We start from the raw sequence: 57,671 nt of genomic DNA, 5'->3' as shown, positions 1-57,671 counted from the left end.
TTATGTATAAAAACTTTGTAAAAATTAAATTTTTTATTTCTTGGTGGGCTTTTACTTTCCCATTAGCAACAATTACACTTGCTACAAGTTTGATGTATGAAGTAACTAGAAAGAATATTTATCAATATTTTTCTTATTTATTTATCTTTATTTTGACGTTTGTAGTTTTCATTGTTGCTTATAAAACTATTATTCATATGTTAAATAAACAAATTTGTATTTTGGAGTAGTTCTAAATTAGGAAATTCTTATATTATTTTATGAAACCTTTTGTTATACTCTTGTTTAAATCCAAATGAAAGGTTAAAAATATTATGAAATTTAGATATATTGGTAAGAGTGGATTAAGAGTTAGTCCAATTTGTTTAGGAACAATGACATTTGGAACAACTACTACAAAAGAAGAAGCTTTTAAAATAATGGATAAAGCATATGATAATGGAATAAACTTTTTTGATACTGCAGAGCTTTATCCTGTACCTCCAAAATCAACTTATTGGGGAAGAACAGAAGAAATTGTTGGAGAGTGGTTAAAGACAAAACAAAGAGATTCAATAATTTTAGCTACAAAAGTTGCTGGAGCAGCTTCAGGGTGGTTTGTTCCACCAATTAGACATGGACTTACTGCAATTGATTCTTTTCATATAAAAAAAGCAATTGAGGGGAGTTTAAAAAGATTAGGAACAGATTATGTTGATTTGTATCAAGTACATTGGCCAGATACAGTAGTTCCAATTGAAGAGAGTTTAAGAGCTTTGGATGATTTAGTAAAAGAGGGTAAAGTTAGGTATATTGGTACTTCAAATGATAGTGCTTATGGACTTACAAAAGCAAATGAAACATCAAAAAATAAGAACTTAGCAAGATTTCAATCAATTCAAAATAATTTTTCTTTATTAAATCCAAGATTTTTAGATGAATTAGGAAGAGTTTGTCAAGAAGAAAATATTTCACTACTTCCATATTCACCAATAGGTGGAGGAGTTTTATCTGGTAAGTATAATAGTGGATTATATCCAGAAGGATGTAGATTTAGTGCATATGCAAAACATCAAAATCCAAGAGTTCAAGCACAAGCTAAAAGATTTGTAAATGAAAAAACTGTTGAAGCTACAAAAAGATATGTACAATTAGCAAAAGAGTATGAAATTTCACCAGTAACACTTGCTGTTGCATATTCAAAACATTTTGATTTTGTTGCTTCTACTATAATTGGTGCAAGAAAAATTGATCAATTAGATGAATCTTTAAAAGCTATTGATTTTGAAATCTCTAAAGAGCTATTTAATAAAATAGAAGATATTCAAAAAGATATTTTATACCCAATGGGATAATTAAGGTCAATATATAATGGGATTTATTTTTAGTGCAATATTTTTTGTAATCTTAGCTATTATTGCTCTTTGGAGTTTACTAACAAGATTTATAATAAATAAAATTTTAAAAAAAGTTTTTGATAGAAAATTAAAAATATATTCTATTATATTTGAATATTTTCCTTTCTCTTATTTACCTATTATAAATGGAAATAAAAGAGTCTATATATATGATTATTTAGATGCAGAGTATTTTTTTATTGACTTATTAAGATTTGAAGATCAAAAACATATTGTACGTGCAATTGCAAGAAAAAGAGATAAAAAAAATAAATTTTTAAAAAATACTATCAAATTTTATGAATCAATTGTTCATGATATGAAAGATGAGTTTTTTGTAAGAGTAAAAAATGAAAACTTTTTAGCACATGAACCAAAAGAGTTGTTATATGAAGTTGTTGTTTTTATTGATGAGACAACTCTTCATGATACTAAACTTTGTGAAAGTTATGAGTTTATAAAAAAGTTTTCACAAATAAATGAAAATGTGGAGTTTAAGTTCTATTCTAGTTATTATAAATTAGATTTTAAAAATCAAATATCAAAGGGATATTTTGCTCTTTGTGAAAAAGTAAATTCTAAAATATTATTAAATGAAGAAGTTCCAGAGGTTTTAGACCAATTTTTATTCTCTATAAAAAATTCTAAATATAATTATTATAATAAGATTTTTGATAAAGATGAAATTTTATCAGACTATCAAAATGTAAGAAGAATGATTTTTGAAGAGAGTTTTAAAAAGAATTACTTTTTAAATAATGAGAAGATATATTTGGAAGTAGGTAATGATTTAAAATCTTTGGTTAAAGAGCAGTTTCAAGTTACTCTATTTAAGGACAAAGCATTTCAAATTGAGACTTTTTTAACAAAAAAAGATGATTGCCTTATTTTAGAAGGCTATGTACCTAAAGAGGATTCTCAAGTTAAAAAAATCGCATTTAATTTTAAAAATCTTAGTTTTGATATAAAATGGAAAGAATATAAAGATAAATAGTATATTAAAATAATAAAAAAAATATATTAAATTTATAAATTTTGTAGATTTTAATCTTATCTTAAACAATAGAAAATATAATAACTCTCACGTATTAAGAGGGAATCTATGTCAAGAATATCAACTGAAAATAAACTTTTAAAAATAATAAAATATGTAATGCCAATTGCTACACTTTTTATATCTTTAATCTTTACACTTTTTATAGTTTTTTCAAATATTGATGAGTTTAATAAAGAGAGTAAAAATCTAAGACATGATTATATAAAAAGTCAAAAAGAGTTAGTTAAAAGTGAAGTTTTAAGAGTTTATGAACAATTAAAAATTGAACATAGCAATATAGAAAAAATGATTAAAGTTGAAATAAAAAATAGAACAAATGAAGCTTTTAAAATTGCTATGAATATTTATAAAGAACATCAAAACCTTTCTCATGAAAAAATAATAAAATTAATCAAAGATTCTTTAAGAGTTATAAAATTCAATGATAATAGAGGATATATAATAATAAATGATTTAAAAGGTAATAGTCTTTTAAATCCACCTAATAAAAGTATTGAAGGTAAAAATATTATTAATATTCAAGATAATACAGGTAAATATTTTTTAAGTGATACGATAAATATGCTCAAAGAAAAACATGAAGGTTATATCTCTTATAATTGGAAATTACCTTATAAAAATGACAATAAATACTATCGTAAGATTTTTTTTGCAAAAGAGTTAAAAGCTTTGAACATATTCATTGGAACAGGAGAATACATTTATGAATATGAAAAAAAAATAAAACAAAAATTAATAAATCGAGTACAAAATTTAAGATATGGATTAAACAAGTTTGTTTTTATTATCGATTATAATGGGAAATATTTATCTCATATAAAACAAGAATATATAGGAAAAAATAGAATAAATTTAAAAGATAAAAATGGTGTATATATCACAAAAGATATAATAAAAACTGCAAAAAAAGGAGAAGGATATCTTTCTTATATATCTACAGTGATGCCAGAAACAAATCTTCCTGCACAAAAAACTACTTTTGTAAAGGGATTTGACAAATGGAATATTGCAATTGCTTCTGGATTTTATGATAAAAAAATTGATTTAAAAATACAAGAAAAGAAAAAAGAATTAGATGAAAATAATAGAGTGTATATATATAAAATGCTTACATTCTCTTTACTTATTGTAATTATTTTATTTATTATTTCTATTTATATCTCTTCTTATTTAGAAAAATATTTCTTAAAATATAGAAGAAAAATCTATAAAGAGGTTGAAAAAAATAAAAAGAAAGATATTTTATTAGCGCATCAATCTAAAATGGTAGCCATGGGAGAGATGATGGAAAATATTGCTCATCAATGGAGACAACCTCTTTCTATTATTACAACTTCTGCAAGTGGAATGCAAATTCAAAAACAAATGGGTGTTTTAGATGATGAAACACAAAATAAATCATTGGAAACAATAATTTTAAATGCAGAACACCTTTCTCAGACTATTGATGATTTTAGAGGTTTTCTAAAAAATAAAAATAAACAAGAGAAGTTTGACTTACAAAATGTATATGAAAAAACATCAAAACTTATTAGTTCTAAACTTGAATCAAATAATATTAAGTTATCAACTCATATTGAAGAAGTTATTATAAATGGATATGAAAATGAGTTTATTCAAGTTCTTATGAACTTTTTTAATAATAGTGTGGATGCTTTTAAATTAAATAAAATAGATGTAAATAGACAAATAAACCTTAAAATATATAAAAGCAAAGATTTTGCATATTTTGATTATAGTGATAATGCAGGTGGAATTAAAGATGAGTATATTGATAAAATATTTGAACCATACTTTACCACAAAACATAAATATAATGGCACTGGAATAGGGCTTTATATGTCTCAACAAATTATTACTAAGCATTTTAATGCAGATATTAAAGTAGAAAATATCAAAAGAAATATGAAAAAAATCGGTGTTAGATTTACTATAAAAATACCTTTTGAATAAAATTGTAACCTAAGCTATTATATAATTGAATATGGAAGAAAAATTATTAACAGAAGCATATAAATTAAGATTTGAATATTTTAATTTATATGAAAATAAACAAGAGAAATGGCATCAAAAATATAAAAATCATAAACTATATGAATTAGTAAATTGTAGTTTTGATTATAACTATAGGCAAATAGGACAAGAAATGCCTAAATTAATAAAAAACTTTATATCTACTCACCATAATTACTAAAAGCACCTTCAATACTTGGAATAGTTTTATATCGTGTTTTTGTTAGTCTTACATTTTTTGTTTTTAGATTACATTTTGCTATTCTAAAACTGGAACCTATAAATGGTTCAACAACACAAATAATTTCATCTTCAATTTGTCTTGTAGCATAAATAGTGCCTTGAAGTGAATTAAAGAAATATTTTGGATAAGTAAGAGGTGTTATCTCAACTATATCTATAGATTCTTCATTTTCCAATGTTTGAACTATATCTTTGGCTTCTTCATAGGTGTCAAACTGAATACACCAATCATCAAAATTTTTATTAAAATGTACTAAATCTTCATCAAGAAATCCACCTGCTAAAGATTGTAAAGCAAAAATAGACACAAGTATCCTTATAGTATAAATAGTTTAAAAGTGATTCTAACATATTTTTATTTTAAATAGTTAAAAAAGTGTTAATGATATTAATCACACATTTAAAATACAAACTGTAAAATATGAAATATTTTATAAAGTAGGAAAAAATGAAAATAAGAGTTTATTATGAAGATACTGATGTTGGTGGTGTTGTTTACTACGCTAATTATTTAAAATTTTGTGAAAGAGCTAGATCAGAGCTTTTTTTTGATAAAGGCCTTTCTCCTCACATAAGTGATAATGAATTTTTTGTTGTAAAAGAGATTCAAGCAAAATATATAAAACCTGCAAAATTTGGTGATATTTTAGACGTGACTGCTATTTTAGATTCAAAAAAGAGTGCATCTTTGGTGATGTATCAAGAAGTTAAAAAAGATAATGAAGTATTATTTACTGGAACTTTTAAACTTGCTTATTTAAAAGATTTTAAGCCTGCAAAAATACCACAAGAGTTATTTAAGGTTTTTCAATGAAAATCTTATTAATATTACTTTTTAGTTTTATTATATCTTTTGCTAAAGAAGATTTATATTTTCTTCCTGATGATTCTAATCAAAGTATCAAAGAGGTTTCAACTCTTATTGAAAATGCTAAAAAAAGCATTGATATTGCAATGTATAATTTTACATATAAAAAGTTTGCAAAGCTTTTAAAACAAAGTGTTAAAGAGGGTAAGAAAGTTACTGTAATAATGGATAAGAAGAAAGTATCAAAAGAAGAAGATACTTTATATAAATATTTAAAAGATAGTGGAATAGATGTAGTTTTAACAAAAAATAAACTTCATATAAAAATGGCAATTTTTGATAAACAAATAGCAGTCTTTGGAAGTGCTAATTGGAAGAAGAAGTCTTTTAATAAAGATTATGAAATAGTTTATGTAACTGATAAACCAAAAGTTGTTAAAAGGTTAAATAGTGTATTTTCTAAGTTATTATTAGAAAATAAATAAACTAAAAATTTTACTAATTTTCAAGTACAAAAATTGTATTATTCAAAAGTTTATAAATAAAAAAGGATAGATGTGTTAGAGATATTTGTTATTGCATATTGTGTATATTTTTTCTTGAATATATATACATCGTTTATGCAAATTGGCTTTGTAAGTAAAGCAAGAACAATGCCTGCAATAATATTAAATACTATGAAGTATAAAGAAGCAGGAGATTATAGTATAGAAAAAGAAAAAGTTGCTATTTTGTCTTCATTTTATGATTTTATACTGTTTATATTATGGATTGGTTTTGGATTAAAAAGTTTAGATTCACTTATTAGTGTTGATCAAGGTTGGTTAAAAGCTATTATTTTTGTTGATTCTTTTATTATTATCAATTGGATTTTATCTTTGCCTTTTACTTTATATACTACATTTAAACTTGATAAAAAATATGGTTTTTCAAATATGACTTTGGCATTATTTATAAAAGATACTATTAAAACTGGTATTTTATTTTTAGTATTTGGAAGTTTAGTAATTGCTGGAATTTCATTAATCATTGAAAACTTATCTTTTTGGTGGATTTGGGGATTTGTTTTTATTTTTGCAGTAATTATTTTAATAAATATGATTTATCCAGTTGTTAGAGATAAAATGTTTGATAAATTTGAACCATTAAAAGATAAAGAATTAGAATCTAAAATTGAAAGTTTACTTGATGAAGTAGGATTTAAAAGTAGTGGAGTATTTTCTGTTGATGCAAGTAAAAGAGATAATAGATTAAATGCTTATTTTGGTGGACTTGGAAGTACAAAAAGAGTAGTTTTATTTGATACATTAGTAGAAAAATTATCTCACAATGAACTTTTAGCAGTATTAGGACATGAATTAGGACACTTTAAAAATGGTGATATTTTAAAAAATATAGGAATTATGGGTGTTGTTATGTTTGTATTTTTTGCAATTTTTGGAAATTTAGATGAAGAGTTGTTTTTGGGACTTTCTTTAAATAATGAACCATATGCTATTATTACAGTGTTTTTACTATTTTCACCAATTTTATCATTTTTCTTGATGCCTTTAATATCATTGATCTCAAGACACAATGAATATGCAGCAGATGAATTTGGATCAAACTTACAATCAAAAAATGATTTGGTAAATGCACTTTTAAAACTTGCAAATGAGAATAAATCATTTCCTTTATCTCATCCTTTATATATATTTTTTTACTATTCTCATCCTCCATTAGTAGAGAGATTCAAAGAGTTAGGATATGATGTAAATAAAATTAGTGATCCAAGTGATGCATTAAAAGAAGAATTTAGTATAGATGATGAATGATAATACAATTATTTATATTATTTGCTCTTTTATAGTAGGATTTATATTTTCAGGTTTTATATTTTACTTTTTCTTAAAAGTAAAATATGAAGCTAAACTTCAAGCTTTGACAAACGAAGCAAATAGCAAAATCCAATCTTTGAGTGAAAAGTCAAATTCCCAAAAAGAGTTATACGAACAAAAAGTACAATCTTTAAGAAGAGAGTCGGAAATAAATAGAAAAAACTTCCAAGAAAAAATAGATCTTTTAGAAGATTCTAAACAAAAGATGAAAGAAGAGTTTGAAAATCTTGCTAATAGACTTTTTGAACAAAATAGTAAAAAATCAAATGAAAATATAAGTCAAATTTTGACTCCATTAAAAGAGCAATTAAACAGTTTTGGAAAAAGAGTAAATGATATTTATTCAGATGAAACAAAACAAAGAACTTCACTTTTAAATGAAATAAAAAATTTAAAAGAGTTAAATAATCAAATTTCAAATGATGCAGTAAATCTAACAAAAGCTTTAAAAGGTGATAATAAAACTCAAGGTGATTGGGGTGAATTGATTTTACAGAAAGTTTTAGAGCAAAGCGGACTTAGAGAAGGAATTGAATATTCAACGCAAAGTTCTTATTCAAAAGAAGGTAAAAGACTTAGACCTGATGTTGTTGTTCATCTTCCTTTAAAAAAAGATATTATTATTGATTCAAAGGTATCATTAATATCATATATAAACTATTCACAAGCTACACAAGAGCAAGAAAAACAAAAAGCAATAAGAGAGCTTACTAGCTCATTAAAAACTCATATAAAAGGTCTTAGTAATAAAAGATATGAAGATATTGAAGATGTAAGAACTTTAGATTTTGTTTTGATGTTTATTCCTATTGAACCTGCATTCTTATTAGCTGTCTCAAATGATAATAATCTTTTTAAATTAGCTTTTGAAAATAATATAATGCTAGTTTCTCCATCAACTTTATATGTTAGTTTAAGAACAATTGAAAATATATGGAAAATGGAGTATCAAAATCAAAACGCAGAGCTCATATCAAAAAAAGCTGCAAACTTATATGATAAATTTGCTTTATTTGTAAAAGATGTTGAGGATATAGGAGTTCATATTAATAGAACTTCAAAATCTTATGAAAGTGCATTAAACAAACTTTCAAAAGGTAAAGGAAATTTACTAAATAGAAGTCAAGAATTTTTAGATTTAGGTGTAAAACCTAATAAACAAATAGATGAAAAGACACTTCTAAAATAGTTAGTGTCTTGACAAAAATAGAGATAAATATATTCCAAGAGCTATAAAACAAGCTCCAATAAGGTGATATAATTCAAATGTCTCACCTAAAAAAACATAGGCTAGAAAAGCTCCAAATAGTGGCATTAGATGAGCAAATTGACTAGATTTTTCTGGTCCAATTTGTGCTACTCCTGAATTCCAAAAATAAAATGCAGCAACTGAAGCAAATAAAGAAACATATATTATAATTGGCCAATTTTGAATAAATACTTCTATCTCTCTTTGCATTTTATACCCTTGATATAAATATAAAGGAAGTAGATATATTAGCCCTAAAATTACTGTTATTGTAAATAGTTCAACTAAATTTAACTCTTTTGGTTTAAATCTTAGAAAAATAGAGTATAAAGCCCAAACTGTTGAACTAACTATAATCCAAATATCACCATCTCTAAATTCAATCTCATTAAGTCTTGTAAAATCTGCTTGTAAAATTATAAAAATAACTCCAAAAGTTGATAAAATAAAGCCAATAACTTGAAGTTTATTTATTTTATTTTTTAATATAAATGTACCTAAAAATAGTACAATTAAAGGAGTAGTTGAATTAATAAGTAATGCATTAGTTGCTTGAGTCGTTTGTAAAGCAATATATACAATAGTATTAAAAAGTGTAATTCCTAAAATTGATAGAACAGAGAGTATAAAAAAATGTTCTTTAGTGATTTTTATACATTTTTTTACATTCATATATTTTAAGGAGAAAGGAAGAATAAAAATAAGTGCAAGAACCCATCTAAAAAAAGCAAGTTCAATAGGTTCTAAACTATCTTTAATAAATCTTCCTAATATAAAGTTTCCAGACCAAAAAAACACACAAAGTGCTAATAAAAGGTAAACTTTATATGTTCTTATGTTTTCAATCATTTTAATTGATCTAATAATAAAATATCAACAATATCACCAGCTTTTATATCATCACTATCTTCTTCTTGAATTAATAGTGCAGGTGATTCTAACATATTTGTCAAAATAGCACTTGTTCCTTTTCTTTTACCATCAAAATTTATTTCATAACTTCCATTTTTATACTCTACATTACAAGCTGTAAATGTTGTTTTTGGCATTTTTCTAGGAAAATTTTGATTTATTTTTGCTTTAACAATAGGTAATTTCTGATTTGCTCTTTTTAGTTTATATATAAATGGTAGAACATATAAAATTGCACAAACAGTAGATGAATAAGCAAATCCAGGTAATGCAATAATTAATTTACCATCTTTTACTGCTGCTAATAAGTGCATTCCTGGTTTTATAGTTACGCCATGAAATAAAACTTCTGCTTTTAACTTATCTTTAATTACATCTTGAACAAAATCAAAATCACCAACACTAACTCCACCTGTAGTAACAACTATATCAGCTTTTTGAAGCCCCGATTCTAATAGTTTTGTAATAGAATCAATATCATCTTTTACAATTCCCATTTGGATAACATCAGCTCCTGCTTTTTTACATAATGCTTCAATAGTAAGATGATTAGAACTTCTTATTTGAGATTCATTTGTTTGAGTTTGTCCTAAATCAAGGATTTCACTTCCTGTACTTGCAATTGCTACAGTTGGATTTACAAATACAGGTATTTGTGCAATATTAAGTGATGCAAGTACTCCAACTTCTGCGAAACTAATAATAGTTCCTTTTTTTATTAAAGTTTCATCTTTTTTGTAGTTTTCTCCAATTTCTCTAATTGCAAAACCAGATGGAACTTCTTTTACTATTTTAATTTTATTATCAATTACTTCTACATTTTCAATTGGGATTAAAGATTCACTACCTTTTGGCATTAATGAACCAGTAAAAGTTTTAATACATACACCTTCTTGAACTTCAGATTCAACAACACAACCTGCGGGATTTTTATCAATAATTTCTATTATTTGATTTTGTTTTAAATCTATTGCCTTTACTGCATATCCATCCATTGCTGAAGTAGGGTATGCTGGACTATTATGGTCTGCGGCAATATCTTGGGCTAATACATATCCTACAGCATCTGTCAAAAATAGTTTTTGAACAGGTGGTGTTTGAGTATTAATATTTTCTAAGATTTCTAATGATTTTTTATAACTAATAAAATTTCTCATAAATAACATTCTCCATTAAAGATGACAAATGATAACAAAAAGTTAAAAAATATACACTTTAATATAATTTAATTTGGGAAATTTTATTAAAAATGAAGAAAATAAAAAAGTTTTAAACTTTTTTATTTAGTGAGCATTCTTTTGAATATACTCTTTATATTTACTAGCAGTATTATAACTTACTTGTGCTTCTTTTGCAACGCTATAAACAGTTATTTTTTGATTAAAAAGTCTCATCATATTGACAGTACTTTCAATCTTTTTTCTTGCAATATCTTGTCTTACTTTTGTAGCTTTCTGTGTTGCTTTTGTCTTTTTAGGTGTTCTACTTTGCATAGACTTTTGTTCTTCATTTGTAAGCTTATTAAATAGTTCTTGCTTACCATTTTCCAAACAAAGTTTTTGTATTTCTCGTAACTCTTTGTGAGATAGAGTAATCCTCACTTTAAAACCTTTCTAATTTTTTTAGGGACGAAATTATAACACCAGTTGTTTAATATATAATAAAATTAGAAGAAATATATATTTTTCATGTTAACCAAGTGAAACTATGAAAATATATTTAATAGCATTAAGTATTATACAATTTTATATATGTATAATACTTTATAATATTTATTGTTTAACAAAAACCTCTTTATTGATTTTGTATCCTTCACCATAAATATTTTTAATAAAATCTGTAGGTATTTTTTTTCTTATTCTTTTTATTAAAGATTTGATTGAATCTATACTTAACTCTTTGTCAAATTTATCACTATAAATTGTATTGTAAATATCTTCATTTGAGAATGTAATAAATGGATTATTAATAAGCAAATTTAAAAGAATAATTTCACTTGAAGATAGTTTCATAACTTTACCATTTTTATATAAAATTTTATTTTCTTTATCCCATACAAAATTTTCTATCATAAATACTTTTTCTGATTCTATTTTTGTATTATTTATTTTTTTACATATAGTTAGCAAAGGATCAATTAATTGATCAATTAAAAGTGGTTTTTGAACAAAGTTATTTACACCTATATTGATGAGTTCAATTAAATATTTTGAGTCTTCGTATGCAGATATTACTATTACATCTTGATCTTTATTTATTTTCAAGATATCTTTTGTAAGTTCAATTCCATTTTTTAATGGCATTTTTATATCAGTAATTACTATATCAAAATAGTAACTATTTTCTGTATAAAATTGTTGATATTTTTCTAAGCCTTCTTTTCCATTTTTTGCAGTTACAACATTTTTGAAAAGTGTTCTTAAAATCTTTTCAGTTTGAAGTCTTAGATCGTCATCGTCCTCTATAAATAAGATATTTAAAGTACTAGACTCTTTTTGTAATTGTTTGTATTTGTTCATGATTATTCCCTAACACTTTTTCTTTATAAAATTATTAACTAAATAGAGTTAAATTAATCTTAATAAAATAAAAAAATCATTAAACTTATGCATTATTACTATAATTTAAAAGGAAAAACTATAATTAAGTCACAAAAAAGGTCATATCAATTCGCATTAAGTGCAATTTTTTTTTGGTCAACAGTAGCAACAGCATTTAAAATTGCTTTAGAATATACCACTCCTATCATGTTATTATTTTTATCATCCTTAACATCTTTGGGAGTTTTATTTGTTATTTTAACATATCAAAAAAAATTATTTCTTATAAAACGACACTTTTTAGATAATTGGCTTTTAATTATAGTTTTAGGATTATTAAATCCTTTTTTATACTATTTAGTTTTGTTTGAGGCTTATAATTTACTTCCTGCACAAGAAGCACAATCAATAAATTATACTTGGGCTTTAATGTTATCCTTTCTTGCTGTTCCTTTTTTGAAACAAAATTTAAGATTAGTTGATATAGTTGCTGGAATTATTTGCTATTTTGGTGTTTTGATAATTTCAACAAGAGGTGCACCTTTTTCTATGAATTTTTCAAATATTACAGGTGTTTTATATGCATTGTGTAGTACTGTTCTTTGGTCATTATATTGGATATTTAATACAAAGATAAAGCAAGACTCTGTCGTGTCTTTATTTTGCAATTTCTTAGTTGCAATGCCAATTATTATAATTTATATGTTTTTTACAAATTCTTTTTTAATTCCTCCATTAAATGCAATCATTCCTTCAATTTATGTGGGTCTTTTTGAAATGGGGATTACTTTTTTATTCTGGTTAACTGCACTTAGATATGCACAAAATACTTCAAAAATAGCAAATTTGATTTTTCTTTCTCCTTTTTTATCTTTAATATTTATATATTTTATTTTAAATGAAAAAATATATATATCTACACTCTTTGGATTACTTATGATTATCTTTGGATTATTTATTCAACAAAAAAAAGGAAAAATAGCAAAAGAATAGCATTTTGTTCTTTTCTGTGTAAATTTATTAAATTGGCTAATTATTACACAAAAATAACATAAAATTTAAGTTTCAGTTAAGTTTCACTATGAAATAATAATCTAAGTTTTTATTAGTACTACTTTTAGTATTACCAAATTTATATTAGTGTGAGAGTTATGGCAAAACAAAAAAATAAAAGAAAAGTGATTCAAAGTGTTATTGATAAACATCTAAAAAGCAATAAAAAAGAAGTTTCTCAACTCACAATAAAAATAGATAAAAAATTAGATAATGCATTAGTTCTTTTATCAAATCAAATAAATATTTCAAAAAATAAATTAATTGAAGATATTTTGTTTGAAAGTGGAATTATACAAGAAGTTGATGAAAACTATGTAGGAGAAGAATATGCATAAATTTCCTACACAAAAACAAATAATTGATTCGGTATTAAAAGGTATTGAGACAGCTAAAAATAATTTTACTTATTGGACAGCAGATGAGTTATATCTGTCATATGCTCCACCAAAATTTTTAACTATACATATTTCACAAGAAATTGCAAAACTTGAAAATAGTCCTGAACTTTTTATTGATGCAACAGTTGCAGATATATTAAGATGTTCATTACCTTCAAGAAATGATTTTACAGATTTTATGCAAAAAAGATATTTATCTCAAGATATTCTATGTTTAACATTAGATGAAAGATTTGAGCATAAAAGTGATAATGATTCTATTTCAAGAGTTATTATGAGTATTAAAAATGGTGTAAGAAATATTAAAGAAGAGTATAAATATGAAATAGAGAAAATGTGTAAGATGTTGCATAGAGAAAAATTATCTGATTCGACGCTTGATTATGCGATTTTTGCATTTTATTTAGATATATCTAATAGTGCACGAAAAAAAAGTAAGAAAAGAATTGAAGAAATTATTAATAGTTTTGATAATATAGTAAATTCATATTCTAATTTAAAATCAAAATTTGAAGGAGGTAATATAAATATAATACCAAATATTGGTGAGTATTCGATTGGATGTTATGTTATTGAACCAAGTTTTAAATAAATAAAGGAGAGAAAATGATAAAGATATCAAAGTTAGCTAGCGCTATAGCATTAAGTGCCATAGTTGCAAGTTCAAGTTTGTTAGCTGATACAGTTAAGATTGGTGTGCAAGCACCTATTACTGGAAAGTATGCAAATGAAGGTCAAGGTATTGAGCAATTTGTTAAACTTATTGTAAAAGAGAAGAATGAACAAGGTGGACTATTAGGTAAAAAAATCGAAGTAGTAACTTGTGATGATGAAGCAAAAGCTCAAAAAGCTGCAGTTTGTGCTAAAAAATTAGTAAATGCAGGTGTTTTTGCAGTAATAGGTTCTTATACATCAGGAGCAACAGAAGCTGCTCAAACAACTTATTATAGAAATAAAGTACTTCAAACAAGTGATGGAACAAGTGATTCTTTAATAAAAAGAAAATATTGGACATTTTTTAGAAACTCATTTCCAAATTCTGCACAAAGTGATTTTACAGCAGATTATTTTGTAAATGTTAAAAAATATAAAAAAATTGTCGTTTTATCTGATTACTCTTCATACTCTGAAGGTTTAGGAGATGCTACTGAAAAATCAATTAAAAAAATTGGTGGAAATGTAATTTTTAGAGGAAAAATTAAATCTGGAACTCAAAACTTTACTGCAATGTTAACTAAAATCAAAGCAATGAAACCAGATGTAATTTACTATTCAGGTTATTATACTGATGGTGGTCTTTTAAGATCACAACAAAAACAACTTGGAATTGATGCTGATTTTGTAGGTGGAGATTCAAATGACAATCCTGATTTCTTGAAGTTAGCAGGAAGTGCAGCAGAGGGTACAGTTTTAATTAACTTCCCAACACCAGATATTTTACCTTATAAAGAGGCTAAAAAATATTTAACTGCTTATGAAGATACTTATAACATGAAGCCACCTTCAATTTGGGCAGTTGTTAATGCAGATGGTTTAAGAGCTATTATGCATGGTGTAGAAGAAACAAAATCTTTTGATACTAAAAAAATATCTGATTATTTACATACATTAAAAGATTTCCCAGGAATTACAGGACCTGTTACATTTAGAGAAGATGGTGAAAGAATTGGAGCTAAATTTATGGTTTATAAAATTCAAAAAGATGGCTCTTATAAAGTTATGGAATAAGGTTAAAAATGGATATTTTTCTTCAACAGTTAATTAATGGTTTAACTATTGGAAGTCTTTATGCATTGGTAGCTTTAGGGTATACTATGGTTTACGGTGTGATGAAGTTAATTAACTTCGCACACGGTGACTTGGTTGCCTTTTCTGCTTATGTAGGACTAACAATTTTTTCACAATTCTTTGGAGCAAGTGCAACTTCAATATTTTCAGTAATAGTAATATTTTTGTTAACTGCATTAATTGTTGCTTTTGTAGGGGTAGTTTTAGAAAGATTAGCATATAAGCCTTTAAGAACTGCACCAAGATTAAGTGCAGTTGTATCTGCTTTGGGTGCTTCTTTGGTAATCCAAAATTCAATAATGTTAATTTGGGGACCTAATATGAAGATTTTCCCATCTGATTTGATACCAAATACAACATGGCAAATAGGCGGGGTTATTCTTACTTTTACTCAAGTTATTATATTGGCTTTATCAGCTATTTTAATGGTTGCATTATATTTCTTTATTAATAAAACAAAAATTGGAACTGCAATTAGAGCTACAGCTATTGATCAAGATGCAGCTAAATTAATGGGAATTAATGTAAATAGAATTATTATGATTATTTTCATTGTTGGTTCAGCTCTTGGTGCAGTAGGTGGTTTATTTATTGGTATTTACTATAGAGGATTAACATTTGATATGGGTTGGCTATATGGTCTTAATGCATTTATAGCAGCTATTATTGGTGGTATTGGAAGTATTCCTGGTGCCATGATTGGTGGATTGTTACTTGGATTATTTAACGCAATGATTTCAGGTTATATTTCAACAGAATGGGCAGATACATTTACATTTATATTATTAATTATAATATTAATTGTAAGACCAACTGGTATTCTTGGTGAAAAAATTGCGGAGAAAGTGTAATGAATAAAACAACAATTATAGCAACAATTTTTATCATATTTATGGGATTTTTTCCTTTTTTTGTTGATTCTGCTTGGTTAAGTATTGGAATTACTTTTTTAGTATTTTCTGTAGTTGCATTCTCTCAAGATATTATTTTAGGGCGTGCAGGTATTTTTAATATGGGGCATGCAATATTTTTTGGTATAGGTGCTTACACAACTGCTATTTTAAATGTGCATTTTGGATTTGAAATTATTGAAACAATTCCTTTTGCAATTATTTTTCCAGTAATTATAGCTGTTTTATTAGCTGGACCTATTATTCATCTACGAGGTGACTATTTACTTGTTGCAACAATTGGTTTTAATATCATATTTCAACAAGTACTAGAAAATAATGTGTTTGATTTAACAGGTGGACCAAATGGTATATTTGGTATTGATGTAGTTAGAGTTTTTGGTTATGAGTTATTCTCAGATACTGCAATTTTTTATATTGCTTTTATTTTATTAATTTTAACATTATTTATTATTAGAAATCTTGATAATTCAAAATATGGTAGAGCTCTTTATTATATACATAAAGATGAAATTGCAGCAAAATCTATGGGAATTAATGTTTCTTATTATAAATTATTTGCTTTTGCATTAGGTGCAGCAATTGCAGGTGCAGCAGGAGTTGTATTTACAATTCAATATTCTGCAGTTAGTCCAGAATCGTTTAACTTTATGCAATCAGTTATGTTCTTTGCAATTGTTCTTGTTGGTGGATCTGCTTCATTACCAGGTGTAATAATTGGTACTTTTGTAATGTTTGTATTGCCTGAGTTATTTACTGAATTTAAAGAATCAAGATATTTGATATTTGGTGCAGCAATGATTTTAACAATGATTTTAAGACCAAATGGAGTATGGCCAGCAACTTTTGGGAATATCCCAACATATTTAAAGAAAAAAGCAGCCTTACTTAAAAAAGGAGAAAAATAATGAAATATGTATTAGAAATTGAAAACGTTTCAAAATTTTTCTTTGGATTAGTTGCTATTGATGATTTGACAATAAAAGTAAAACCAGGGCAAATCTATGGAATTATTGGTCCAAATGGTGCAGGGAAAACTACACTTTTTAACTGTGTAACTGGTATATATAAACCAGAAAAAGGAACAATTAAATATAAAGGTGAAGATATTACAGGTATATCTCCACATAAAATTGCACAAAAAGGTGTTTTAAGAACATTTCAAAATATTAGATTATTTAAAGACATGACAGTTGCAGAGAATATTATGGCAGGTTGTCATACAAAATCAAAACAAAAATGGTATCACTCAATTATTCATACTCCTTTTTATAAAAAAGATGAACAGAAGTATTGGAAAAAAGTTGAAGAGCTTATGGAGTTTTTTAATTTAACAAAATATGCTATGACACCGACAACTGATTTATCTTATGGTAATCAAAGAAAAGTTGAAATGGCAAGGGCATTAGCAGCAGAACCTGAACTTCTTATTTTAGATGAACCAGCAGCAGGACTAAATGAAAACGAAACAATTGAGCTTACTAATATTATCTTAAAAATAAAAGAAATGGGGCTTGGTATCATGATGATTGAGCATGATATGGAGATGGTTATGAAATTAACTGATTACATTACAGTTATTAATTTTGGGAAAGAGATTTCTCAAGGATTACCAAGTTTTGTTCAAGATGACCCTAGAGTTATCGAGGCTTATATTGGAAGTGATGATGACGAGGATGAAGAGTAATGCAAAATGATGAAATATTATTAGATGTAAGAGATTTACATGTAAGTTACGGAGCAATTGCTGCAATTAAAGGAATCTCACTTAAAGTTAAAAAAGGTGAAGTTGTAACAATTTTAGGAGCTAATGGAGCTGGTAAAACAACTACATTAAAAACAATTTCTGGATTATTAAAATCAAAAGAAGGAAGTATTATTTTTGATAAAAATGATATTACAAATACTCCTGCACATGATATTGTAAGCTTAGGTATGTCTCATTCCCCAGAAGGACGAAGGGTTTTTGGAACATTAAGTGTTGAAGAAAATCTTATGATGGGTGCATATACATTAAAATCTCATGATAAGGAGACTTTAGAGTGGATTTATGATATTTTACCAAGATTAAAAGAGAGGCAGAAACAACTTGCTGGTACTTTAAGTGGTGGTGAGCAACAAATGTTGGCAATTGGTAGAGCTATTATGAGTAAACCAAAATTACTAATTTTAGATGAACCAAGTTTAGGGCTTGCTCCTATTTTGATAAAATCAATTTTTAAAGCAATTAAAGAGATTGCACAAAGTGGTATGACAGTTTTAATTGTAGAACAAAATGCAAAAGCAGCTTTAAAGTTAGCAAATAGAGGTTATGTTCTTGAAGTTGGAAAAATCACACATGAAGGAACATCTGAAGAGTTATTAAACTCTGAAGCTATTCAAGAAGCTTATTTGGGGAAAAAACATTAAATAAATTAAAGTAGAGGAGGGCTAACTTGGCGGTTAAAGCCCTCTTATTTGACATTTGGAAAAATGCAAATAAGGCTACTGAATTTTATTTTAAATAACAATAAATTTAAGGAAGTATAAATGGAAAATCAACAAGAACTAATAAATTCAGCAATTTCGCTTGCGGAAAAATGGCAGAATAGAGCAACAGAACTTGTTAGTGATTATGATAGACAGTTTTACGTAAAAATGAACAAAATGCTAGAACATCCAGAAGATAAAGCACTATTAATTGAGCTAATGGATCAATGTTTTAGAACGAATTTAAATGATAGAGTTGCAGATCAAATTATCTTTTTATTAGAAAAACATGGTATGGCACATTTCTTTACAACAAAAGATAAAACACTTTTATGGCTATTTAAAAATTTTGGTAAATATTTACCAGATTTATCTGTACCTTTATTTGTAAAAGAGATTAGAGAAGATACAAAAACAGTTGTATTAAAAGGAGAAGATGAACCTTTTAATAAACATTTAAAAATGAGAAAAGAAGAGGGAACAAGAATTAATATTAACCTAATTGGTGAAGTTGTTCTTGGCGAAGATGAAGCAAATGAAAGAATTGAAAAATATTTAAAAGCATTAGAAAATCCAAATATTGATTATATTTCTATTAAAATTTCAACTATTTTTTCTCAAATAAATTCATTAGATTTTGAAGGGACTGTTCAAACATTAGTTGAAAAATTATCTTTAATTTATGCACAAGCAAAAAAATATCCATATATTGCTCCTGATGGAACAAAGTCAAATAAATTTATAAATCTTGATATGGAAGAGTATAGAGATTTAGCAATTACAGTAGAAGTATTTAAAAGAACACTTGATTTACCACAATTCAAAGACTTTTATGCAGGTATTGTATTACAAGCTTATATTCCAGACTCTCATTTATGGCAAAAAGATTTATTACAATGGGCAAAAAATAGAGTTAAAAATGGTGGATGCCCTATTAAGTTCAGACTTGTAAAAGGTGCTAATATGGAAATGGAAGAGACAGAAGCATCTCAAAAACATTGGAATATGGTAACTTATACTGATAAACTTGATACAGATTCAAATTATAAAAGAATGGCTGAATTTGCATTAAGAAAAGAAAATGCACAATATATGCATATAGGAACTGCTTCTCATAACTTATTTGAGCAAGCATATGCTACAACATTGGCACAACATTATGGAACTTCTGAATACCATACTTTAGAAATGTTGGAAGGAATGAGTGAATCTGCAAGACTTGCAATAAAAGAGATATCAAAAAGTGTAATTTTATATGCTCCAACAGCTGCAAAAGAACAATTTACAAATGCAATTGCATATTTAGTAAGAAGATTAGATGAAAATACTGGAGAAAACAATTTTATTAGATATTCATTTGGTCTTAAAGTAGGAAGTAGCGATTGGGTTAAACAAAAAGAGTTATTTTTAGATTCTTTCTCTCATTTGGAAACTTCATATGTAGGTAGTTTTAGAAAACAAAACAGACTAGAAGAGAAATGGGATAATTTTGATAAATCATCATATGATACAAATGAGTTCCATTCTGAAGCTGATACAGATTTTGTTTTACCTCAAAATCAAGAGTGGGCAAGAAATATTACTAAAAAATGGAAATTTTCAACTAATACAGAACATGAAATAAAACCAATTGTTGTTGGTGGTGAAGAACTTGTTGCGACAAGAGAAGTATATGAAGCAATTGATAAATCACAATTAAAAGATGGTGTATTAGCTGGTAAATTTGCAATGGCAAATGAAAAAGATCTAAAAAAAGCTGTACAAGTTGCAAAAGATGATGTTGATGGATGGAGAAGTAAAACTTATGAACAAAGACATGCAATTTTAAAACAAGCTGCAATTAAAGTTAGAGAAAGAAGAGATGATTTAATAGGAGTTGCTGCAGCTGAAGTAGGTAAGGTATTTACTGAGACTGATGTTGAAGTTAGTGAAGCAATTGATTTTATTGAGTTTTATTCTTATGCTTCTAGATATTTTGAAAAATATGAGAATTTGGATTTTAAAGGAAAAGGTGTAGGTGTTGTCGTTCCACCATGGAATTTCCCTGTTGCTATTCCTTTAGGTGGAGTTGCTGCTACACTTGCTGCTGGAAATAATGTAATAATTAAACCTGCAACTGTTGCAGCCTTAACAGCATATGAAATGTGCAAATGTTTTTGGGATGCTGGTGTATCTAAAAATACACTTCAATTTGTACCTTGCCCTGGTGTATTAGCTGGAGAACATTTAATAGCAAATAAGGATGTAGATTTTGTTATTTTAACTGGTGGAGAAGATACTGCTGCATCAATGTTAAAAACAAGACCAGATTTATTTTTAACAGCAGAAACTGGTGGTAAAGATGCAACTATTATTACTAATATGGCAGATAAAGAACAAGCAATTAAAAATGTTTGTCAAAGTGCTTTTGCTAACTCTGGACAAAAATGTAGTGCTACTTCTTTACTTGTATTAGAAGAAGAAGTTTATAATGATGAAAACTTTAAAAAAGCATTGGTAGATGCTGCAAAATCAATGAGTGTTGGTTCTGTTTGGGAACCTCATAATAGAATAGGTACATTAGCAAATAAAGTATCTGGAAACTTAAAATATGCAATTGAAAATCTTCAGGATGCAGAAGAGTGGGCATTAGCACCTTCTTATACTGATGATAATGATTATATGTTAAAGCCAGCTATTAAATGGGGAGTAAAAGAGGGTAGTTTTATTCATATGAATGAATTATTTGGTCCTGTTTTAGCTGTTATAAAAGCAAAAAATTTAAAACATGCAGTTAATATAGTAAATGCAACTGGATATGGTTTAACTTCAGGAATTGAGACTTTAGATGAAAGAGAAGTTAATTACTGGAGAGAGAATTTAAAAGCAGGTAATTTATATGTAAATAGAGGAACAACTGGAGCAATTGTTTTAAGACAACCATTTGGTGGTATGGGTAAATCAGCAGTTGGAGCAGGAAGAAAAGTTGGTATTCATAACTATATTACTCAATTTGTTGATTTTACAGAAAATGGGTATCCAAAACCTCAGAAAAAATATAATAACGATCTAACAAGATTTATTACAAATTGTGTAGATAAAAATAAAGATAATGAAGATTTCAAAAAACTTGAAGTTGCATTACAATCATATTTATACAATTATGAAACAGAGTTCTCTAAAGAGAAAGATTATTTTGAAGTTAGAGGTGAAGATAATCACTTTAGATATTTGCCATTACATAGAATAGTTATAAGAGTAAGTGATGATGATACTATTTTTGAAGTAGTAAGTAGAATTTTAGCTGCAAGAGTTGCAAAAGTTAATTTTACAGTGTCAATATCTAAAAATGAAAGTATTGAGAAATTCTTAAATAGTTCAAATGAATTATTTACTTCTAAAGATAGAATTGTTCATCATACAGATGAAGAGTTAGCTGAAATTATTGATAATTATGAAAGAGTTATATATTCTGATATTTCAAAAGTACCTGAGAAAATATTTGAAGCTACTTCAAATCATTTGACTACATTTGTTGTTAGAATGAAACCAATGATGGAAGGTAGAATAGAGCTATTGAACTATTTCAAAGAACAAAGTATTTCTCATTCATATCATAGATATGGAAATATAGGAGCTAGAGAAATAAATAAAAAGTAAGAAGTTTTCTTCTTACTTTAAAAGTTAGATTTTGAGAAATTAACTTTTTCTTCTACACTTAAATGTGTTCCTACAACTTCGTCAATTTTATTAAATCTTTTTAATGCTCCTAAATCATTAGCAATTTGAATTGCTAATCCAGGTCTTGCATTTAATTCTAAAACTAAAGGACCTTTATTTTTATCTATTACTATGTCTGCACCTAAATAACCCATCTCTGTCATTTCATAGCATTTTGCTGCAAGATATAATATATCTGACCAATATGGAACTTTTAAATCTTTTAAATTTCTATTTGTATCTGGATGTACTTTTATTGGATCTCCAAATTGCACAGCATTTAAGGCTTTTCCGCTAGCAATATCTATTCCAACACCCACTGCACCTTGATGTAAATTTGCTTTTCCATCACTATTTGAAGTAGATAATCTCATCATTGCTAAAGCAGGGTATCCTCTATAAACTATAACTCTTACATCAGGAACACCTTCATAACTAAACCCATCAAAAGCATCATCAAAGTCAACTAGTTTTTCAAACACTGCTACATCATTTTTCCCACCAAGAGAGTATAATCCACTTAATATATTTGATATATGTCTTTTTAAATCAGAATAATCTAGTTCTTCTTTATTTGGTTTTATAAATTTATCACCAATTTTATCAACAATAACTAGAATTCCTTTTCCTCCACTTCCCTGTGCAGGTTTAATAACAAAACATTTTAGCTCTTTTATTATTTTATCAAATCTATTTACATAAACTTGAGAATCAATAAAACCTAAAAGTTCAGGTACTGCAATATTATGTTTATTTGCTATTTGTTTTGTTTTTAATTTATCATCAACTAATGGAAAGTTTTTTCTTTTATTAAACTTTCCTATATAGTTAATATTCCTGTTATTCATTCCAAGAATTCCAAGTTTTTTTAATTTAAAAGGATTTGCAAACATTTTAATCTACCATTGATTTAAATCTATATAATTCACTTAATCTATAACCACTATATCTACCAAGTAAAATTATAATTCCAAGTACAGCTAATAATACTTCAGGAAAGTTAAAAGTTATAAAACTAAAGAAACCATTTGTCATCGCAAAATATGCAAGAATTGAAACTATTAATGAACCACTTCCTTGAACAAATACCTCTTTTGCTCCTTCTTCTTCCCATAAAATTGACATTCTTTCAATTGTCCATGCAAGAATAATAATAGGGAAAAATGTGATGCTAGTTGCATATCCAAGGCCTAGTTTTTGTGATAAAATTGCAACAAATGCCATAATGGCAACAACCACAATTAAAACCGATGCAATTCTTGCAACTAGCAATAGATTTAAGTGGGATAAATAAGATCTAACAATAAGTCCCATTGTTACAACAAGTATAAACATTAATATACCTGGAAGTAAATGTGTTTCTATAAATGCCATAGATAATAAAATTGGCATAAATGTTCCCGATGTTTTTAGTCCAATAATAACTCTCATAAATACTACAACTAATGCACCAAGTGGAACTAAGAGCAACATTTTAAATGTATTTTGAGAAGCATTTGGTAAAGTAAATAAAGAAAAATCAAGTAGAGCACTTTGATTCTTTGTATCTTTTGTTAATGCTGCACTTCTAGCTGGAACAATATTTTTTGTTACTGAAAATTTAACACTTGAGTTATTTACACCTTCAGCATCTAATAAAAATTGAGAGCCTCTTTGCCAAATAAAAATATTTGAACTATTTCCTACCAATCCTTTTTGTATATCATATAGATACCATTTTCCCTCTTTAAATACTTCAAGCATAGGATTTAAGTTTACATTTCTTTGTTTATCTTTTAAATATAAAGTTCCAACTGTTCTTGCTTTATATTTCATTCTATGAATTAATTTTATTAATGTATCTCTTTTCTCTTTAGGTGTTTTCATAAAACTTTTTTTAATCATTCTTGCTGCTTGAGAAGGATCTTTTTTATTAAACTCTTTTATTAGTAATGATGTAAAAGTAATGCTATCTGAACTTTTGGGATATATATTATTTAATAAAGAGTTAGCTGCTTGAATAATTGGTTTTGATACCTCAACATTTTCATTATGTTGTTTTATTTTTGGAATTTTTGTTTTGTAGTAATTGTCTTTTATAACATCAATAGAGTAATATAAAACTTGTTCTTTATTGTCTTTTACTTCTCTTTTTGACCAAATTGCTTTTTTTACACCATGTAAATTGTTTGTACTATATCCATAATCAGCAGAAGTTGATTCTTCATTTAAAATTAATAATCTACTTTGTTTTGATGGTAATGCAAGAGATATTTTAGCACTTTCATTCTCTTTTGGATCAAAAGTAACTTTTGCTTGAATATTCCATATATTTGTAGTTTCATCGGCAAATAAAGGGAAGTTGAGATATTTTACTTTATAAAACATTAGTCCTAATGTAATTAATATTAATGTTATTGAGAATATTAGAATTTGATTTTTTGATTTCATTTTATTTCTTTTTAGGTTTTGTTGTATATTCTTTTGAAACATCCACTATCATAATGCCATTTAGATAATTTCTACCAAGAAGTAATGGATATTTAAATTTGCTTCTATCTGTTAATGAAACATCAACAAGTTGTGTTGTTTTACCTATTGTAAGTTTCATTTTAACAACATATCTTCTTTGATATTTTGTCCCATGTCTTTTTATTTTCACTAGTCTTGAAATAGGCAATGATTTATGAATTAATTTACCTTTTTCATCTTCTAAATCAAATTTAACCCATTTTTTACCATCTCTTTCAATTCCTTTTATATTTAAAGCATTAATTGATGTAGTAGTAGCTCCTGTATCAATTCTTGCTTTTAGTGTAATATCTTCAGAGGGTATGTATACATATTCTTTTTGACCAATAATTATCTTAGAACTTTTAATAGGTACTTCAACCTTTTTTATAATTATTTTAACTTTTTGTTTTGGTTTTTTCTTTTCAACCTTTATAGGTTTTTGTTGCTCTTTTTTAATTTTTTCTTTTTCTTTTTTTTCTTTTTTAACTTTTTTTACATCTTCTTTTTTTACATCTTCTTTTTTTGCTTCTTCTTTTTTTGCTTCTTCTTTTTTTGCTTCTTTACTTTTTTCTAATTGATTATTTTTTTCAATTTTATTCTGTTTTGGTGTACTTAATTGATTATTATTTGTTGTTGCAGTACAACCTGCAATTAATAATGATAAGCAAATATAACAAATACTTTTGAATAAAAAGTTTTTCATTTTGTTGTCCCTTTATTTATTAAAGATTTCTTTTTTGTTTATTAATATAGTTAATCTAGTTTCCCATATTTTAATAATTTAATTTGATTAAGTAGCATGTCTCCAAAACCATAAGGTAGGTTTGAGTTCTGTTTTTGAATAGTTTGAACTAAGCTTTCTATTTGCTCTTTTGTCATATTTTGGGCATATGGCATGATGGTTTCTTTTATCTTATCTATAAATTCTTGTTCTTCTTCTTTTGTCATTAATAACTCTCTTTTTAATTTAGAATTCAAATTATATATAATTAAACTAAAATTTTAGTAAAAAGCTGATACTCTTTGACTCATTATTAAATAAAAATTCAATATAATGAAATGTAATTAATTTACACTTAATATGCTATTTAGTATAAAAATTTGACAAGGAAAATGATGTTTAATCCCGTTGTTGTTGCAGTACTACTGATGATTGTTTTAAGTCTTCTTAGAATAAATGTAGTTATTGCATTAGTTTTTAGTGCTATTATTGGAGGTCTAGTTTCTGGAATGTCTTTACCTGATACAGTTACTTCTTTCAGTAATGGTTTAGGAGGAGGAGCAACAATTGCATTAAATTATGCAATGTTAGGTGCCTTTGCAGTTGCTATTTCAAAATCAGGAGTTACAGATTTATTAGCAAAAAAAGTTATTTCAAAAATGAAAAAAGATGCAACTAAAAAAGAAATTTTTTGGTTTAAAACAGTTTTATTATCACTTATTTTATTAGCATCAATATCTTCTCAAAATTTGATTCCTGTTCATATTGCTTTTATTCCAATCTTAATTCCTCCTTTATTACATGTTTTTGCAGAGTATAAAATTGATAGAAGAATGATTGCTTGTATTTTAACATTTGGTTTAACTGCAACATATATGCTTCTTCCAGTTGGTTTTGGAGGTATTTTTTTAAATGATGTTTTATTAAGTAACTTAGTTAAAAATGGTTCTACAATTACTGCAAATCAATTGCCTTTTGTGATGGCAATACCAGTATCTGGAATGTTTCTAGGATTATTAATCGCAATATTTTTTACTTATAGAAAACCAAGAAAATATAATTTGGCAAAAATTAAAGAATTAGAACCAGAAAGTCATGAGATAAAAACATCTTATATTTATACTGCAATTCTTTCAGTTATTGTTGCTTTATGTTTACAACTTTATGTTGATTCAATTATTGTAGGTGCTTTAGCAGGATTTATAATATTTTTGCTTGGTGGAGTTATTAAAATTGATGAAACTCAAGATGTGTTTACAAAAGGCGTACATATGATGGCTATGATTGGTTTTATTATGATTGCTGCATCAGGTTTTGCAGAAGTAATGAAAGATAGCCATGGTATTGAAAGTTTAGTGAGTTCTATTACACATATAATTGGCGATAATAAATCTTTAGCTGCATTACTTATGTTAATAGTTGGATTATTAGTTACTATGGGTATAGGCTCATCATTTGCAACTATTCCTATTATAGCAGTTATTTATGTTCCTTTAGCTATTAATTTTGGTTTTTCTCCTTTAGGAATTGCTGCACTTGTTGGTACTGCTGGAGCATTAGGAGATGCAGGAAGTCCTGCTTCAGATTCAACATTAGGACCAACCTCTGGGTTAGCAGTTGATGGACAGCATGATCATATATGGGATAGTGTAGTTCCTACTTTTATTCATTATAATATACCATTGATTTTATTTGGTTGGTTTGCTTCGTTATATTTATAGTTAGAAAATCTACCACCTTTAGGTGGTAGTTATGGTATAAAGTATTTATATTTATTTATAAAATTATAAAGTAAAGGAGACTTTAATTACACAGTTTTAGAAGGAGAAGTAATTAAATAAGGAAGTAAAATTATTCCTTTACTTTTAATATTAGAATATTACAGTATTGTTCGTGTAGTTTATATGTAGTATTTATATTATAAATAAATATTGATATTTATTTTGGAATTTAAATTCGTTTTATTTCATTTTTTAAACTTTTTGATATAATTGCGAAAAATTATAGAAAATAGGAAATTTAAATTGGTAGAATTAAGTAAAAAAATATCTAAACTTGTTGGAAAAACTAATGCAGAATATGGACTAATTAAAGAAGGAGACAAAGTATTAGTTGGTTTTAGTGGTGGTAAAGACTCTACTACATTACTTCATTCATTAAAACATCTTCAAAGAGTTGCTCCTTTTAATTTTGAGTTTAAAGCAGTAACTGTTACATATGGAATGGGCGAACAAGTACAATTTCTTGCAGATCATTGTAAAGAGCATGGAATAGAGCATGAAATTGTAGATACACAAATTTTTGAACTTGCTGGTGAGAAAATAAGAAAAAATTCTTCTTTTTGTTCATTCTTTTCAAGAATGAGAAGAGGGTATTTATATACAACTGCACAAGAGCAAGGATTTAATAAATTGGCATTAGGACACCATTTAGATGATGCGATGGAATCATTTTTTATGAACTTCTTATATAATGGTGCATTAAGATCAATGCCTCCAATTTATAAAGCAGAGAATGGATTAGAAGTTATTAGACCATTAATTTTTTGTAGAGAAAGACAATTAAGAGCCTTTGCACAAAGTAATGAAATTAGTGTAATTGGTGATGAGGCTTGTCCTGCAATGAGATTTGATATTAAAATGCCTCATGCAAGAGCAAAAACAAAAGAGTTACTAGAAAAGATGGAAGAAGAAAATCCTAAAATGTTTGTATCAATGAAATCTGCATTTAATAATATTCAAACTTCAACTTTTTTTCAAAAAGAATATTTAGATAATTACGAAGAGAATTAATGAAAATACTAATATCTTCATGCTTATTAGGTGAAAGAGTTAGATATAGTGGAAGTGACTCTTCTTCATCTATTAAAAATAGAGATTTATTTGAAGAAATAATATCTTCAAATATGATTTTTCCTATTTGTCCAGAAGTCTCTTCTGGACTTCCTATTCCAAGAGAACCAGCAGAACAAAAAAATAATAAAGTATATACCATTTCAAATAAAGATTTAACAAAGCAGTTTGAAAAAGGTGCAAATAATGCTTTAGAAATTTGTATTAAAAATCAAATTAGTGTTGCATTATTAAAATCAAAATCACCAAGTTGTGGTAATAATAAAGTTTATGATGGAACTTTTACTTCAACTTTAATTGAAGGCAATGGAGTTACTGCAAAGTTATTAAAAGAAAACTCAATAAAAATATTTGATGAAACAAGTTTGGAAGAATTAAAAGAGTATATAAATAATAATTTTTAAAAAAAATATAATTATTTTTTGACTATAATATTATACACATCATAAAATTAAGGAACAACATGAAGAAAATTTTGATTATGTTTTTATTATTGGTATCATCTTTATTCTCTTTTGATAAAATGAGTTTAGGTTATTCAACAACTTCGGATGATTCAAATATAATTGATATTACAGCTATTAAAGATATTGATTATAAGATTTTTAGTTTACCTTTATCATTTGAAGGTTCTTTTAATTATGTAGACTCAGCACATAGTTCAGATGATTTGTATATAGGAAGTATACAATCAATGTTAACTTATAATTTTAATAAAAAGTTTTTTATGCAAGGTGGTTTTGGTTTTGCATATTTAAGTGATAAGTCATTTGAAGATAAAAAATTTGGAACAAATTTCCAATTTAAAGAGAGTATTTTATTTGGTTATAACGTAAATGATAATTTTAGTACAACACTTAGATATAATCATATATCAAATGCTGATATAAATGATGATAATAGTGGTTTAGATATTTTTGGTATAAATTTTATTTATAAGTTTTAATATATAAAATATATAAAAGAGTAAGAATTTTATTTACTCTTTTATGCTTTTATATTTAGTAACATACTTGATGTTTCTTGTTGAGTTTCAATGGCATTTGCATTAGCACTATATGCAATTGTATTTGGTATTTGAGAAACAATTGCATCAATAAATTCTTGACTTACTTCTTGATTTTGAGGATCACCAATACTATTTGCAACATTTGCTATTGTTTGGGCATTATCATTAACTTGCATTTGTGTTGCAACCATTGCATTAAGATTGTTCGACATTTGATCTATTCTCATGGGATTCTCCTTGTCTACTTAAAATAAGCATTTTATTTAAATTTGCTGCTCTTGTAATACTTGCATCTGCTGCACTTAATCCATCTGGACCACTTGCTGCTTTTTTTATTTTTTCTAATTTTGCCATTGCAGCATCTTCATCTTGTGGAAGAGATGTATCTAATCTTACATGTCCACCTGTTGCATATAATTTACCATCTGGTCCTACTTGATAATTGTAATTGATGGCTCCTCTTGTATTTGCTAAAGAAGCATGCGTTTGTTCATGTGCTCTTATGTCAGAGTCTAAATTTTTAAATTTATTTAGTACCCTTGCATAATCATTTTCATCATATTTAGTGTCACTAATATTGACAGTGTCACTTTTCTCAAAAGCAGACTTTTGCAAGTCTTTTTTATCTAGACTTGATAATTCAGCTTTTTTTTGAGCAATTTGTTGATAAATAGTTGATGTTGTTAAATTATCATTTATTAACATAATGAACTCTTTTTTATTTTTCTAAATTCTATCATATAAATTTTCTTTTGTAAAGTAAAAAGAACATAAGAAAAGAAGTATAATTGTAAATAATTATTAAATTTATTTTGGTATAATAATATGATGAAAAGTAAATTTTTTAAATCTATATCATTTAAACTAGTATTATTAGTAACAATTGTTATTTTGGCATTACTTAGTTCAAGCTTTTTATTTAATTCTCAAATTGACAAATTAAAAAAACAAATTGATAATATTTATTTTGGTAACTTTGTTCCTTTAATTACTCTAGATATAGTTTTAAAAAATTATCAAACAATTATAAAATGTAAAAAACTCACTAAAGCTAAATGTGATATCACTGCAGAAAAAACAGTTATTATAAAAAATTGGGATAGTTATTATCAGTCATATAAAACAAAAGAAGAAAGAAAAATTGTAAATGATGTTAATAGTTCAATTAAAACTTCTTTTAAAATAGATAAAATAGCTGCATATGAAGTAATTATAAAACAAATAAATTTTTTAAAAGAGCACGAAGTTGATGTAGCATATAAGCAAAGACGGGAGTTTTTGATTGATTATTCAAATATGAAAGATTATTTATTTTATAATCTAATAGCAATTATTATATTTTGTTTTGCTATAATAACTTTTATAATATATGAGATAATAAAAAAAGATAATCAATTAACTATTTTAAATAAAAAATATAAAATAGAATCTATTACTGATTCAATGACAAAATTATATAATAGAAAATATTTTGATACTATTTTTGATAATTTACCATTTATATCAAATGCAAATAATTGGAAAAGTGCTTTTATTATGGTGGATATTGATTTTTTTAAGCAATATAATGATACATATGGGCATGATTTAGGTGATGAAACTTTAAAATCAGTTGCAAAAGAGTTAAAAAACTATTTTAACAAAGAGTATGAATATGTTTTTAGACTTGGGGGAGAAGAGTTTGGTATTGTTTTATTTGATACAAATGAAGATATTTTAATTGAATGTCTTGAAGATATAAACAAGAAAATTGTTGATTTAGGTATAGAGCATAAAGGTAGTAAAGTACTTGATGTGGTTTCTATTTCTACTGGTGCAGTTCTTTATCAACCATATAGCTATATTTCAGCTAATAAGTTGTATAAAATTGCAGATGAAAAACTATACAAATCAAAACAAAACGGAAGAAATCAATTTTCATTATAGAAGGATAATAATTTGAATTTTTTATTTAATAAAAATAGCCATTTTAATTTAGCAAATACGGTAACATTTTTTAATATTACTGCAGGTATTATGGCAATATATTTTTTAACACATGGTCAATTTTTTGGTGCAGCATTATTTGCATGGTTAGCTGGTGGATTTGATATCTTAGATGGTAAGATAGCAAGAAAGTATAATTTATCAACAGATTTTGGTGTTCAATTAGACTCTTTTGCAGATTTTTTATCATTTGTAATTGTACCTACGATGTTTATTTATTTTGCAATTATTGATGGTAAAGAGTTTGATTTATATACACCTTTAGTTGCATTTGCATTTATTTATTATATTATTTCAGGATTAAGAAGATTAATTCAATTTAATATTGATGCAGATGTTGGAGAAGTGGAAAAATATTTTACAGGTGTTCCAACACCACTTGGTGCTATTCTTCTTTGGGCTATGTATCTATTTTGGTTGACAGGCTTTGTTTCTGAAGAAGCAGTGCTAATTGCAATGATTGTAATTGGATACTTATTAAATTCAAAAATTAAAATACCTCACTTATAATGAAAGATTTAGTAGCTATTGATTTAGGCTCAAACTCTTTTAGGGTTTTAGTCTATGATTGTTTAAACTTTAAAACGATTGCAGAATTTAATCAAGTTGTAGGAATGGCTGATGGCTTAGTTGAAACAGGAAAAATATCTCAAGCAGCTCAAGATAGAGTTGTTCAAGCTATTAACTATTCAAGTGAAAAATTAGGATATGATCCAGCAAATGCAATATGTGTTACAACAGCAGCTATGAGAATGGCAAACAATTCACAAGAAGTATTAAATTATTTTACTAAAGAAACAAAAGCTCGTTTTTCTATAATTGATGGGGAAGAAGAAGCTAGACTTACATTGCTTGCTGTTAAATATGCTCTAAAAAGAGAAAAATTAGACTCAAATAATTTCATATTATTAGATATTGGTGGTGGTTCAACTGAAATTATAGTAAATACAAAAGATAAATATTTTGCAAAAAGTTTTAATTTTGGTATTGTTACTTTAACTCAGAAACATTCAAATCATGATACATTGATTCAAGATCTTGAAAAGAAAAAAATTGATATAACAAATTTTTTAAATGAAATTAATATTGATATTGAAAAATTTAATTTTGTTGCAACAGCAGGAACTCCTACAACAATTGCAGCAATAAAATTAGGACAAGATTTTTTTCATTATGATAAAGATCAAGTAAATGGTACAAAAGTTAAAATTAAAGATTTGCAAGACTGCTTAGATATTTTTAACAACTCCAATGAAAATGAGATATTAAAACTTGTTGGTAAAGGAAGAGTTGAATTTATTGAAGTTGGAGTATATATTTACAAAGCAATCTTTGAAGTACTTAATAAAAAAGAATCAATTGTTTTAGATGATGGATTAAGAGAAGGTGTGGCTATTAATCAGTGTTTATTAAGATAATAGTCTTACACTTTGTTCTTGTACGATATTAGCTTGAGATACAGCTAAATATCCCATATTTGTTATAACATTATTTTTTGAAAAATCATTTGCTTCTTTACCAAAATTTACATTATTTGTTTGATTATTTGTTACCATTTCATGTTGTTTTGTAAGTATATCTTTTGCATTTTCTTCAATTGTTTTAGAAGTTTGTTTAAAATTATTTGATAGATTTTGTAAATACTCTTTATTCGTATTTACTGATTGAATAAAGTTATCAAATTGTTTTTCATTAGTTAAATCACTTTCTTGTAATCTATTTGCTAAATCATTTGATATTATAGGAGTATTTACTTTATTTATCTCAAAATTTGCTTCTTTTGTCTCAATTTGGAATGCTTCATTATTTTCTTTATAATAGTTATCATCAATTGAAAGAATAGATTCTTTTTTATATTTTGTATTTAAAGATATAGAAGTAAAATCTTTTAAATCTTTTAAAATATCTTCTTTTAATTCGTTTTTATTTTGAAATTCTTTATTTTGCAGTTTATCATTAATATTTGAAAGTATCTGTGTTTGCTTATCTAGACCATTTTGGGCTATTTTACTTATTGCAATTCCTTCATTAAATCTTTGAAGTGAATTTGAAAGTTCATCTCTTCTTGTATTGTAAGAATCACTTATATTTAAAGAGAGTGCTTCATCAGATATTGGAGCAATTTTTTGAGCATTATTACTTTTATGTAATTGATGTTGTTGTAAATTGTCTAAATTAGATATATTACTACTTATACCATTTACATCCATAAAAGTTTCTCCTATTTTTATAAGTTGTGCAGTTTATCATAAAACATATTAATAGTACATAAAAAAATAGCTAGAATATGCTTATTAAAGCCTATTTAATGAAATCTTTTGTACAATACAATCTTTAAATTACATAGGGGGAAAAAGAATTATGAAAATGACTGGCGCAAAGATGGTTATTGAATCATTACACCAAGAAAGGGTAAACTCAGTGTTTGGTTATCCTGGAGGCGCTATTATGAATGTTTATGATGAAATATATAAGCAAGATTATTTCAAGCATATTTTAAATAGACATGAACAAGCATCTATACACGCAGCAGAAGGTTACGCAAGATCAACAGGAGAAGTTGGTGTTGCAATAGTTACAAGTGGACCAGGTTTTACTAACGCAGTAACTGGTTTAGCAACTGCATATATGGATTCTATCCCCCTCGTCGTTATTTCAGGTCAAGTACCAACTGCAATTATTGGAACAGATGGTTTTCAAGAAATTGATGCAGTAGGTATTTCAAGACCTTGTACAAAGCATAATTATTTAGTAAATAAAATTGAAGATTTACCTAGAATAATAAAAGAGGCATTTCATATTGCAAGAACTGGAAGACCAGGTCCTGTACATATTGATATACCTAAAGATATTACAGCAGAAGTTGGAAATTTTGAATATCCAAAAGAAGTTAATTTACCAACATATAAGCCAACAGTAAACTATAATAAAAGACAGTTAAAAAAAGCAATGGCAGCTATTTCAAAAGCTAAAAAGCCTTTATTATATGTTGGTGGTGGGGCAGTTTTAGCTAATTGTGGACATGAAATTAGAGAGTTTGCTAAAAAAACAAATATTCCTGTTGTTGAAACATTGATGGCAAGAGGAATTATGGAACATGATAATCCTTTATTAATGGGAATGTTAGGTATGCATGGTGAATATGCTGCAAATATGGCAGCTTATGAAACTGATTTATTAATTTCTTTAGGAGCAAGATTTGATGATAGGGTAACAGGAAGACTTGATGAATTTGCTTCAAAAGCAAAAGTAATTCACGTTGATGTTGACCCAGCTTCTATTGAAAAACTTGTAAAAGCTAATTATCCAATAGTTGGAGATTTGAAAGTAACAGTTAAAGGAATGTTAGAATCACTACCTGATATGGAATTTAATGATTATTCAAATTGGGTAGCTCTTCTTAAAGAGTATAGAGAAAAAGAACCTTTAAGATATATTGATTCAAATACTGTAATTAAGCCACAATGGCCAATTCAAAGAGTAGGACAAATTTTAGGAGATAAAGCAATTATTTCAACTGATGTTGGACAACATCAAATGTGGACAGCACAATTTTATCCTTTCTCTTTTCCTAGACAGTTTATTACTAGTGGTGGATTAGGGACTATGGGATTTGGACTTCCAGCTGCAATTGGTGTTGCAAAAGGTAATCCAGATAAAATTTCAATTAATTTCTCTGGAGATGGTTCAATTTTGATGAATATACAAGAGTTAATGACTTGTGTTCAATCAAACTTACCAGTAATAAATATTATTTTAAATAATAATTATTTAGGAATGGTAAGACAATGGCAAACAATGTTTTATGAAAATAGATTATCAGAAACAGATCTTACTATTCAACCAGATTTTAAAATGTTAGTTGAGTCATTTGGTGGATTAGGGTATAGAGTTACAACAAAAGAAGAGTTTGATGCTGCATTAAAAGATGCAATTGATAAAAAAAGACCAGCAATGATTGAAGTTATTGTAGAAAGAAATGAAGAGGTACTTCCTATGGTTCCAAATGGACATGCCTTGAATGAAATGACATTAATAGGAGATTTAAATGAATAATTTTAATCATTATTATGATAGTGAAACAATAAGACAAGTGATTTCTGTTATTGTTATTAATGAGCATAATGCACTTTCTAGAATTGTTGGACTTTTTTCAGCTCGTGGGTATAATATAGATTCTTTAACAGTAGCACCTATAACAGGTAGTGAATATTCAAGAATGACAATTGTTACAACTGGTGATAAAAGAATTATTGATCAGATTGTAAAGCAATTAAATAAATTAATTCCAGTTTTAAAAGTAAATGAACATAGAAGTGTTATTGAAAAAGAGACAGTTTTAATAAAAATACCAATAAATCAACCAATTAGTGATGTTGAAGTTATTGCAAGAGCTTATAATGGACATATTCAAAATGTTACAGATGATGCAATTGTTATTTCTGCAACAGATGAACCACATAGAATTGCAAACTTTACTAATATAATGATAAATAGATTCAACCCACTTGAAATTGTAAAAAGTGGTGTTGTTGCAATGGAAAGATAGAAGACTCTCTTCTATCTTCTTTTGCTTGAAAGGAAAATAAATGAAATTAAAAGATATAGCTCAAGCATTAGATATAGAATGTGAAAGTGATATAGAAATCACTTCTTTAAATACGTTAATAGATTCAAATGAACATGAACTTACTTTTTTAGAAAATAAAAAATATACTCATGATTTATCAAAAACTAAAGCTGCAGCTGTTTTTGTTAAGGAAGACTTTTTATCAGAAGTTCCAAAAAATACAATTGCTTTAGTTTGTGATGAACCATACATATGTTTAGCAAAAGCTAGTAAGTTTTTTGCACCTAGTCTTGTTCAAAAAGAAGGAAATGAACCTAAAATTGGAGAGCATACTGAAATTTTACCAAATGTATATCTTGGAAAGGATACAATAATTGGTAAAAATTGTACTATTATGGCAGGTTCTTTTATAGGGGATAATGTAGAAATAGGTGATAATACAATTATTTATCCAAACGTTTCAATATATAGAGATTGTAAAATTGGTAGTGATTGTATAATTCATTCAGGAACAGTTATTGGTAGTGATGGATTTGGATTTGCAAATAATAATGGTAAATATGTAAAAATTTATCAAAATGGAAATGTTGTTATTGGCAATGATGTAGAAATTGGTGCTAATACTGCTATTGATAGAGCAGCATTTAAATCTACAATTATAGAAGATGGTGTTAGAATAGATAATTTAGTTCATATTGCACATAATTGTAAATTGGGCACAGGTACAATACTTACTGGTCAAGTAGGATTATCTGGATCTACAACATTAAATCAATATGTAATTATGGGTGGACAAAGTGCAACAGCTGGACATTTAGAAATTGCACCATTTACTACAATTGCAGCACGTGGTGGAGTTACAAAATCAATAACTACTCCAAAAAAATTCTGGGCAGGTTTCCCTCTAATGGAACACAGAACATGGCTTAAATTACAAGGTAAGATAGCTATGCTATTAAAGAAATAAAGGCTTTAAAATAATTAAGAAAATTTTATCACTAATTTTACTTTTTATAATATTTTATTTAGAATTTTCAGTTTTTGCATCTAGTCAACAAAGTGTTGGAAAGATAGGATATATCTTTGCTGAAATTTCCCATGAATATTTTGGATATCTTTCATATATATATCTATTTTTATTTTTATATCCTCTTTATATTATTAATTTTAAAGAGGATTTTGATTATGCAGATTTTTCTTTAAAAACAATGGTTGTGGTTTTATTACTATTTAGTGCATTGACTTTTCAAGCATTGGTGGTTGATTCTAAAATATATAGTGGCTTAATTGGTTCAATTATTGTTGATGATTTAACTCCATTTATCGGTAATGCTGGTTTATGGATATTTGTAATTGTAGGTTTTGTAATTACTTTTACTGTTTTATTTGAAGATAATAATTTTGATTTTAAAATTAAAATGCCAAATATAAGTTTACCAAAAAAAGAGCCTTCAATCCAACAAAACAAAAGAGCTAAATTAAAAAAGAGTAATAATTCTTCAAAAAGAGTAAAAAAGCAAAATAATATTGAAGAAGAAAAAATTACTATAAAAGAGCAGGGAGATACTGCAGAAATATTAATTGAACCAACTTTAGATAATTTAGAAAAAATTGAAGAATTAAAAGAATTAGTAAAAGAAGAGAAAATTGATGAGTCTTCTGTAAAAGAAGCAATTAAAATAGTAAAAGAAGAGGGTAATGAACAAGAAGCTAATTCAATTGAAGATTTAGCAACACAGCATGGAATTATAGTTGATGAATTAGAAGAAAATAAAAAATTATTAGATGAAATAGAATTAGGGAAAACTGAAAAACCCAAAAACTTTGAATTACCGCTTACTAACTTTTTTCAAGCTTCTCCTAAAGAGAAAAAATCAAAAGTATCTGAAGGTGTAATAGATAAGAAAATTGGAGATTTATTAGATAAATTATCTATGTTTAAAATTGATGGAGATGTAGTAAGAACATATACAGGTCCAGTTGTAACAACTTTTGAATTCAAGCCTGCACCTAATGTAAAAGTATCAAAAATACTTAATTTGCAAGATGATTTAGCAATGGCATTAAAAGCACAAACAATAAGAATTCAAGCTCCAATTCCTGGTAAAGATGTTGTAGGTATTGAAGTTCCAAATGAAGATATGCAGACAATATATATAAGAGAGTTACTAGAAAGTGAATTATTCCAAAATGCAAAATCACCTTTAACTATGATTTTAGGTAAAGATATTGTTGGAAAACCTTTTGTTACTGATTTGAAAAAATTACCTCACTTATTAATTGCAGGAACAACGGGTTCTGGAAAATCGGTCGGTATTAATGCCATGATTTTATCTTTATTATATAAAAATTCTCCAGATAATTTGAAACTAGTTATGATTGATCCAAAAATGCTAGAGTTTTCTATGTATAATGATATTCCTCATTTATTAACTCCTGTTATAACAAAAGCAACAGATGCAATTAATGCATTATCAAACATGGTTGCAGAGATGGAAAGAAGATATACATTGATGTCTCAAACTAGAACAAAAAATATCGAAAACTACAATGAAAAAGCAAAAAAAGAGAAGTATGACCCTTTCCCTTATATTGTAGTAGTAATTGATGAATTAGCTGATTTAATGATGACTAGTGGAAAAGATGTAGAACATTCAATTGCAAGACTTGCACAAATGGCAAGGGCTAGTGGTATTCACTTAATTGTTGCAACACAAAGACCTTCTGTTGATGTTGTTACAGGACTTATTAAAGCAAACTTACCAAGTAGATTATCTTATAAAGTTGGTCAAAAAGTAGATTCAAAAATTATTTTAGACTCACTAGGAGCAGAATCATTACTTGGTAGAGGGGACATGTTATTTACTCCTCCTGGAGTGTCAGGTTTAGTAAGAATTCATGCTCCTTGGTCAATGGAAAATGAGATAGAAAAAGTTGTTGAATTTTTAAAAGATCAAAGAGAAGTTGAATATGACATGAATTTTGTAAAAGATAGAAATAGTTCCAATATCTCAGATTCATCTGGTGTTGAATTAGGAGAACTTGATGAGCTTTATGAAGATGCAAAATTAGTTGTAATCAATGATAAAAAGACTTCTATCTCCTATATACAAAGAAAATTAAGAATTGGATATAACAGAGCTGCAACTATTGTAGAACAACTTGAAAAAACAGGTGTTTTATCTGAAGCTAATGCAAAAGGCAATAGAGAAATTCTACTATAATTTTAAACAGGAGTAATTAATTTTATATTATTTACTCTTCTTCTACTTTAAAAATTTTTGACACCTTAAAATTTTATTTTATATTTAAATTATAATATGATAATTTTTACGTAATTATTCTGTTATTTTCAATGGTTTATTTAAGTTGTTTATGATAAAATATTTAAAATATATATAAGGAGTATGTTATGAATACAAGTATTGTAGGAAGACACATAGAATTAACAGAACCAATTAAAGATTACATCAATAGTTCAGTTGATATTTTAAAAAAATATAATTTAGATATTATATCAGTTAATTCTATTGTTTCACAAGGTGAAAAAAATGGGAAAAAAGCTTTTACATTTGAATTTACTATAAATATTGCACATCTTGATACTATTGTTGTTAAACAAAAAGACAAAGACCTTTATTCTGCAGTTGATATTGCAGTAGATAGAGTTTCAAAAGTATTAAGAAGACATCATGACAAAATTACAGGACATAAAGCTACTAAATTAGCAGAAGTTGATGCAAATGTTATTGAAGATCAAGTTGCTGCACAACTTGAAAAATTTGAAAATGAAATTATTCCTGTTAAAATGGCTTCTTATAAACCAATTGATATTGAAGAGGCTTTAGAAAGTCTTAAAAAAGATGGTGATTTATTTAAAGTATTCTATGATAAAGATGATAATCTTAGAGTATTATATAAAACAAAAGAAGAAGGAAAATTTGGTTTATACTAAAAATAACTAAATTTTAGATATACTTAAGAGGTATTAGCAAATTGCTAATACCTTTTTTAATTTAATATAAATAGGATTTAATCTATATGAACGAACCGTTAGTAAAAATTGCTTTAATAGGACAACCAAATGTTGGTAAAAGTTCACTTTTTAATAGAATTGCAAAACAAAGACTTGCAATTGTTTCAGATTTAGCAGGAACAACTAGAGATATAAAAAAGCATGAAGTAGAAGTTTTAGGTAGAAAAGCATTAATGCTTGATACTGGTGGAATTGATGATACTGAAGATGAAATATTTTCTAGTGTAAAAAGAAAAGCAGTTGAATGTGCTAAAGAAGCTGATATAATACTTTTTATGGTGGATGGTAAGAGATTACCTGATGAAAAAGACAAGGAACTATTTTATGAGCTTCAAAATTTAGGTAAAAAACTAGCATTAGTTGTAAATAAAATTGATAATGATAAAGAAAAAGAGAGACTTTGGTCATTTTATGAGTTTGGTATAAATGATGAGAATCTTTTTGGAATTTCTGTATCTCATAATAGGGGAACTAAAACTTTATTTGATTGGATTGCAAATTATTTACCAGAAGCTGAAGATGAAAATCCTGTTGTTTCAAATGAAGATGAATTTTTAGAAGATAATGAAGAATTCTTTATTCCTGAGGAAGAACCTGTTGAAAATATTGTTTCAAATGAGATAAATGTAGCAATTATTGGAAGAACAAATGTTGGTAAAAGTTCTATACTAAATGCATTAATTGGTGAAGAAAGATCAGTTGTATCTTCAATTTCAGGAACTACTATTGATCCAGTTGATGAATCTTTTGAATACAAAGATAAAAAAATCACATTTGTAGATACTGCAGGTTTAAGAAGAAGAGGAAAAATTGAAGGTATAGAGAAGTATGCGTTAATGAGAACAAAAGAGATGCTTCAAAAAGCCAATTTAGCTCTTGTTATCTTAGATGCTTCAGAAGAACTTGTTGATTTAGATGAAAAAATTGCTGGATTAGTTGATCAGTATGGATTGGGAACTATAATAGTATTAAATAAATGGGATGAAAATGTTGAAGCATTTAAAGAGCTAGAAAAGAAAGTTAGAAGAAAATTTAAATTCTTATTTTATGCTCCAATTATTGCAGTTTCAGCTAAAACAGGTAGAAGTATAGATAGATTAAAAGATAAAATTGTTGAAATTTATGAAAACTATACACAAAGAATTCCAACTTCAGAACTAAATAAAATTTTAGAACAAGCTGTAATAAGACATGCTTTACCAAGTCCAAATGGTAATTATTTGAGAATTTATTATGCTACGCAATTTGAATCAAACCCTCCAAGAATTGCACTTATCATGAATAAACCAAAAATGTTACATTTTTCTTATAAAAGATATTTAATTAATTTTTTAAGAGAAAATATCAACTTTGAAGGAACGCCAATTCATGTTGTTACAAGAAAAAAAGGTGAAAGAGCAGAAGATGAAGAGGAAAATTTTCAAGGTTAATAATGTCTAAAATATATTTATTAAACAATCAAAAGTTTGATGATGTTATTAATTTAGAAGTTTTTAAAATAGATTATATTAAAAAAGAATTAAACCTAAAAAACTATGATGCATTAGTTTTTACTTCAAAAAATGCAATATTTGCAATTGATTCGTTTAATGATGAATGGAAAGATATTGATTCATATGTAATTGCAAAAAAAACAGCAAACATTGCCAAAGAAAGAGGTGCAAAAATCTCTTTTGTTGGTAGTAGTGGACATGGCAATGACTTTGCATATGAACTTATTAATAAGCTTAAAAATAAAAAAGTTTTATTTTTAAAAGCTAAAAAAGTAGTTTCAAATTTAGTTTCTATTTTAAAGCAAAATAATATTGATATTGATGAAGAAGCGATATATGAAACTAAATGCAATAAAAATTTAGAAAAAATAGAGCTTGAAGAAAAATCAATTATAATTTTTACTTCACCATCTTGTATTGAATGTTTTTTTAAAACTTATTCTTGGCATGAAAGTTTTAAAGCAGTAGTTATTGGAAAAACAACTGCAAAATATCTGCCTAAAAGTGTTGAATATTATATTAGTGAAATTACATCTGTAGATCAATGTGTAAAACTTGCTAAGAGTATCAAACTTTAATCTTTAATTCAACGATAATTGGATAAAATTTATATATCTAAGTAGTACGGGATTTCCATTGTTGAGGGTCCGATACTAAAATTTTGTGGGTATTCGTAATACTACGGTGTGTAATGCTTCTTTTATGTTAGCGTTCCTGAAGTAGAATTCATACCCCTGTTTCTGGCTTTTGTGGGCCATTTGATGGTTAACGGCTACTTGGATAAACTACAAATTTTTTAAGGAAATCTAGGTGAATATATTAATTCTTGGAAGTGGTGGAAGAGAGTACTCTATAGGTCTTAGTATTTATAAAGAGAAAAAACATAATTTATTTTTTATGCCAGGAAATGGTGCAACACAAGACTTAGGGCAAAATATTAATATAAAAGATTACAAAAAGTTGGCTTTATGGGCAAAAGAAAATAGTATTGATTTAACAATTGTAGGTCCAGAAGCTCCATTAGTTGATGGTGTAGTAGATATTTTTAAAGAAGAAAATTTAACAATTTTTGGACCAAGTAGTGCAGCAGCTAAACTTGAAGGTTCAAAAGTATATATGAAAAATATATTAAAAAAATATAATATTCCAACAGCTGCATTTATTGAAACAAATGATGAGAAAGAAGCTCATGAATTTATAGATACTATGAATGAGCCTATAGTTGTAAAAGCAGATGGTTTATGTGCGGGTAAAGGTGTAATTATCGCACAATCTAAAAATGAAGCAAAGCAAGCAGCAAGTGAAATGTTAAGTGGAAACTCATTTGGTGATGCAGGAACAAATGTTGTAATTGAAGAATTTTTAGATGGCTATGAACTATCTATTTTTGCAATTTGTGATGGAGAAAATTATAAAATTTTACCAGCGGCACAAGATCATAAAAGAGTAGGGGATAATGATACGGGACCTAATACTGGTGGTATGGGTGCATATGCGCCAACTCCTTTAGTAAATGACGATATTTATAAAAAAGTTGAAGATAGAGTAATTAAACCTACACTAGATGGTATGAAAAAAGAAGGAGCTCCTTTTGAAGGGGTTCTTTTTATTGGGGTAATGGTTGTAAAAGGTGAACCAATTATTTTAGAATATAACGTAAGATTTGGTGATCCTGAATGTGAAATATTAATGCCATTATTGGAAACTCCCGTTTCTGAACTATTTTATAAGGGTGCAACAAAAGACTTAAAATCTTTAGATATTAAAATAAAAGATAAGTATAGTGTTGGTGTTGTTATGGCAAGTAAAAACTATCCTTATTCAAGTAGTGAACCAGCAGAAATTATTATTGATAATATAGTTGATGAAGACATTCTAAATAACACACATATATCTTTTGCTGGAGTATCAAGAGAAGATGATAAATTAATTGCATCAGGAGGTAGAGTTCTTGTTTGTGTTGGTTTTGGTGATACAATAAAAGAAGCAAGAGATAGGGCATATGCTTTATGTGGACAAGTACATTTTGCAGGTAAAAAATGTAGAATGGATATTGCATATCAGGCATTGAAGTAAGAAATATGAGTGAAAATCTAAATAATACAGATTTACAATTAGCATCTATGCGTTCAAGAGCATTAGCTTATGTAATAGATGATTTATTGATTACTTTTCTTGTATTTATTGTTTTTTGGGATGTAATTAAAACCGCTGGTGATGATGTTACTCTTGCAATTGCTATATCTAATCAATTTATAGTTCCAATTATGCTAATGAAGTTTGTCTATCAAACTTTTTTTACTTGGTATTATGGAGCAACTATTGGTAAGTATATTTTAAAAATAAGAGTAATTGATTATAATGATTTTGGAAGGATTTCTTTATCTAGTGCTATTTTTAGATCTATTGGAAGAATTTTAAGTGAAATGTTCTTTTATATTGGGTTTATTGTAGGATTTTTCGATCAAGGGAAACAAACTTTCCATGATAAAATTGGTAGGACGTTGGTAGTTAATGTTTAAAAAATTAGTTTTTATTTGTTTAGTTGCAATATGCACTTCATCAAATGCAAAAGAGTTTAATAGTGAAAAGTTTCAAATTGTTGCTAACAAATTAGATACAAAAGGTGATATAATAACTGCAATTGGTGATGTTGTTATATTCTCTCCATCTTATTATGGAAGTGCACAAAAAGTTATTTATAATAAAAAAACAGAAACATTTGAGTTTTTTAATGATGTTGTTATTGTAAAAGATAACAAAATGCAAGCTCAAAGTGAATATGCTTTTTTAGATAACAAAAATGATACATTGTTTCAAAAGCCCACACTTATTTTTAACAATAAATCAAACTTATGGATGAATTCAAAAGATTCAAAAAAAGAAAATGGTATTGTTACATTAAATAAAAGTATTTTATCTAGTTGTGATTGTGATGATCCTGCATGGAGTATTAAATCTTCAAGTACAGAATATAATACAGAAACTAAGTGGGTTAATATTTTTAATCCAAGACTTTATATAAAAGATATTCCTGTTTTTTATTTCCCTTATTTTGGATTTTCTGCAGATAATACAAGAAGAACTGGACTTTTAATTCCTAGTATTGGATTTGGAAGTGATGATGGTTTACTTTATGCACAACCAATATATTTTGCTCCAGCTGATGATTATGATTTCGAGTTTATCCCTCAAGTAAGAACAAAAAGAGGTAATGGTATTTATTCTTACTTTAGATATAAACCTACAGAAGAGTCATACTTAAGACTAGGTGCGGGTATGTTTAGTGAAAAAGGTGATTATTATAAAGAGAAGCAATTAAAAAATAAAAATCATTATGGATGGGAAATTTACTATACTAATGAAAAACTTTTTTCAGATGAAAATTCTCAAGATGGTTTATATGCTGATATTAGATGGTTAAATGATTTTGAATATAGAAAAATAGAAAAAAAAGGTGGAATTGATAGTTCTCATAGTGATGAAGATGAGAAAAAAATTGAATCAAAAATTAATTATTTTTATAATACACCAGAGTATTATAGTGGTCTTTATTTTAGATATTATTTAGATAAAACACTTGATTCAAATGACACTACAATGCAAGAGTTACCACAAGCACATTTCCATAAATATTCTAAACCAATTCTTTTAGATGATTTATTGTACTCAATAGATACTAGATATACTAATTATTATAGAGAAGATGGGGTTACTGCAAATAAATATGATATTAGTGTACCTTTATCTTATTCTATGTCATTTTTTGATGATTATTTACAATTTAATTTAAAAAATGAAACTACATTAACAAGATATCAATATGGAAATAGTGATTTCAAACTTGATGATGGAACTTTTGTAGAAAATGTTACTACAGTTGGTGTTAGTACAGATTTACTTAAACCATATGAAAATTTTATACATACAGTTAATTTAAGTGCAAATTATGTTGATTCTGCGACAATTGAAGAAGATGGAGATTTGTATGGTGTTAATAATGATACAAACTCATTGAATTATTTTCCTATATCTAAAACTAAAAGATCTATTGAATTAGCTTTAAATGAATCTTTTTATGATAGAAGTGACTTAAAGCAAATTATAAATCATAAGTTAAAACAATCAATTATATTTGATGAATTAGACAATCCAGAATTAGATAATATGGAAAATGAGATTATTTATAACTATTTTTATGGAACTATCTCAAATAAAATAATTTATAATCATCGTGATAATACATTTACTGAAAATTCAACTTCATTAACATTTAATTATAATGATTTTAGTTTAGGACTTGGTTATTATATGTCAAAAGAGACTGAGCATTCAGGTAAAGAAGATTTAGAATCTTATAGAATAAATGCTAATTATAAAATTTCAAGAGATTATAGTGTTGGATACTATACAAACTATAACTTAGAAAAAGATATGAGAAGTAAACAAGGTGTTCTTTTCTCAATTATGGATAGATGTTGGCAAATTGATTTAAAATATGAAAAAGAAGTTGAAGCAATTACAAGTGATATCTATGATAGAGAAGAGCAAAATGTATTTTATGTTCAACTATTGTTAAAACCAATTGGTGGAATAAAACAACAATATACAATTGATAAAACAGAAGAGTAATAAATGCATCATGAGCAAATATATTTTAAAAATAGAGAAGTTGCTGCTTTTAGATTATTAGATGTATTACCAATTGATAGTATGATGTTAGAGGAGTGGACAGTTCTTGCCACTTCTTATGGTGGTGTACCAATTGCAAAAATTATATCTAATAAATTAGATGCAAACTTTGATTTGATGCTTTCAAGTAAAATTATGGCAGAAAATAATGAAGATTGTGAAATAGCAATTGTTACAGAAACAGAAGAGGTGGTTATTCATGAAGAGTTAGCAAAATCTTTTGAAATAAGTTTAGATTTTATTTTTCAAAAGTCAAAAGAGATTTATGAAAAACAACTTTCAAGAACAATTAAATTATATAGAAAAAATGAAAAAATAAGTAACATTGAAAATAAAAATGTTTTGTTAGTTGATGAAGGTTTAAATACAGGTCTGACAATGATGGCTTGTATAAAAACTGCAATTAACTTAGGAGCAAAATCTGTATCCGTTGCGACACCAATATTGCCAAGTGCAACAGTTCCAACAATAGAATCAATTGCTGATGATTTGTACTATGTAAAAAAGTTAGATCATTTTGTATTTATAGATTTTTATTATGATAAATTAGAAAATATAGATTTTGAAGATATTAAGAAATTTTAATTAAAGGAAAACGTATGTCAACAGTTTGTGAATTTGAACTAAATGGGAAAATTGAGACTTTTGAATTTGATAAAGTTGCAAAACAATCAAATGGATCAGTATTAGCCCAAATTGGAAATGCAGTTGTTTTAGCAACTGTAGTAAGTGAATTTGATAACCCAGTAGAGGAGGATTTTACTCCATTAACAGTTCAATATGTTGAAAAAACTTATGCTGCAGCAAAATTACCAGGTGGTTTTATAAAAAGAGAAGCAAAACCAAGTGAGTTTGAAACTTTAACTTCAAGGGTAATAGATAGAAGTCTTAGACCACTTTTTCCTAAAGGGTATGTATATCCAACAACAATAACTGTTATAGTATTAAGTGCTGATAAAGATGTTGACCTACAAGTACTTAGTTTAAATGCTGCTAGTGCTGCATTGTATACTTCAAATTTACCTATTAAAAAATCAGTTGCTGGTGTTAGAATTGGTAGAGTTGAAGGAGAATATATTGTTAATCCAACTTATTCACAATTAGAAGAATCTACATTAGATTTATATGTAGCAGGTTCTAAAGAAGAGCTATTAATGATTGAAATGAAATCTATTTCAAGTGAAGATATGGTTGAAGTAGATATCGAAGCATTTACAAAAGTTCATAAAACAAATGAAATGAATGAAGATGAATTAGTTGACGCAATAGGTTTAGCTCAAAATGTTTTAAATGAAGTGAATTCTACATATGAAACAGGATTCGAAACTGTTTGTAAACAGATAAAAGATGTTGAATTAGTTGAATTTACAATAAATGAAGAGATTATAAAAAATGTAAGAAACAACTATACAAATGAAGTAAAAGAAGCAATTAAAAAACTTGCAAAAAGCGAAAGAGCTGTTGAACTAAAAGAAGTTGCTAAGTTGATTGTAGAAAAAGAATATAGTGATAATGAAGAAGTAAATTACAATGAAGTTTATGAAGCAGTTTCTATTGTAAAAAGAGAGATTGTAAGAAAAATGATTGTTGATGAAAAAGTTAGAGCTGATGGGAGAACTTTAAGAGAAGTTAGGCCAATTACTATTGAAACTAATATTTTACCATCAACACACTCTTCTTGTCTTTTTACAAGAGGTCAAACACAAGCATTAGTTGTAGGAACAATTGCAGGGCCTAAAGATGGTCAAATGTATGAAGTATTAACAGATAAATCAACTTCTATGGAAAACTTTATGGTACATTATAACTTCCCAGGTTTTTCTGTAGGTGAAGCAAAACCAATGTTTGGAGTTGGAAGAAGAGAATTAGGGCATGGAAATTTAGCTAAAAAAGCTCTTGAATCTACAATTGATAAAGATTTTGATGAAACAATTAGATTAGTTTCTGAAATTTTAGAATCAAATGGTTCTTCATCAATGGCCACTGTTTGTGGTGGGTCTTTGGCTTTAAAAGCTGCAGGAATTCCTATTTCTAATCTAGTAGCAGGTGTTGCTATGGGTATGGTTGTTGAAGGTGATAAATACTCTGTATTAACTGACATTATGGGATTAGAAGATCATGATGGAGATATGGACTTTAAAGTTGCTGGAACAAAAGATGGAATTACAGCTTTACAAATGGATATAAAACTAGGTGGGATTGAACTTTCTGTATTAAAAGAAGCATTACTTCAAGCAAAAGATGGAAGAACTCATATCTTGGGACTTATGGAAGAGGCTGCAACAGAAATTGTTCCAAGTGAAGCATTACCATTAGTTGAACAATTTGCAATTGACCCTAGTAAAATTATGGTAGTTATTGGAAAAGCTGGTTCAACTATAAAAGAGATTATTGAAAAATTCTCTGTTTCAATTGACCTAGATAGAGATAGTGGTAATGTAAAAGTAAGTGGAGAGAACAAACAGAATGTTTTAGATGCTTGTGAGCATATTAAAACAATTTCTAACAATGCTTCTTCAAGAAAAGATAGTGGCAAAAATATTGATTTTTGTAAACTTTATGAAGTTGAAGAAGTATTAAAAGGTAAAGTAGAAAGAATAACAGATTTTGGTGCATTTATTTCATTACCAAAAGGTGGAGAAGGCTTACTTCATATCTCAAAAATCTCTAAAGAGAGAGTTAATAATGTTTCTGATGTATTAAGTGTAGGGCAAGAAGTTGAAATTAAAGTATTAAATGTTAAGAAAGATAGAATTGAATTAGGTTCAACACTATTATAAAAATTTTAATACTAAATTAATACTTCTTTAGTTAAGATATAAAAAAAAATAATTATTTATTAAAAAACAAGGGGTTTTTTATGGCTAAGCTTTTAATAGTAGATGACTCAACAATGTTAAGAGATATGTTAAATTATGCACTTAATGAGGGTGGGTATAACGATGTGACTGAAGCAATTGATGGCGTTGATGGGTTAGAAAAAGCTAAAGCTTCAACTTTTGATTTAATTATTACTGATGTAAATATGCCAAATATGGATGGACTTACATTAATAACTGAATTAAGAAAGTTGTCTCAATATGCTAGTAAACCTATTTTAGTATTAACTACTGAAAGAAGTGACGAAATGAAAGCAAAAGGTAAGGCAGCAGGTGCAACTGGTTGGATTGTTAAGCCTTTTGTTCCTGATCAACTGCTAAAAGCAGTTAATATAGTTTTAAGTAGATAATAAAGGATTAGTCATGGCAGGTTTTGATATATCTAAATATAGAGAGATGTTTGTAGAAGAAGCTGAAGAACTTTTTGAATCAGCAGATAATGTTTTATTAGAAGCAGAAACTAATGGTTCTTTGACTGATGATGAAATGGGACAGCTTTTTAGAGATGTACATACTTTAAAAGGAAGTGGTGCTTCAGTTGAATTAAGTTTCTTTGCTGAGTTTACACATAATGTTGAAAATATGATGGATAAATTGAGAAATCATGAAATCGAATTTCAACCTGAAATGGCAGGAACTCTTATTGATGCATTGGATGTAATGAAAGAAATACTTGATTTAGAAGTTTCTGAAGAGTTAACAAGAGAAACATTTGATAGTATGACATCTTCATTATTATCTGATATTAAAGCATTTATAAATGGTGAAAAAGTTGAAGACAACTCTTCTGCTCCTGTGGTAGAGACTCCTTCAGTTGAACAAGAAACTTCTAGTGTTCAAGAAGATTCAACTAACGAAAATATAGGTTTTTTTGAAGATAAGTTAAATAATCAAAGAGATCACAAAACTTATGGTATTTTTCATGATGATGATTTAGAAGAAAATGATGATGTTCCTTATGGATTTTTTGATGATGAATTAAATGAAACTGCAAAAGTTAGTATGGATGATAATTCAAGTCAAACAATTTATACAGATGAAGATAATTTTGGATTCTTTGATGATATGCCAGAAATAACTCCTGAAGCTGAAATTCAAACAAATGAAATAAAAGAAGAAAAAGCTGTTACTCCTAAGCAAAAAGAAGAACCTAAAAAAGTGGAAACAAAACAAGCTGTAGAAACAACTCCTTCAACACCTACTAAATCTGCATCAGCTTCAAGAAATGCAGAAAGACCAGAAAGAAATAAAAAAGCATCTTCTAATAATAATATTAGAGTTAATTTAGATAAAATTGATTTACTAATGAATAATGTTGGAGATTTAGTTATTACAAATGCAATGTTAACGCAGTTTTCTAGTTCAATAGAAGAAGCAAAAACAAGAAATGCAGTGTTAGAAAGACTTGAGTTATTAGAAAGACATATTAGAGATATGCAAGACTCTATAATGAGTATCAGAATGGTACCTATGGAATCAATTTACTCAAAATTTCCAAAAGTTGTAAGAGATATATCTAAAAAACTTGGTAAAAAAGTTGAATTTGTTCATTATGGTGATGGTGTTGAAATCGACAAAGCTATGATTGAAGGTTTAACAGATCCATTAATGCATATTATTAGAAATTCTTTAGATCATGGTTTAGAAACACCTGAAGAAAGAGTTAATTGTGGTAAAAGTCAAACAGGTGTAATTTCTATTTCTGCAGAGCAAGCAAATGGACAGATGATTATTACAATTAAAGATGATGGTAGAGGTATTGATGCAGAACGAGTTGCACAAAAAGCTCTAGAAAATGGCCAAATTGACGATAACCAATATGCAACAATGTCTGATAGTGATAAGGCAATGTTAGTATTTGGTGCTGGAGTAAGTACTGCAAAAGAGATTACTGATATTTCTGGTCGTGGAGTAGGAATGGATGTTGTTAAGACAAATATTCAAAAACTTGGCGGAGCTATAAAACTTGATACTGAAAAAGGTTATGGTACTAATATTACAATTATGTTACCATTAACTCTTGCAATTTTAGATGGATTAGATATTGCAGTTGGTGATCAAAAATATATATTACCTCTTAGTTCAATTGTTGAATCATTACAACCAACATCAGAAATGATTAAAAAAATTGGTGATGGTACTCAAGATTTATTAATGTTAAGAGAAGAATTTATTCCAGTTGTTAGATTACATAATCTTTTTGGTATTAAACCTTCATTTGATAAATTAGAAGAGGGAATGCTTATTGTTGTAAAATCAGGTAATCAAAAAGTAGCAATTTCGATTGATGAGTTCTTAAATCAACATCAAGTTGTTGTTAAACCTTTAGATAAAAACTTTAGAAGTGTTGATGGAATTGGTGCTGCAACTGTAAGAGGTGATGGTAGTATTGGTCTTATTTTAGATGTACTTGGAATTATCAATGCACAAATAAAAATAGAAAAAGATCATACTGCAGCAAAAAAAAGAAAAGCCTCATAATTTAATATATAGAATAGAATATGAGTAATACAACTAATCTTCATAATAGAGTAAAAAAAATGCTTTATTCTCTAACAGGAATTACCCTGGCAGAGAATAAAGATATTATGATAGCAAATAGACTACATAAATTAAAAAGAAATACAAAATTTACAGGTGGTGATATAGAAGAACTTTTAGACTCAATTGAAAAAGGTAACTATACTACTGAGTTTATTAATACTTTCACTACAAATAAAACACACTTTTTTAGAGAGGGTTTTCATTTTGAAGATTTAAGAGATAGAGTATTACCAATGTTTGCTCAAAGTTCCAAACCTATAAAAATGTACTGTTCAGCTTCTTCAACGGGAGAAGAACCTTATTCTATGGCAATGACAGTTATGGAAGCTAAAGAGCACCTTTCAAAGAATATTAGTGCTTCTATTGTTGCAACTGATATTGATACAAATGTATTGCAATATGCTGCAAATGGTGTTTATAGATATTCTAAATCATCAAAAGAATTTCCTGATTGGATTCAACCTTCTAAATATTTTAAAAGAAGAGTTGAAAAAAATTTGGCTAGTGAAGAGATTTTAATAAAAGTTAAAGATGAACTTAAAAGAATGATTACTTTTAAAGTTATGAATCTAAATGATTCTTCTTATCCTTTTCCAAAAGAAGAGTTTGATGTTATCTTTTGTAGAAATGTTTTGATTTATTTTTCTATAGAAGATCAAAATAAAATATTAAAAAAACTTTTTGCACACTTAAAAATTGGTGGTACACTATATATTGGTCATTCTGAAAATCCACATGATTTGATTAATTATGTACAAAGGGTAGGGCAAAATATTTTTATTAAAACTAAGGATTTATTTTGATAATAATTGGTCATAAAGATGGAAGTATTGAAAAAGCTTCAAATTCACGTTTTAATCAAAGGATAAAAGGATTTAATACACATACTATTATTGGTGGTGAATTTGCAGTTGGAAAAGATGATGATGACATTGCTTTTAAAACATTACTTGGTTCTTGTGTCGCAATTATGTTTTATGATAAAGTTACAAAAATAAAAGGAATGAATCATTTTTTATTACCTTCTACAACAAATTCAAATGACGATATGAAATATGGTCTTTACTCAGTTGAAGCAATGCTCAATGAAATGTATAAACTAGGATGTAAAAAAGAAAATATTAGTGCAAAGATATCTGGTGGTGCGGATATAATGCAATTAAAAGCACTTCAGTCAAGTATTGGACATCGCAATGTAGAGTTTGCAAAAGACTTTTGTAAGGCAGAAGGATTTAAATTAATTAGTGAACACACAAGAGGTGAACATGGTAGGTTAATTTTATTAACAAATGATTTTAGTACTTTTATTAAAGTTACACAAAAATCTGATACAGATGCTAAAATTGTTACTGAAGAAAAAGCTCTTCAAACAGAAATTACAAAAGAACCAGTTATTAAAGAGTATGTTGGTGGTGTTGATCTATTTGATGATAACCATAAAGAAGAACCGAAAATGGAAATTGAACTATTCTAAGGTAAAATTATATGTATACAGTATTAATAATTGATGATTCTGCTTCTATGAGAAGAATTTTGAAAGATATGATTAATTCAATTGATGAATTTGAAGTAATCTCTGATGCTACTGATGCATATGATGCAAGAGAGAAAATCAAACAATACGAACCTGATTTGGTTACGATTGATATTAATATGCCAAAAATGGATGGAGTTACTTTTTTAAGAAATTTAATGAGACTTCATCCTATGCCAGCAGTTGTTGTTTCAGGTGAAAGTGTGAGAGGAAATGATATTTTCGATGATGGTGCAGTTGGTTTTATTCCAAAGCCAGAAAATGGTGAATCAATGGTAAAATTTCAAGCAAGAATAAAAGATACATTATTGAATCTAACATTCTTACTTAAAAGATATACTCTTAAAAAACCAAAACCATTAAAACCATTAAAAAAACATAATCATGAAATTGAATATAAAATTCACCCAGATGAAGTTATAAAATTACATCAAGCAACTTTCCCAGGTTCAAAATTAATAGCAATTGGTTCTTCTACAGGTGGAGTAGAATCTTTAATAAAAGTATTTAAAAATTTACCTGGAGATTTACCTCCTATTGTAATTACTCAACATATTCCATATGGTTTTTCTTCGTCTTTTGCACAAAGATTAAATGCAAATTCTGATGTTATTGTATATGAAGCAAAAGATGGAATGATTTTAGAACGTGGGCATGCTTATTTAGCTCCGGGTAATATGCATTTAGTAATTGATAAAAAAAGAGATGGTAAATATGTTACTAGACTTCTTGATACAAAAAAAGTAAGTCATCACAAGCCAAGTGTTGATGTTCTTTTTAGATCTGTAAATAATAGTGCAGGTGGAGGAGCAATGGCTGTTATTATGACAGGAATGGGTGATGATGGAACTATTGCAATGAAAGAACTTCATGATAATGGTGCTTATACTGTTGCTCAAAATAAACAGAGTTGTGTAGTTTTTGGTATGCCAGCAAAAGCAATTGAAGCAAATGCAATAAAAGACATAATTCATTTAGATGAAATTGCTCAATATATTATTGATTTTTCTAAAAATAAAAGAAAATAGGGTACTTAGACCCCTATTAAAATATATCTGTTGTACGTTTTAATTTATCTTTATCAAAATGCGTATAAATTCTTGAAGTATTAATATCTGCATGGCCTAATGACTCTTGAACTAAAATTAAATCTTTGCTTTTTTGATATAACATAGTTGCAAATGTGTGTCTTAACATATGAGCTCCATTTTTCTCTTTTCTTATCCCTGCACTTAATAATATTTTTTCTACAATACTACTAATATAAGCTTGACTTAAAGCTTTTCCTTTTTGATTACAAAAAAGTAAGTTTTCATTTGTGAGTCTATATTCTAGCCACTCTTTTAAATCATTTTCAATTATAGATTCTTTAATCATCACAACTCTAGGCTTATTACCTTTACCTCTAACTTGTATTATATAAGCATCTTCATCTTTATTGAAATCTTTCAAGTCTATATTTATAGCTTCATTAACTCTTATTCCTGTATATAGTATGATTTTTATTATTAATTTATTTCTGGCAGCAATTTTATTACTAAATTCATATTTATCTATTGCTTGAATAAACCGTTGAACTTCTTCTTTTTTCATAAAAGAGGGCAGTTTTGTACCTGATTTTCCAGACAATCCACCCCAGTTTTTAAGTTCAATTCCATATCTATGTACAAAACCATTTTTTTCTTCATTTTGTTTGTCTATATATCCAAAAAATGAGATTAGGGCAATTCTATAGTTCTTTTTTGTAGCATCTGATAAATTTGCAGTTTCAGAAGCTAAAAAATCACTTAATAATTCTTCATCAATTTCTTTTAGTGAAGCAGCACCAAAATTAATTAAAAAGTTATAAAGTTTTTCAAGAGGTATAAAATATACATGAATACTATTTATTCCAATATTTCTAACTTCTTTTATTGATGATTTTAATTCACTAATTGTGTTGTACCCAGTAATTAGTTCATGTAATATTTGAGCTAGTCTATTTTTATCTTTTACTTGTCTGTTTGATAAAGAAGTTATTTTATTTCTTATAAATCTACATAACCAAAATAAATAGCTTTTGTCAAAGCTTATTTCACAATCCAATGGATATTTCATTATCTGCCTTTTAAATATATTTTACTTTTGGAAACTATAATTTCCAAATTATAATATATTTAACTTTAGAATCCCCTGATTTTGTAAAATAGCCCTTTAATGACTATTTTACTTTTTATACTTTACCAAATCATCCATTGATACAAATAAGCCCTTTTTAGAAATCTTACCATAATGATCGTTGTATTTAGTTTTAAATACTTTTTCTATTCTTAATAATCTTCCTTTTAAATAGAAAGAACTTTTGATTTTAGTATCATCTAAAACTTCATTTGCTTTATAATCACCATTATATACAAAAACTTCAATAGGATTTGTTTGCATTTTAAAAAATGTATAACCTTGTTTTTCATTTATATTATACTGCTTGTTTAAACTTTCTTCTTTTTTCTCTACCTTTTTAGGTTCAACATTTTCTTTTGTCATACTACAACCACTAAATATTATACCTATAATTAATGATGTAGAGAATAGAAATCTATTCATATATACTCTCCTTTTATTTTTTAATTTAATAAAACTCTTTTTCTTATGTTTGTTTTTGTATCTTCAAACTTAACATATACTGGAGTAATTTTAAATATTTTAAAACCTTCTAATGTGTCATTTTCTCTATAATATTTATTTTTATATTTAATCATATGATTTTCATATGTTAATTGATCTTTAATATTCTTAAATTCATCTCTTATTTTATACTTAGGTTTTGTATCATTTACTATTTTCTTTTTTATTTCTTTTTGTGTATTGTCAAGAGTGATTATCGCCCTAACTCTATTTTCTTTTTTATTTTCTATTATTTTTATATTATCTAATTTGTTTTCAACTGTTTGCTCTTTTTTTATAAGTTCTTGTTTTTCTAAATTTTTTATAGGTAATGTTACATCAATTTTATTATCTTCTATTTCCACTTGTTTTTTTTCTATTTTCTTTGTAGGTAGTTCATTAATACTTTTTTTTGAAATGATTACATTATTAGCATCTATTTTTGAATTTTGATTTTTTGTCTCAGTGTTATCATTTAACATAAATATTGTTGTTATTAACATAATGAAAAAAACTGATAAGGCCCCTATTCCTATTTGAATATACTGTTTTTTCTCTAAATTTATATGTTTAATTTTTGATATATAAATATTAATATTCTTTGATAATGTAAAAAGAATTTTGGATAAATTTGGTTTTATACTTTTTTTTGTGTTTTTCTTAGTTTCTTTTTCTTCTTGATGAAAATCTTTTTTTTCGTTATATCCATTTGAAAATATTGTAAAGTCTGTCTCTATGTCTTTTAATTCATCAAGCAATGTTTTTAATATTGAATTATTTTTGTTTATATATTCATTATCTTTTATTTTTATAAGAATTGTTTTTAATTCTATTTTAGATAAAGAGTATTTATTTGTAAAATACTTTACATTTAATATGTCTGTAGTATTTATAAGTTCTTCATAAATATTTATGTATGTGTCAAAATTCATTAATTAACCTTGATAATTTTTAACATTATTACAAAATAATATTAAAAATTAGGTTAAAATAATTATATTAGTTATATAATGAATTAACTTCTTGTAAATTCATTACTAAAGTTGAGTCTATAATATAAGCTATTCTTGTTTTTATATCATTGATTATATGATACTCCTAAATCAATTAATCTTTTTTTTGCTCCATTATCACCAAGTTTAGCAGCTTTTTTATACCAAATAATTGCATTTATTTTATCTTTTAAGTCATTTTCATATGTATAAGCTACATTAAATATAGAATCTAAATCATTTTGCAAAGCACTAAATTTATACCATTTTATAGCTTTGTTGTATTCTTTAAAATTCTCTGCATATATATTGCCTACTTGAAAAGCACAACTTGTACACTTAATCTTATTGTAACCTTCTTTAAACCAATAAATTGCTTTTTTAGGATTATTTAAATCTTCTAGATACATAAATCCTAATCTATTTATTGACTCTTCATTTTTTAGTTCAAACCCTTTCTTATACCACTCTTCAGCTTTTTTATAATCTTTTTTATTTTCTTCATAATATGTACCAAGTCCACCTGCACATAGTCCATATCCCATCTCATAACATTTTTTTAAATATCTTATTCCTTTTTTGTCATTTTTTACATCTTTATTTTTTATAAATAAAATTCCTAAACTACGATATCCCTCTGGCTCACCTAATTTACCAACTTTTTTATATATCTTTATTGCTTCATCATACTTCTTTTGGTCTTCATACATCAATCCTATTGATAATAGTGAGTTTAAATCACCTGTTTTATATGATTTCATAAACCATTTATATGCTTCATCATATTTAAAGTTTTTATAATAATATACACCTAAATTATGTGCTGATTTT

General features: G+C 26.8%; 58 protein-coding genes (1 of these 58 running past the window's edge). 42 read left to right on the top strand and 16 right to left on the bottom strand.

Translation table 11 applies throughout. The features are described from left to right. From CRU93_RS08665 to CRU93_RS08645, 5 genes are all read left to right on the top strand, one after another. Window positions 1–230, top strand: partial view of an SLAC1 anion channel family protein gene (locus tag CRU93_RS08665; protein ID WP_129103802.1) — the 3' portion only. Its footprint begins 742 nt before the window's first position; the window shows 230 of its 972 coding nt (coding positions 743–972); its start codon lies off the left edge, out of view; it ends in the stop codon at window positions 228–230. Between the two features lie 84 nt (window positions 231–314). Beyond that, window positions 315–1,334, top strand: a complete 1,020-nt coding sequence (locus CRU93_RS08660; RefSeq protein WP_129103801.1) for an aldo/keto reductase — start codon at window positions 315–317, stop codon at window positions 1,332–1,334. A gap of 16 nt (window positions 1,335–1,350) precedes the next feature. After that, window positions 1,351–2,370, top strand: coding sequence for a hypothetical protein (locus CRU93_RS08655; RefSeq protein WP_129103800.1), 1,020 nt, complete (start codon window positions 1,351–1,353; stop codon window positions 2,368–2,370). A 108-nt stretch (window positions 2,371–2,478) separates the two neighbouring features. Further along, window positions 2,479–4,386 (top strand): cache domain-containing protein, encoded by a 1,908-nt coding sequence (locus CRU93_RS08650; protein WP_129103799.1) that lies wholly within the window; start codon window positions 2,479–2,481, stop codon window positions 4,384–4,386. Window positions 4,387–4,417: 31 nt separating this feature from the next. Continuing rightward, entirely contained in the window at window positions 4,418–4,627 is a 210-nt protein-coding gene (locus CRU93_RS08645) for a hypothetical protein (protein ID WP_129103805.1), read from the top strand. Here CRU93_RS08645 and CRU93_RS08640 read toward each other — a convergent pair. Beyond that, the gene (locus tag CRU93_RS08640) at window positions 4,608–4,997 is read right to left on the bottom strand and encodes a hypothetical protein (RefSeq protein WP_129103798.1); all 390 of its coding nucleotides are present in this window, start codon (window positions 4,995–4,997) and stop codon (window positions 4,608–4,610) included. The two genes, CRU93_RS08645 and CRU93_RS08640, sit on opposite strands and share 20 nt — an antisense overlap. Before the next feature lie 140 nt (window positions 4,998–5,137). Between CRU93_RS08640 and CRU93_RS08635 the strand changes: the two genes are divergently transcribed. From CRU93_RS08635 to rmuC, 4 genes are all read left to right on the top strand, one after another. Further along, the gene (locus tag CRU93_RS08635) at window positions 5,138–5,503 is read left to right on the top strand and encodes a YbgC/FadM family acyl-CoA thioesterase (protein ID WP_129103797.1); all 366 of its coding nucleotides are present in this window, start codon (window positions 5,138–5,140) and stop codon (window positions 5,501–5,503) included. Continuing rightward, complete coding sequence (locus CRU93_RS08630; protein WP_129103796.1) at window positions 5,500–5,982, top strand: phospholipase D-like domain-containing protein; 483 nt, start codon at window positions 5,500–5,502, stop codon at window positions 5,980–5,982. Before CRU93_RS08635 ends, CRU93_RS08630 begins: the two co-directional genes overlap by 4 nt. Before the next feature lie 72 nt (window positions 5,983–6,054). Beyond that, window positions 6,055–7,311 (top strand): M48 family metallopeptidase, encoded by a 1,257-nt coding sequence (locus CRU93_RS08625; protein WP_129103795.1) that lies wholly within the window; start codon window positions 6,055–6,057, stop codon window positions 7,309–7,311. Further along, window positions 7,301–8,563, top strand: coding sequence for a DNA recombination protein RmuC (gene rmuC / locus CRU93_RS08620; RefSeq protein WP_258238868.1), 1,263 nt, complete (start codon window positions 7,301–7,303; stop codon window positions 8,561–8,563). The genes CRU93_RS08625 and rmuC overlap by 11 nt, the downstream gene beginning before the upstream one ends. Here rmuC and CRU93_RS08615 read toward each other — a convergent pair whose 3' ends face one another. The 4 genes from CRU93_RS08615 to CRU93_RS08600 form a co-directional block, all read right to left on the bottom strand. Next, entirely contained in the window at window positions 8,564–9,472 is a 909-nt protein-coding gene (locus CRU93_RS08615) for a DMT family transporter (RefSeq protein WP_129103793.1), read from the bottom strand. It lies immediately after the preceding gene. Continuing rightward, window positions 9,469–10,692 (bottom strand): molybdopterin molybdotransferase MoeA, encoded by a 1,224-nt coding sequence (locus CRU93_RS08610; protein ID WP_129103792.1) that lies wholly within the window; start codon window positions 10,690–10,692, stop codon window positions 9,469–9,471. Before CRU93_RS08610 ends, CRU93_RS08615 begins: the two co-directional genes overlap by 4 nt. Window positions 10,693–10,818: 126 nt before the next feature. Then, complete coding sequence (locus tag CRU93_RS08605; protein ID WP_129103791.1) at window positions 10,819–11,136, bottom strand: hypothetical protein; 318 nt, start codon at window positions 11,134–11,136, stop codon at window positions 10,819–10,821. 171 nt (window positions 11,137–11,307) lie between these two features. Then, window positions 11,308–12,054, bottom strand: coding sequence for a response regulator transcription factor (locus tag CRU93_RS08600; RefSeq protein WP_129103790.1), 747 nt, complete (start codon window positions 12,052–12,054; stop codon window positions 11,308–11,310). An 87-nt stretch (window positions 12,055–12,141) separates the two neighbouring features. Between CRU93_RS08600 and CRU93_RS08595 the strand changes: the two genes are divergently transcribed. The 9 genes from CRU93_RS08595 to CRU93_RS08555 all read left to right on the top strand — a co-directional run bounded on the left by CRU93_RS08595 (window position 12,142) and on the right by CRU93_RS08555 (window position 22,336). Further along, window positions 12,142–13,068 (top strand): DMT family transporter, encoded by a 927-nt coding sequence (locus tag CRU93_RS08595; RefSeq protein ID WP_129103789.1) that lies wholly within the window; start codon window positions 12,142–12,144, stop codon window positions 13,066–13,068. A 158-nt stretch (window positions 13,069–13,226) separates the two neighbouring features. Next, on the top strand, window positions 13,227–13,466 hold the full coding sequence (locus CRU93_RS08590) for a hypothetical protein (protein WP_129103788.1): 240 nt from the start codon (window positions 13,227–13,229) through the stop codon (window positions 13,464–13,466). After that, window positions 13,459–14,121 carry a hypothetical protein gene (locus CRU93_RS08585; RefSeq protein ID WP_129103787.1) on the top strand — a complete coding sequence of 221 codons (663 nt, stop codon included), beginning with the start codon at window positions 13,459–13,461 and terminating at the stop codon, window positions 14,119–14,121. The genes CRU93_RS08590 and CRU93_RS08585 overlap by 8 nt, the downstream gene beginning before the upstream one ends. A gap of 14 nt (window positions 14,122–14,135) precedes the next feature. Continuing rightward, window positions 14,136–15,257 (top strand): branched-chain amino acid ABC transporter substrate-binding protein, encoded by a 1,122-nt coding sequence (locus tag CRU93_RS08580; RefSeq protein WP_129103786.1) that lies wholly within the window; start codon window positions 14,136–14,138, stop codon window positions 15,255–15,257. A gap of 8 nt (window positions 15,258–15,265) precedes the next feature. Continuing rightward, window positions 15,266–16,168 (top strand): branched-chain amino acid ABC transporter permease, encoded by a 903-nt coding sequence (locus tag CRU93_RS08575; RefSeq protein ID WP_129103785.1) that lies wholly within the window; start codon window positions 15,266–15,268, stop codon window positions 16,166–16,168. Continuing rightward, window positions 16,168–17,136: a branched-chain amino acid ABC transporter permease gene (locus CRU93_RS08570; RefSeq protein ID WP_129103784.1), complete on the top strand. Its 969-nt coding sequence runs from the start codon at window positions 16,168–16,170 to the stop codon at window positions 17,134–17,136. Before CRU93_RS08575 ends, CRU93_RS08570 begins: the two co-directional genes overlap by 1 nt. Next, window positions 17,136–17,915, top strand: coding sequence for an ABC transporter ATP-binding protein (locus tag CRU93_RS08565; protein WP_129103783.1), 780 nt, complete (start codon window positions 17,136–17,138; stop codon window positions 17,913–17,915). Before CRU93_RS08570 ends, CRU93_RS08565 begins: the two co-directional genes overlap by 1 nt. Next, on the top strand, window positions 17,915–18,637 hold the full coding sequence (locus tag CRU93_RS08560) for an ABC transporter ATP-binding protein (protein ID WP_129103782.1): 723 nt from the start codon (window positions 17,915–17,917) through the stop codon (window positions 18,635–18,637). The genes CRU93_RS08565 and CRU93_RS08560 overlap by 1 nt, the downstream gene beginning before the upstream one ends. Window positions 18,638–18,757: 120 nt before the next feature. After that, on the top strand, window positions 18,758–22,336 hold the full coding sequence (locus CRU93_RS08555) for a bifunctional proline dehydrogenase/L-glutamate gamma-semialdehyde dehydrogenase (RefSeq protein ID WP_129103781.1): 3,579 nt from the start codon (window positions 18,758–18,760) through the stop codon (window positions 22,334–22,336). Between the two features lie 17 nt (window positions 22,337–22,353). Here the strand turns inward: CRU93_RS08555 and CRU93_RS08550 are convergent, their stop codons facing one another. From CRU93_RS08550 to CRU93_RS08535, 4 genes are read right to left on the bottom strand one after another with little or no spacing between them, the layout of a single operon-like run. After that, window positions 22,354–23,289 carry an alpha-L-glutamate ligase-like protein gene (locus CRU93_RS08550; RefSeq protein WP_129103780.1) on the bottom strand — a complete coding sequence of 312 codons (936 nt, stop codon included), beginning with the start codon at window positions 23,287–23,289 and terminating at the stop codon, window positions 22,354–22,356. 1 nt (window position 23,290) lies between these two features. Beyond that, entirely contained in the window at window positions 23,291–24,826 is a 1,536-nt protein-coding gene (locus CRU93_RS08545; protein WP_164967656.1) for an inactive transglutaminase family protein, read from the bottom strand. A 1-nt stretch (window position 24,827) separates the two neighbouring features. Further along, window positions 24,828–25,592, bottom strand: coding sequence for an ATP-dependent zinc protease (locus CRU93_RS08540; RefSeq protein WP_129103778.1), 765 nt, complete (start codon window positions 25,590–25,592; stop codon window positions 24,828–24,830). 50 nt (window positions 25,593–25,642) lie between these two features. Next, entirely contained in the window at window positions 25,643–25,837 is a 195-nt protein-coding gene (locus CRU93_RS08535) for a hypothetical protein (RefSeq protein WP_129103777.1), read from the bottom strand. 168 nt (window positions 25,838–26,005) lie between these two features. Between CRU93_RS08535 and CRU93_RS08530 the strand changes: the two genes are divergently transcribed. The 4 genes from CRU93_RS08530 to CRU93_RS08515 all read left to right on the top strand — a co-directional run bounded on the left by CRU93_RS08530 (window position 26,006) and on the right by CRU93_RS08515 (window position 29,408). Beyond that, window positions 26,006–27,331, top strand: a complete 1,326-nt coding sequence (locus tag CRU93_RS08530; RefSeq protein ID WP_129103776.1) for a Na+/H+ antiporter family protein — start codon at window positions 26,006–26,008, stop codon at window positions 27,329–27,331. Between the two features lie 303 nt (window positions 27,332–27,634). After that, a complete protein-coding gene (locus tag CRU93_RS08525; protein ID WP_129103775.1) occupies window positions 27,635–28,402 on the top strand; it encodes an ATP-binding protein in 768 nt (255 codons plus the stop codon). Next, entirely contained in the window at window positions 28,402–28,866 is a 465-nt protein-coding gene (locus CRU93_RS08520) for a DUF523 domain-containing protein (RefSeq protein ID WP_129103774.1), read from the top strand. The genes CRU93_RS08525 and CRU93_RS08520 overlap by 1 nt, the downstream gene beginning before the upstream one ends. 59 nt (window positions 28,867–28,925) lie before the next feature. Beyond that, window positions 28,926–29,408: an acyloxyacyl hydrolase gene (locus CRU93_RS08515; protein ID WP_129103773.1), complete on the top strand. Its 483-nt coding sequence runs from the start codon at window positions 28,926–28,928 to the stop codon at window positions 29,406–29,408. Between the two features lie 41 nt (window positions 29,409–29,449). Here the strand turns inward: CRU93_RS08515 and CRU93_RS08510 are convergent, their stop codons facing one another. Further along, the gene (locus CRU93_RS08510; RefSeq protein WP_129103772.1) at window positions 29,450–29,698 is read right to left on the bottom strand and encodes a hypothetical protein; all 249 of its coding nucleotides are present in this window, start codon (window positions 29,696–29,698) and stop codon (window positions 29,450–29,452) included. Next, complete coding sequence (locus CRU93_RS08505) at window positions 29,667–30,176, bottom strand: putative metalloprotease CJM1_0395 family protein (RefSeq protein WP_129103771.1); 510 nt, start codon at window positions 30,174–30,176, stop codon at window positions 29,667–29,669. Before CRU93_RS08505 ends, CRU93_RS08510 begins: the two co-directional genes overlap by 32 nt. A 123-nt stretch (window positions 30,177–30,299) precedes the next feature. Between CRU93_RS08505 and CRU93_RS08500 the strand changes: the two genes are divergently transcribed. The 3 genes from CRU93_RS08500 to CRU93_RS08490 are packed head-to-tail and all read left to right on the top strand — an operon-like array spanning window position 30,300 to window position 32,875. Continuing rightward, on the top strand, window positions 30,300–31,397 hold the full coding sequence (locus CRU93_RS08500) for a diguanylate cyclase domain-containing protein (RefSeq protein WP_129103804.1): 1,098 nt from the start codon (window positions 30,300–30,302) through the stop codon (window positions 31,395–31,397). 12 nt (window positions 31,398–31,409) lie between these two features. After that, a complete protein-coding gene (locus CRU93_RS08495; protein WP_129103770.1) occupies window positions 31,410–31,967 on the top strand; it encodes a phosphatidylcholine/phosphatidylserine synthase in 558 nt (185 codons plus the stop codon). Next, window positions 31,967–32,875 (top strand): exopolyphosphatase, encoded by a 909-nt coding sequence (locus CRU93_RS08490; protein WP_129103769.1) that lies wholly within the window; start codon window positions 31,967–31,969, stop codon window positions 32,873–32,875. Before CRU93_RS08495 ends, CRU93_RS08490 begins: the two co-directional genes overlap by 1 nt. Here CRU93_RS08490 and CRU93_RS08485 read toward each other — a convergent pair. Beyond that, entirely contained in the window at window positions 32,867–33,667 is an 801-nt protein-coding gene (locus CRU93_RS08485; protein ID WP_129103768.1) for a hypothetical protein, read from the bottom strand. The genes CRU93_RS08490 and CRU93_RS08485 overlap by 9 nt on opposite strands. Before the next feature lie 151 nt (window positions 33,668–33,818). On the opposite strand from CRU93_RS08485, the gene CRU93_RS08480 reads away from it, so the two are divergent. The 17 genes from CRU93_RS08480 (at window position 33,819) to cheB (ending at window position 54,233) form a co-directional block, all read left to right on the top strand. Then, window positions 33,819–35,513 (top strand): acetolactate synthase large subunit, encoded by a 1,695-nt coding sequence (locus tag CRU93_RS08480; RefSeq protein ID WP_129103767.1) that lies wholly within the window; start codon window positions 33,819–33,821, stop codon window positions 35,511–35,513. After that, window positions 35,506–36,006 carry an acetolactate synthase small subunit gene (gene ilvN, locus CRU93_RS08475; RefSeq protein ID WP_129103766.1) on the top strand — a complete coding sequence of 167 codons (501 nt, stop codon included), beginning with the start codon at window positions 35,506–35,508 and terminating at the stop codon, window positions 36,004–36,006. Before CRU93_RS08480 ends, ilvN begins: the two co-directional genes overlap by 8 nt. 40 nt (window positions 36,007–36,046) lie before the next feature. Further along, the gene (lpxD, locus tag CRU93_RS08470) at window positions 36,047–36,994 is read left to right on the top strand and encodes a UDP-3-O-(3-hydroxymyristoyl)glucosamine N-acyltransferase (RefSeq protein WP_129103765.1); all 948 of its coding nucleotides are present in this window, start codon (window positions 36,047–36,049) and stop codon (window positions 36,992–36,994) included. A 13-nt stretch (window positions 36,995–37,007) separates the two neighbouring features. Next, window positions 37,008–39,251: a DNA translocase FtsK 4TM domain-containing protein gene (locus CRU93_RS08465; RefSeq protein WP_375153646.1), complete on the top strand. Its 2,244-nt coding sequence runs from the start codon at window positions 37,008–37,010 to the stop codon at window positions 39,249–39,251. 188 nt (window positions 39,252–39,439) lie between these two features. Beyond that, complete coding sequence (hpf, locus tag CRU93_RS08460; RefSeq protein WP_129103763.1) at window positions 39,440–39,982, top strand: ribosome hibernation-promoting factor, HPF/YfiA family; 543 nt, start codon at window positions 39,440–39,442, stop codon at window positions 39,980–39,982. 86 nt (window positions 39,983–40,068) lie between these two features. Further along, window positions 40,069–41,493, top strand: a complete 1,425-nt coding sequence (gene der, locus CRU93_RS08455) for a ribosome biogenesis GTPase Der (protein WP_129103762.1) — start codon at window positions 40,069–40,071, stop codon at window positions 41,491–41,493. Between the two features lie 2 nt (window positions 41,494–41,495). Beyond that, window positions 41,496–42,134, top strand: coding sequence for a uroporphyrinogen-III synthase (locus CRU93_RS08450; RefSeq protein WP_129103761.1), 639 nt, complete (start codon window positions 41,496–41,498; stop codon window positions 42,132–42,134). A 232-nt stretch (window positions 42,135–42,366) separates the two neighbouring features. Continuing rightward, window positions 42,367–43,632 carry a phosphoribosylamine--glycine ligase gene (gene purD, locus CRU93_RS08445; RefSeq protein ID WP_129103760.1) on the top strand — a complete coding sequence of 422 codons (1,266 nt, stop codon included), beginning with the start codon at window positions 42,367–42,369 and terminating at the stop codon, window positions 43,630–43,632. Between the two features lie 5 nt (window positions 43,633–43,637). Beyond that, window positions 43,638–44,078, top strand: coding sequence for an RDD family protein (locus CRU93_RS08440; protein WP_129103759.1), 441 nt, complete (start codon window positions 43,638–43,640; stop codon window positions 44,076–44,078). Next, window positions 44,071–46,188, top strand: a complete 2,118-nt coding sequence (locus CRU93_RS08435) for an LPS-assembly protein LptD (RefSeq protein WP_129103758.1) — start codon at window positions 44,071–44,073, stop codon at window positions 46,186–46,188. Before CRU93_RS08440 ends, CRU93_RS08435 begins: the two co-directional genes overlap by 8 nt. Before the next feature lie 3 nt (window positions 46,189–46,191). Further along, window positions 46,192–46,833, top strand: a complete 642-nt coding sequence (locus tag CRU93_RS08430) for a phosphoribosyltransferase (protein WP_129103757.1) — start codon at window positions 46,192–46,194, stop codon at window positions 46,831–46,833. A gap of 14 nt (window positions 46,834–46,847) precedes the next feature. Next, on the top strand, window positions 46,848–49,028 hold the full coding sequence (locus CRU93_RS08425; RefSeq protein WP_129103756.1) for a polyribonucleotide nucleotidyltransferase: 2,181 nt from the start codon (window positions 46,848–46,850) through the stop codon (window positions 49,026–49,028). Between the two features lie 80 nt (window positions 49,029–49,108). Beyond that, a complete protein-coding gene (locus tag CRU93_RS08420; RefSeq protein WP_129103755.1) occupies window positions 49,109–49,477 on the top strand; it encodes a response regulator in 369 nt (122 codons plus the stop codon). A gap of 13 nt (window positions 49,478–49,490) precedes the next feature. Continuing rightward, complete coding sequence (locus tag CRU93_RS08415; RefSeq protein ID WP_129103754.1) at window positions 49,491–51,608, top strand: chemotaxis protein CheA; 2,118 nt, start codon at window positions 49,491–49,493, stop codon at window positions 51,606–51,608. 20 nt (window positions 51,609–51,628) lie between these two features. Further along, window positions 51,629–52,474, top strand: a complete 846-nt coding sequence (locus tag CRU93_RS08410; protein ID WP_129103753.1) for a protein-glutamate O-methyltransferase CheR — start codon at window positions 51,629–51,631, stop codon at window positions 52,472–52,474. After that, on the top strand, window positions 52,471–53,145 hold the full coding sequence (locus CRU93_RS08405) for a chemotaxis protein CheD (RefSeq protein ID WP_129103752.1): 675 nt from the start codon (window positions 52,471–52,473) through the stop codon (window positions 53,143–53,145). Before CRU93_RS08410 ends, CRU93_RS08405 begins: the two co-directional genes overlap by 4 nt. Before the next feature lie 11 nt (window positions 53,146–53,156). Next, complete coding sequence (cheB, locus tag CRU93_RS08400; protein ID WP_129103751.1) at window positions 53,157–54,233, top strand: chemotaxis-specific protein-glutamate methyltransferase CheB; 1,077 nt, start codon at window positions 53,157–53,159, stop codon at window positions 54,231–54,233. A gap of 16 nt (window positions 54,234–54,249) precedes the next feature. Here cheB and CRU93_RS08395 read toward each other — a convergent pair whose 3' ends face one another. The 4 genes from CRU93_RS08395 to CRU93_RS08380 all read right to left on the bottom strand — a co-directional run. Beyond that, complete coding sequence (locus CRU93_RS08395) at window positions 54,250–55,302, bottom strand: tyrosine-type recombinase/integrase (protein WP_129103750.1); 1,053 nt, start codon at window positions 55,300–55,302, stop codon at window positions 54,250–54,252. Window positions 55,303–55,410: 108 nt separating this feature from the next. Then, the gene (locus CRU93_RS08390) at window positions 55,411–55,788 is read right to left on the bottom strand and encodes a hypothetical protein (RefSeq protein ID WP_129103749.1); all 378 of its coding nucleotides are present in this window, start codon (window positions 55,786–55,788) and stop codon (window positions 55,411–55,413) included. 20 nt (window positions 55,789–55,808) lie between these two features. Continuing rightward, complete coding sequence (locus CRU93_RS08385) at window positions 55,809–56,780, bottom strand: hypothetical protein (RefSeq protein WP_129103748.1); 972 nt, start codon at window positions 56,778–56,780, stop codon at window positions 55,809–55,811. A gap of 146 nt (window positions 56,781–56,926) precedes the next feature. Next, window positions 56,927–57,671 (bottom strand): tetratricopeptide repeat protein (locus tag CRU93_RS08380; protein ID WP_164967655.1); only part of this gene is annotated, 745 nt, incomplete at its 5' end.

Source organism: Arcobacter sp. CECT 8985 (assembly GCF_004116495.1).
In the GTDB taxonomy this organism is placed as follows: Bacteria; Campylobacterota; Campylobacteria; order Campylobacterales; family Arcobacteraceae; genus Malaciobacter.
The sequence above is the reverse complement of the archived record's forward strand: the minus strand, read 5'-3'. Positions and strand labels throughout refer to the sequence as shown.

What these genes read in the sequence shown, in the direction of transcription:
- CRU93_RS08410 (WP_129103753.1), top strand. Translation starts at nt 51,629, where the DNA reads ATGAGTAATACAACTAATCTTCATAATAGAGTAAAAAAAATGCTTTAT.
- ilvN (WP_129103766.1), top strand. Translation starts at nt 35,506, where the DNA reads ATGAATAATTTTAATCATTATTATGATAGTGAAACAATAAGACAAGTG.
- hpf (WP_129103763.1), top strand. Translation starts at nt 39,440, where the DNA reads ATGAATACAAGTATTGTAGGAAGACACATAGAATTAACAGAACCAATT.
- lpxD (WP_129103765.1), top strand. Translation starts at nt 36,047, where the DNA reads ATGAAATTAAAAGATATAGCTCAAGCATTAGATATAGAATGTGAAAGT.
- CRU93_RS08430 (WP_129103757.1), top strand. Translation starts at nt 46,192, where the DNA reads ATGCATCATGAGCAAATATATTTTAAAAATAGAGAAGTTGCTGCTTTT.
- CRU93_RS08600 (WP_129103790.1), bottom strand. Translation starts at nt 12,054, where the DNA reads ATGAACAAATACAAACAATTACAAAAAGAGTCTAGTACTTTAAATATC.
- CRU93_RS08515 (WP_129103773.1), top strand. Translation starts at nt 28,926, where the DNA reads ATGAAGAAAATTTTGATTATGTTTTTATTATTGGTATCATCTTTATTC.
- CRU93_RS08615 (WP_129103793.1), bottom strand. Translation starts at nt 9,472, where the DNA reads ATGATTGAAAACATAAGAACATATAAAGTTTACCTTTTATTAGCACTT.
- CRU93_RS08535 (WP_129103777.1), bottom strand. Translation starts at nt 25,837, where the DNA reads ATGACAAAAGAAGAAGAACAAGAATTTATAGATAAGATAAAAGAAACC.
- der (WP_129103762.1), top strand. Translation starts at nt 40,069, where the DNA reads ATGAACGAACCGTTAGTAAAAATTGCTTTAATAGGACAACCAAATGTT.
- CRU93_RS08390 (WP_129103749.1), bottom strand. Translation starts at nt 55,788, where the DNA reads ATGAATAGATTTCTATTCTCTACATCATTAATTATAGGTATAATATTT.
- CRU93_RS08440 (WP_129103759.1), top strand. Translation starts at nt 43,638, where the DNA reads ATGAGTGAAAATCTAAATAATACAGATTTACAATTAGCATCTATGCGT.
- CRU93_RS08550 (WP_129103780.1), bottom strand. Translation starts at nt 23,289, where the DNA reads ATGTTTGCAAATCCTTTTAAATTAAAAAAACTTGGAATTCTTGGAATG.
- CRU93_RS08630 (WP_129103796.1), top strand. Translation starts at nt 5,500, where the DNA reads ATGAAAATCTTATTAATATTACTTTTTAGTTTTATTATATCTTTTGCT.
- rmuC (WP_258238868.1), top strand. Translation starts at nt 7,301, where the DNA reads ATGATGAATGATAATACAATTATTTATATTATTTGCTCTTTTATAGTA.
- CRU93_RS08510 (WP_129103772.1), bottom strand. Translation starts at nt 29,698, where the DNA reads ATGAGAATAGATCAAATGTCGAACAATCTTAATGCAATGGTTGCAACA.
- CRU93_RS08425 (WP_129103756.1), top strand. Translation starts at nt 46,848, where the DNA reads ATGTCAACAGTTTGTGAATTTGAACTAAATGGGAAAATTGAGACTTTT.
- CRU93_RS08505 (WP_129103771.1), bottom strand. Translation starts at nt 30,176, where the DNA reads ATGTTAATAAATGATAATTTAACAACATCAACTATTTATCAACAAATT.
- CRU93_RS08545 (WP_164967656.1), bottom strand. Translation starts at nt 24,826, where the DNA reads ATGAAATCAAAAAATCAAATTCTAATATTCTCAATAACATTAATATTA.
- CRU93_RS08420 (WP_129103755.1), top strand. Translation starts at nt 49,109, where the DNA reads ATGGCTAAGCTTTTAATAGTAGATGACTCAACAATGTTAAGAGATATG.
- CRU93_RS08500 (WP_129103804.1), top strand. Translation starts at nt 30,300, where the DNA reads ATGAAAAGTAAATTTTTTAAATCTATATCATTTAAACTAGTATTATTA.
- CRU93_RS08520 (WP_129103774.1), top strand. Translation starts at nt 28,402, where the DNA reads ATGAAAATACTAATATCTTCATGCTTATTAGGTGAAAGAGTTAGATAT.
- CRU93_RS08585 (WP_129103787.1), top strand. Translation starts at nt 13,459, where the DNA reads ATGCATAAATTTCCTACACAAAAACAAATAATTGATTCGGTATTAAAA.
- CRU93_RS08555 (WP_129103781.1), top strand. Translation starts at nt 18,758, where the DNA reads ATGGAAAATCAACAAGAACTAATAAATTCAGCAATTTCGCTTGCGGAA.
- CRU93_RS08650 (WP_129103799.1), top strand. Translation starts at nt 2,479, where the DNA reads ATGTCAAGAATATCAACTGAAAATAAACTTTTAAAAATAATAAAATAT.
- CRU93_RS08565 (WP_129103783.1), top strand. Translation starts at nt 17,136, where the DNA reads ATGAAATATGTATTAGAAATTGAAAACGTTTCAAAATTTTTCTTTGGA.
- CRU93_RS08540 (WP_129103778.1), bottom strand. Translation starts at nt 25,592, where the DNA reads ATGAAAAACTTTTTATTCAAAAGTATTTGTTATATTTGCTTATCATTA.
- CRU93_RS08415 (WP_129103754.1), top strand. Translation starts at nt 49,491, where the DNA reads ATGGCAGGTTTTGATATATCTAAATATAGAGAGATGTTTGTAGAAGAA.
- CRU93_RS08655 (WP_129103800.1), top strand. Translation starts at nt 1,351, where the DNA reads ATGGGATTTATTTTTAGTGCAATATTTTTTGTAATCTTAGCTATTATT.
- CRU93_RS08610 (WP_129103792.1), bottom strand. Translation starts at nt 10,692, where the DNA reads ATGAGAAATTTTATTAGTTATAAAAAATCATTAGAAATCTTAGAAAAT.
- CRU93_RS08480 (WP_129103767.1), top strand. Translation starts at nt 33,819, where the DNA reads ATGAAAATGACTGGCGCAAAGATGGTTATTGAATCATTACACCAAGAA.
- CRU93_RS08595 (WP_129103789.1), top strand. Translation starts at nt 12,142, where the DNA reads ATGCATTATTACTATAATTTAAAAGGAAAAACTATAATTAAGTCACAA.
- CRU93_RS08580 (WP_129103786.1), top strand. Translation starts at nt 14,136, where the DNA reads ATGATAAAGATATCAAAGTTAGCTAGCGCTATAGCATTAAGTGCCATA.
- CRU93_RS08435 (WP_129103758.1), top strand. Translation starts at nt 44,071, where the DNA reads ATGTTTAAAAAATTAGTTTTTATTTGTTTAGTTGCAATATGCACTTCA.
- CRU93_RS08560 (WP_129103782.1), top strand. Translation starts at nt 17,915, where the DNA reads ATGCAAAATGATGAAATATTATTAGATGTAAGAGATTTACATGTAAGT.
- CRU93_RS08570 (WP_129103784.1), top strand. Translation starts at nt 16,168, where the DNA reads ATGAATAAAACAACAATTATAGCAACAATTTTTATCATATTTATGGGA.
- CRU93_RS08530 (WP_129103776.1), top strand. Translation starts at nt 26,006, where the DNA reads ATGTTTAATCCCGTTGTTGTTGCAGTACTACTGATGATTGTTTTAAGT.
- CRU93_RS08660 (WP_129103801.1), top strand. Translation starts at nt 315, where the DNA reads ATGAAATTTAGATATATTGGTAAGAGTGGATTAAGAGTTAGTCCAATT.
- CRU93_RS08590 (WP_129103788.1), top strand. Translation starts at nt 13,227, where the DNA reads ATGGCAAAACAAAAAAATAAAAGAAAAGTGATTCAAAGTGTTATTGAT.
- CRU93_RS08450 (WP_129103761.1), top strand. Translation starts at nt 41,496, where the DNA reads ATGTCTAAAATATATTTATTAAACAATCAAAAGTTTGATGATGTTATT.
- CRU93_RS08635 (WP_129103797.1), top strand. Translation starts at nt 5,138, where the DNA reads ATGAAAATAAGAGTTTATTATGAAGATACTGATGTTGGTGGTGTTGTT.
- CRU93_RS08485 (WP_129103768.1), bottom strand. Translation starts at nt 33,667, where the DNA reads ATGGATGTAAATGGTATAAGTAGTAATATATCTAATTTAGACAATTTA.
- cheB (WP_129103751.1), top strand. Translation starts at nt 53,157, where the DNA reads ATGTATACAGTATTAATAATTGATGATTCTGCTTCTATGAGAAGAATT.
- CRU93_RS08575 (WP_129103785.1), top strand. Translation starts at nt 15,266, where the DNA reads ATGGATATTTTTCTTCAACAGTTAATTAATGGTTTAACTATTGGAAGT.
- CRU93_RS08395 (WP_129103750.1), bottom strand. Translation starts at nt 55,302, where the DNA reads ATGAAATATCCATTGGATTGTGAAATAAGCTTTGACAAAAGCTATTTA.
- CRU93_RS08385 (WP_129103748.1), bottom strand. Translation starts at nt 56,780, where the DNA reads ATGAATTTTGACACATACATAAATATTTATGAAGAACTTATAAATACT.
- CRU93_RS08490 (WP_129103769.1), top strand. Translation starts at nt 31,967, where the DNA reads ATGAAAGATTTAGTAGCTATTGATTTAGGCTCAAACTCTTTTAGGGTT.
- CRU93_RS08645 (WP_129103805.1), top strand. Translation starts at nt 4,418, where the DNA reads ATGGAAGAAAAATTATTAACAGAAGCATATAAATTAAGATTTGAATAT.